The 57671-nt window shown below is 64.2% G+C and carries 52 protein-coding genes (1 of these 52 running past the window's edge); 21 read left to right on the top strand and 31 right to left on the bottom strand.

The genetic code is table 11. The features are described 5' to 3' along the window. The 3 genes in view from IC66_RS0113520 to IC66_RS0113510 are tightly spaced (at most 23 nt apart) and all read left to right on the top strand, a layout consistent with a single transcriptional unit that may run on beyond the window. Positions 1-39, top strand: partial view of an aspartate:alanine exchanger family transporter gene (locus IC66_RS0113520; protein WP_038947990.1) — the end only. The gene continues 1650 nt to the left of window position 1, outside the view; the window shows 39 of its 1689 coding nt (coding positions 1651-1689); its start codon lies off the left edge, out of view; it ends in the stop codon at positions 37-39. 9 nt (positions 40-48) lie between these two features. Then, positions 49-939, top strand: coding sequence for an alpha/beta hydrolase family protein (locus IC66_RS0113515; protein WP_390887032.1), 891 nt, complete (start codon positions 49-51; stop codon positions 937-939). A gap of 23 nt (positions 940-962) precedes the next feature. Next, positions 963-1547, top strand: a complete 585-nt coding sequence (locus IC66_RS0113510; RefSeq protein WP_038947988.1) for an invasion associated locus B family protein — start codon at positions 963-965, stop codon at positions 1545-1547. A 15-nt stretch (positions 1548-1562) separates the two neighbouring features. Here IC66_RS0113510 and IC66_RS0113505 read toward each other — a convergent pair whose 3' ends face one another. Both IC66_RS0113505 and IC66_RS0113500 read right to left on the bottom strand, forming a co-directional pair. After that, positions 1563-1931: a response regulator transcription factor gene (locus IC66_RS0113505; protein ID WP_028142523.1), complete on the bottom strand. Its 369-nt coding sequence runs from the start codon at positions 1929-1931 to the stop codon at positions 1563-1565. A 196-nt stretch (positions 1932-2127) separates the two neighbouring features. Further along, positions 2128-2751: a response regulator transcription factor gene (locus IC66_RS0113500; protein WP_028142522.1), complete on the bottom strand. Its 624-nt coding sequence runs from the start codon at positions 2749-2751 to the stop codon at positions 2128-2130. Positions 2752-3061: 310 nt separating this feature from the next. Here IC66_RS0113500 and IC66_RS0113495 point away from each other — a divergent pair, with 310 nt between their 5' ends. Next, positions 3062-3745, top strand: coding sequence for a helix-turn-helix domain-containing protein (locus IC66_RS0113495; RefSeq protein ID WP_038947987.1), 684 nt, complete (start codon positions 3062-3064; stop codon positions 3743-3745). 58 nt (positions 3746-3803) lie between these two features. On the opposite strand, the gene IC66_RS0113490 is transcribed toward IC66_RS0113495, so the two are convergent. The 3 genes from IC66_RS0113490 to IC66_RS0113475 form a co-directional block, all read right to left on the bottom strand. Further along, positions 3804-4259 (bottom strand): potassium channel family protein, encoded by a 456-nt coding sequence (locus tag IC66_RS0113490; protein WP_038947985.1) that lies wholly within the window; start codon positions 4257-4259, stop codon positions 3804-3806. 327 nt (positions 4260-4586) lie between these two features. Continuing rightward, entirely contained in the window at positions 4587-5582 is a 996-nt protein-coding gene (locus IC66_RS0113480) for a Bug family tripartite tricarboxylate transporter substrate binding protein (RefSeq protein WP_038947984.1), read from the bottom strand. 125 nt (positions 5583-5707) lie between these two features. After that, a complete protein-coding gene (locus IC66_RS0113475; protein ID WP_038947983.1) occupies positions 5708-5989 on the bottom strand; it encodes a hypothetical protein in 282 nt (93 codons plus the stop codon). Positions 5990-6303: 314 nt separating this feature from the next. Between IC66_RS0113475 and IC66_RS0113470 the strand changes: the two genes are divergently transcribed. After that, entirely contained in the window at positions 6304-6546 is a 243-nt protein-coding gene (locus IC66_RS0113470; protein ID WP_038947982.1) for a hypothetical protein, read from the top strand. Positions 6547-6722: 176 nt separating this feature from the next. After that, a complete protein-coding gene (locus IC66_RS0113465) occupies positions 6723-6956 on the top strand; it encodes a hypothetical protein (protein ID WP_038947981.1) in 234 nt (77 codons plus the stop codon). Between the two features lie 965 nt (positions 6957-7921). On the opposite strand, the gene IC66_RS0113460 is transcribed toward IC66_RS0113465, so the two are convergent. The 5 genes from IC66_RS0113460 to IC66_RS0113440 form a co-directional block, all read right to left on the bottom strand. Beyond that, positions 7922-9193, bottom strand: coding sequence for an efflux RND transporter periplasmic adaptor subunit (locus tag IC66_RS0113460; protein ID WP_038947980.1), 1272 nt, complete (start codon positions 9191-9193; stop codon positions 7922-7924). Next, entirely contained in the window at positions 9190-12372 is a 3183-nt protein-coding gene (locus tag IC66_RS0113455; RefSeq protein ID WP_038947979.1) for an efflux RND transporter permease subunit, read from the bottom strand. The genes IC66_RS0113460 and IC66_RS0113455 overlap by 4 nt, the downstream gene beginning before the upstream one ends. A 139-nt stretch (positions 12373-12511) precedes the next feature. Further along, positions 12512-13504, bottom strand: a complete 993-nt coding sequence (locus IC66_RS0113450; RefSeq protein WP_083859291.1) for an RNA polymerase factor sigma-32 — start codon at positions 13502-13504, stop codon at positions 12512-12514. 93 nt (positions 13505-13597) lie between these two features. Further along, positions 13598-15064 (bottom strand): sensor histidine kinase, encoded by a 1467-nt coding sequence (locus IC66_RS0113445; protein ID WP_080670185.1) that lies wholly within the window; start codon positions 15062-15064, stop codon positions 13598-13600. A 56-nt stretch (positions 15065-15120) separates the two neighbouring features. Beyond that, positions 15121-15801 (bottom strand): response regulator transcription factor, encoded by a 681-nt coding sequence (locus IC66_RS0113440; RefSeq protein ID WP_028142513.1) that lies wholly within the window; start codon positions 15799-15801, stop codon positions 15121-15123. Positions 15802-16297: 496 nt separating this feature from the next. On the opposite strand from IC66_RS0113440, the gene IC66_RS0113435 reads away from it, so the two are divergent. Both IC66_RS0113435 and IC66_RS47105 read left to right on the top strand, forming a co-directional pair. Then, positions 16298-16543 (top strand): hypothetical protein, encoded by a 246-nt coding sequence (locus IC66_RS0113435; RefSeq protein WP_028142512.1) that lies wholly within the window; start codon positions 16298-16300, stop codon positions 16541-16543. A 205-nt stretch (positions 16544-16748) separates the two neighbouring features. Further along, entirely contained in the window at positions 16749-17186 is a 438-nt protein-coding gene (locus tag IC66_RS47105; RefSeq protein WP_038947975.1) for a hypothetical protein, read from the top strand. Between the two features lie 112 nt (positions 17187-17298). Here the strand turns inward: IC66_RS47105 and IC66_RS0113425 are convergent, their stop codons facing one another. From IC66_RS0113425 to IC66_RS0113380, 10 genes are all read right to left on the bottom strand, one after another. Further along, on the bottom strand, positions 17299-18060 hold the full coding sequence (locus IC66_RS0113425; protein ID WP_038947974.1) for an SDR family NAD(P)-dependent oxidoreductase: 762 nt from the start codon (positions 18058-18060) through the stop codon (positions 17299-17301). Between the two features lie 36 nt (positions 18061-18096). After that, positions 18097-19836: a nitrilase-related carbon-nitrogen hydrolase gene (locus tag IC66_RS0113420; protein WP_038947973.1), complete on the bottom strand. Its 1740-nt coding sequence runs from the start codon at positions 19834-19836 to the stop codon at positions 18097-18099. A 16-nt stretch (positions 19837-19852) separates the two neighbouring features. Then, on the bottom strand, positions 19853-20842 hold the full coding sequence (locus IC66_RS0113415) for an acetamidase/formamidase family protein (RefSeq protein WP_028142508.1): 990 nt from the start codon (positions 20840-20842) through the stop codon (positions 19853-19855). Between the two features lie 31 nt (positions 20843-20873). Continuing rightward, entirely contained in the window at positions 20874-21602 is a 729-nt protein-coding gene (locus IC66_RS0113410; RefSeq protein WP_038947972.1) for an ABC transporter ATP-binding protein, read from the bottom strand. Next, positions 21595-22311: an ABC transporter ATP-binding protein gene (locus IC66_RS0113405; RefSeq protein ID WP_038947971.1), complete on the bottom strand. Its 717-nt coding sequence runs from the start codon at positions 22309-22311 to the stop codon at positions 21595-21597. The genes IC66_RS0113410 and IC66_RS0113405 overlap by 8 nt, the downstream gene beginning before the upstream one ends. Beyond that, on the bottom strand, positions 22311-23375 hold the full coding sequence (locus tag IC66_RS0113400; protein ID WP_038947970.1) for a branched-chain amino acid ABC transporter permease: 1065 nt from the start codon (positions 23373-23375) through the stop codon (positions 22311-22313). Before IC66_RS0113400 ends, IC66_RS0113405 begins: the two co-directional genes overlap by 1 nt. A 14-nt stretch (positions 23376-23389) precedes the next feature. Next, entirely contained in the window at positions 23390-24262 is an 873-nt protein-coding gene (locus IC66_RS0113395; protein WP_028142504.1) for an ABC transporter permease subunit, read from the bottom strand. A 93-nt stretch (positions 24263-24355) separates the two neighbouring features. Then, a complete protein-coding gene (locus tag IC66_RS0113390) occupies positions 24356-25609 on the bottom strand; it encodes an urea ABC transporter substrate-binding protein (protein WP_028142503.1) in 1254 nt (417 codons plus the stop codon). Positions 25610-25620: 11 nt separating this feature from the next. Beyond that, complete coding sequence (locus IC66_RS0113385) at positions 25621-26286, bottom strand: ANTAR domain-containing response regulator (protein WP_028142502.1); 666 nt, start codon at positions 26284-26286, stop codon at positions 25621-25623. Continuing rightward, complete coding sequence (locus IC66_RS0113380) at positions 26283-27443, bottom strand: transporter substrate-binding domain-containing protein (protein WP_028142501.1); 1161 nt, start codon at positions 27441-27443, stop codon at positions 26283-26285. Before IC66_RS0113380 ends, IC66_RS0113385 begins: the two co-directional genes overlap by 4 nt. A 648-nt stretch (positions 27444-28091) precedes the next feature. Between IC66_RS0113380 and IC66_RS0113375 the strand changes: the two genes are divergently transcribed. Then, the gene (locus tag IC66_RS0113375; RefSeq protein ID WP_028142500.1) at positions 28092-29228 is read left to right on the top strand and encodes a GNAT family N-acetyltransferase; all 1137 of its coding nucleotides are present in this window, start codon (positions 28092-28094) and stop codon (positions 29226-29228) included. A 27-nt stretch (positions 29229-29255) separates the two neighbouring features. Here the strand turns inward: IC66_RS0113375 and IC66_RS0113370 are convergent, their stop codons facing one another. Continuing rightward, on the bottom strand, positions 29256-30479 hold the full coding sequence (locus IC66_RS0113370; RefSeq protein WP_038947969.1) for an FAD-dependent oxidoreductase: 1224 nt from the start codon (positions 30477-30479) through the stop codon (positions 29256-29258). A 467-nt stretch (positions 30480-30946) separates the two neighbouring features. Here IC66_RS0113370 and IC66_RS0113365 point away from each other — a divergent pair, with 467 nt between their 5' ends. The 3 genes from IC66_RS0113365 to IC66_RS0113355 all read left to right on the top strand — a co-directional run bounded on the left by IC66_RS0113365 (position 30947) and on the right by IC66_RS0113355 (position 35273). Next, positions 30947-32293 (top strand): lipopolysaccharide biosynthesis protein, encoded by a 1347-nt coding sequence (locus IC66_RS0113365; RefSeq protein ID WP_028142498.1) that lies wholly within the window; start codon positions 30947-30949, stop codon positions 32291-32293. A gap of 240 nt (positions 32294-32533) precedes the next feature. After that, entirely contained in the window at positions 32534-33709 is a 1176-nt protein-coding gene (locus tag IC66_RS0113360; protein WP_038947968.1) for a glycosyltransferase family 4 protein, read from the top strand. 28 nt (positions 33710-33737) lie between these two features. Continuing rightward, on the top strand, positions 33738-35273 hold the full coding sequence (locus IC66_RS0113355; protein WP_038947967.1) for a glucosamine inositolphosphorylceramide transferase family protein: 1536 nt from the start codon (positions 33738-33740) through the stop codon (positions 35271-35273). Here the strand turns inward: IC66_RS0113355 and mdlC are convergent. The 10 genes from mdlC to IC66_RS0113305 form a co-directional block, all read right to left on the bottom strand. Then, entirely contained in the window at positions 35270-36877 is a 1608-nt protein-coding gene (mdlC, locus tag IC66_RS0113350) for a benzoylformate decarboxylase (protein WP_038947966.1), read from the bottom strand. The two genes, IC66_RS0113355 and mdlC, sit on opposite strands and share 4 nt — an antisense overlap. Positions 36878-36925: 48 nt before the next feature. Continuing rightward, on the bottom strand, positions 36926-38374 hold the full coding sequence (locus tag IC66_RS0113345) for an aldehyde dehydrogenase (RefSeq protein WP_038947965.1): 1449 nt from the start codon (positions 38372-38374) through the stop codon (positions 36926-36928). A gap of 40 nt (positions 38375-38414) precedes the next feature. Next, on the bottom strand, positions 38415-39737 hold the full coding sequence (locus IC66_RS0113340) for an MFS transporter (protein ID WP_244429109.1): 1323 nt from the start codon (positions 39735-39737) through the stop codon (positions 38415-38417). Between the two features lie 75 nt (positions 39738-39812). Further along, positions 39813-41522, bottom strand: a complete 1710-nt coding sequence (locus IC66_RS0113335; RefSeq protein WP_038947963.1) for an FAD-dependent oxidoreductase — start codon at positions 41520-41522, stop codon at positions 39813-39815. 46 nt (positions 41523-41568) lie between these two features. Further along, on the bottom strand, positions 41569-42036 hold the full coding sequence (locus tag IC66_RS0113330; RefSeq protein ID WP_370126384.1) for a MarR family winged helix-turn-helix transcriptional regulator: 468 nt from the start codon (positions 42034-42036) through the stop codon (positions 41569-41571). Between the two features lie 181 nt (positions 42037-42217). Then, positions 42218-43165, bottom strand: coding sequence for an ABC transporter substrate-binding protein (locus IC66_RS0113325; protein ID WP_028142493.1), 948 nt, complete (start codon positions 43163-43165; stop codon positions 42218-42220). Positions 43166-43252: 87 nt separating this feature from the next. Then, positions 43253-44293: an ABC transporter permease subunit gene (locus IC66_RS0113320; protein WP_038947961.1), complete on the bottom strand. Its 1041-nt coding sequence runs from the start codon at positions 44291-44293 to the stop codon at positions 43253-43255. Further along, positions 44286-45809, bottom strand: coding sequence for a sugar ABC transporter ATP-binding protein (locus IC66_RS0113315; protein WP_038947960.1), 1524 nt, complete (start codon positions 45807-45809; stop codon positions 44286-44288). Before IC66_RS0113315 ends, IC66_RS0113320 begins: the two co-directional genes overlap by 8 nt. Positions 45810-45939: 130 nt before the next feature. Then, positions 45940-47385 carry a xylulokinase gene (xylB, locus tag IC66_RS0113310; RefSeq protein WP_038947958.1) on the bottom strand — a complete coding sequence of 482 codons (1446 nt, stop codon included), beginning with the start codon at positions 47383-47385 and terminating at the stop codon, positions 45940-45942. A 12-nt stretch (positions 47386-47397) separates the two neighbouring features. Further along, positions 47398-48321 carry a LysR family transcriptional regulator gene (locus tag IC66_RS0113305; RefSeq protein ID WP_038947957.1) on the bottom strand — a complete coding sequence of 308 codons (924 nt, stop codon included), beginning with the start codon at positions 48319-48321 and terminating at the stop codon, positions 47398-47400. Positions 48322-48429: 108 nt separating this feature from the next. On the opposite strand from IC66_RS0113305, the gene IC66_RS0113300 reads away from it, so the two are divergent. From IC66_RS0113300 to IC66_RS0113260, 9 genes are all read left to right on the top strand, one after another. Beyond that, complete coding sequence (locus IC66_RS0113300) at positions 48430-48753, top strand: Dabb family protein (protein WP_038947956.1); 324 nt, start codon at positions 48430-48432, stop codon at positions 48751-48753. Continuing rightward, a complete protein-coding gene (locus tag IC66_RS0113295; RefSeq protein ID WP_038947955.1) occupies positions 48750-49829 on the top strand; it encodes a maleylacetate reductase in 1080 nt (359 codons plus the stop codon). The genes IC66_RS0113300 and IC66_RS0113295 overlap by 4 nt, the downstream gene beginning before the upstream one ends. A 4-nt stretch (positions 49830-49833) precedes the next feature. Beyond that, the gene (locus IC66_RS0113290; RefSeq protein ID WP_038947954.1) at positions 49834-51198 is read left to right on the top strand and encodes an amidohydrolase family protein; all 1365 of its coding nucleotides are present in this window, start codon (positions 49834-49836) and stop codon (positions 51196-51198) included. Between the two features lie 20 nt (positions 51199-51218). Then, complete coding sequence (locus tag IC66_RS0113285) at positions 51219-52121, top strand: NAD(P)-dependent oxidoreductase (protein WP_038947953.1); 903 nt, start codon at positions 51219-51221, stop codon at positions 52119-52121. Positions 52122-52139: 18 nt separating this feature from the next. Then, a complete protein-coding gene (locus IC66_RS0113280; protein WP_028142485.1) occupies positions 52140-53024 on the top strand; it encodes an intradiol ring-cleavage dioxygenase in 885 nt (294 codons plus the stop codon). 58 nt (positions 53025-53082) lie between these two features. After that, positions 53083-54477, top strand: a complete 1395-nt coding sequence (locus tag IC66_RS0113275) for an FAD-linked oxidase C-terminal domain-containing protein (RefSeq protein ID WP_038947952.1) — start codon at positions 53083-53085, stop codon at positions 54475-54477. Between the two features lie 10 nt (positions 54478-54487). Further along, positions 54488-56011: a sugar ABC transporter ATP-binding protein gene (locus IC66_RS0113270; protein WP_028142483.1), complete on the top strand. Its 1524-nt coding sequence runs from the start codon at positions 54488-54490 to the stop codon at positions 56009-56011. Then, on the top strand, positions 56004-56954 hold the full coding sequence (locus IC66_RS0113265) for an ABC transporter permease (protein WP_028142482.1): 951 nt from the start codon (positions 56004-56006) through the stop codon (positions 56952-56954). Before IC66_RS0113270 ends, IC66_RS0113265 begins: the two co-directional genes overlap by 8 nt. Next, positions 56951-57671: ABC transporter permease (locus IC66_RS0113260; protein ID WP_049806525.1), on the top strand; the 721-nt coding region annotated here is incomplete at its 3' end. The genes IC66_RS0113265 and IC66_RS0113260, both read left to right, overlap by 4 nt.

Here is a 57671-nt window from a genome sequence, read left to right as displayed (position 1 = left end):
CTCGGGCCGATCATCGTCGCGGCAACCTACAGCGGATGACGGAGACCCATGATGCGGCGACCGGCCAGATCGGTGCTGGGATGTTTCGCGGCCATCTTGTTCGCGTGGGCCGCCTTCGCCGCGGCCGCGCGCGCGGAGGATGACCTCCGCATCCAGGAAGAGATCTGGGCGCTGCCACTAGCGCTTCCGATGTTCGCCTATCTGGTGCGTCCCGTCGGCGACGGCCCCTTCCCGCTCGTGATCATGAACCACGGCGTCTCGCTCAACCCGACCGACCGCAGCTTCTTTCCGCTGGTCGAATTCCGCGACGCCGCCCAATGGTTCGCAAGGCGCGGCTACCTCGTGGTGGCGCCGGTCGGCTCCGGCTATGGCGCAGCCGCCATCGACATTCCCGAGCGCGCGGTCTACGGACCGTTCTTCTCCAAGATCGGCAAGTGCAGCAATCCCAATTTCCACGACGCCGGGCTCGCGGTCGCCAAGGTCGACCTCGATATCATCGACTATCTGGCCGCCGAGAAGCGCATCATCCCCAAGGACGTGATCGTGATCGGGCAGTCCGCCGGTGGCTGGGCCTCGATCGCCTTGTCGAGCATGAACCCGCCGCAGGTGAAGGCCATCATCACCTTCGCTGCGGGCCGTGGTGGACGCGTCGGCGGCAAGCCGAACAACAACTGCGCCCCCGACAGACTGGTTGAGGCCACCGCGGATTTCGGCCGCACATCGCGTGTGCCGATGCTGTGGATCTATATCGAGAACGACACCTTCTTCGGGCCGGACCTGTCGAAGCGCATGCATACGGCCTTCACCGCCGCCGGCGGCCGGGCCGAGTATCACCTGATGCCGCCGTACGGCAATGAGGGCCATTTCTTCATCGGCTCGAGGGATGCCATCCCGCTCTGGTCGCCACTGGTAACGACGTTCCTCGACGCGCTGAAATAGATGCCAGATCCGGAGGCCCAATGATGCCCAATGCCCGTGACGGCCTTGCCAGTCTCCTGCTTATCGCCATCGCCGCCGCCACGACGGCGCCCGGCCATGCCGCACCGAAGGGTGCCCAAGCCGAGAGGCCGGCCGAAATCGCCACACGTGGTCAGCGTGAAGCAAAGGACATCAGCTACGGCGGTTGGCAGAAGCTCTGCTTCAAGGCAGGCGGCGCGCCCACACTGTGCCGGACCTCGATCACCGGCCAGTTCGCGACCGGACAGACGGCGGTGCGCGTCGATCTGATCGAACGCGAAGACGCCGCCGCGGCCCGGCTGCAACTGTTCGTGCCTGTCGGCATGTACCTGCAACAGTCGCCCAGGTTGAGCGTCGACCAGGGCGCGCCCTTCCGCCTGCCCTATACCTGGTGTCTCACCAATCTGTGCATCGCTGCCGATGTGGCGGCGCCGAAGATCATCAGGGAGATGGAGTCCGGCAAGACCCTGACGCTTGAACTGGTCGATTCGAACCTTCTCGCCATGACGACTTCAATTCCCCTGGCGCAGTTCGCCACCGTCCGCAAAGGGACGCCAGCCAGGACGCTGGAGCAGGATATCGACGAATGACGGGGCGAGTTGATCTCAGGAGATGCCGGCGCGCTCAATGGATCCGATCAGCGACTCCGCCGTGAAGGGCTTGGTCAGATAGGCGAGGCAGCCGGACCCAAGCGCCGCAGCGCGGTTCGCCGGGCTGTCGTTGCCGGTGATGTAGATCACCGGCGCGGTGACGCCCTGCTCGGTCAAGCTTCGCCGCACGTCGATGCCGGATTTTCCACCAAGATCGATGTCGAGGACGATGCAGATCGCGGTGTGGAATTTGTCGTGTTGGAGCAAGGCCCCCGCGGACTCGAATAGCGCGGCGTCGAAACCGTGGCCGCGCAGCAACCTGTTCAGGCTGGCCCGCATGGACGGATCGTCATCGACGACAAAAACGGACCGGCATAGCGGCAAGGCGATCTGCCTTTCCAGGAGATGAACGAACTGAGAGCGCTGTAACGGCGGTGGGATACTGCATCCGCCTGCACTGCGTTGCCGACCCGGCGCCCGTGCATCATTGCGCACGCCTCGCCGTGCACTGTCAACACGCCTTGATACTGTCCTTTGGGGCAATCACACCGTGGGAACCGGGCTTGCGGTGAAGAAGCAGCTAATCCTCGTTCGTACCGAGCATTCCGAGCCGTTCCGCGATCGAAACGAGTTCCGCAAGCGAATGTACCTGCATCTTCTCCATGACCTGATGGCGGTGTGCTTTCACGGTGCGTTCGGTCGTCCCGAGTTCATGCGCAATCTGCTTGTTGATCCGGCCGCGCACGATGAGATTGAACACCTGTCGCTCGCGATGCGTCAGCGTGGCCAGATGGGTACGAAACGTCTCCAGCTTGCTGCGCTGGACGCGCGCCGTCCGCTGACCTGCCAGAGCGCGCTCGATCGCATCGATCAACTGCTCGGAGGATATCGGCTTGGTCAGGAAGTCTTCCGCACCCGCCTTGATCGCCCGCACGGTGGTCGGCGTGTCTGCATGCCCGGTCAGGAAGATGATCGGCAGCGTCGAGCCGGACGCGATCAATCGCGCCTGCAAATCGGGGCCGCTCAATCCAGGTATGCGCACGTCGAGCAGAATGCATCCGGCCTGCTCGGGATCCAGCGCAGACTCCTCCAACTCCAGTGCCGACGCATAGGTCGCGACCTCATAGCCGGCGAGCTTCAGACGCCGTGCGATCGCGGTCCGAAAGGACTCGTCGTCATCAACCACGTGAACGAGACCCGACACCTTCAACCTCTCGGCCAGTTCCAGCGAGGACCATTGACGTCCTCTCGCTCGACAAAGTCGTCTTCAACAGTTTGAGAACCGAAATATCTGCTTGCAATGGGCCAAATCCCCGCAGCGACAGCGCTTTCTCATTCCGCGCACCAAGCGCCGGGGGGTTGTCCCTTGGTACAATGAACCTAGGGACAATGGATTGAAATACCGCCTTGGGCGTAAATCAACCCGGCGGGAGCGGAACAGCGCGGCGCATTCCCAGTAGCGAAAATCCTTCGTCGGACGGACCAAATTCGGCGATGAGCTGAGGACCTGGCCCATGTTTGTTCGCATCACAACCGATTCCGCACTGCGTCCCAATTCCCTCCGTGACCTCGGCATGACCAGCGATTCAAATGCGCTCGTCAGTTTAAGCGAATTTTCGTACAGAAAAGGCACCGAGATTTACGGCGAGAAAGAGCCCGCCAAATATGTCTATCAGGTCAAGGCGGGCGCGGTGCGAAGCTACAAGCTGTTGTCGGATGGTCGCCGGCAGATCGGCGCATTCCACCTCATCGGCGACATCTTTGGGCTCGAGAACGGCGGGGAGCATCGATTTACGACGGAAGCGGTCGTCGACACCACGGTGCGCCTGATCAAGCGACAAAGTCTTGAAACAGTGGCCGAGAGCGATGCCATGGTGGCCAGAAACCTGCTCAGCATGACCACGAACAATCTCCAGCATGCGGAAGACCACATGCTGTTGCTCGGCCGCAAGACCTCGCTGGAGCGGGTCGCGGCGTTCCTGCTCGAGATGGACAAGCGGCTGACGGCGGCAGGCGTCATCGCGCTCCCGATGTCGCGACGCGATATTGCCGACTATCTCGGCCTGACGCTGGAGACCGTCTCGCGCGCTCTGTCGCGCCTGCACGAGCTCGGCATCCTCGGGTTCATCGGCAACACCCAACGGCAGATCGTGTTGCTCGACCGGAATCAGCTCGCCAGCCTCGATCTGCATCCTTGAACTGGCGAAACGTCGGTCGCGGTTGCCGGACGATCCGGGGCGCCGCTCGCCGCGCCCTTCATGGCCGGCGTGAAACTGGGCCAGGCGCTTCAGTCAGTCCGAGATGCTCGAGCGTCTTGCGCAACACCTCGAAAAGAATGGCGGCGGACCAGCCGAACAACAGTACGCCATTCATGGCGGTGAACGGGCCGATCAGCCGCCATTCGCGCACCGGCGTGATGTCGCCATAACCGAGCGTGGTGTAGTTGACGAAAGCAAAGTAGAGCAGGTCAGTGTCGGCGGCGGCAGCCTGGACGATGCCGTAGGTCGCAGCCCACATCAGGATTTCCAGCATGTGCGCGACCTTCAACACCACGGCGGTCGCGATCATGACGCCCATCAGGTGCAATTTCGGTCGCTTGGAGTGACGCAAACCCGCGCTGCGCGCGATCCCGACGGCGACGACCGTTACGAGAGCGTGGAGTCCGATATTGATCATGCTGACCAGCGTGCCGGCGAGGAACTGTAGCATCATGGCAACCCACCCGCCCTCAATTTGCCCCAGGACGTCTTACGTCCCCGCCAACCGATGCCAAAGGTCCGCCCGTCGACGCGCCGTCGCGTCTTCCCCTCGCCGGCTACGGCGAAGGCCTGGAAATTGACGTTAGCGAGCATGCCACACTCGCGCCAATCGGCCATGGCAGCGGTTGACTTAAGTCAATGCTGCTCCTACGGCCGGGAGATCGCCAGTGCCGATCCGGCCGGCGAGAGTTGCGACAGGACGGACGCGTTGCTTAAATCGGCGAAATTCCCGGAGGCCGAGAGCTACGACCCTTTGGCTGCGAGGCGCCCCGGCGTGATCTCAGTCGCGCTTGAGCCCGATCAACTTAATGATGGGAGCCAGTCGGGCCAGCTCGTCCGCGACCAGGTGCTGAAACTGGTCGGGACCTGAATCGACGTCCGGCTCCAGACCTTGCGAACGATAGTTTTCCTGCAACCGTGGATCTGCCATCGCAGTACGGGTCGCAGCAGCGATCCGCTCCACGATCACATCCGGGGTCGCTCTTGGAGCGAACAAGCCGAACCAGCCGGCATATCTGAGGCCCGGCATGCCGGATTCGATCACCGTCGGAATGTCCGGCGCGCCGCTCAGCCGCCGATCGCTCGTCACGGCGATCAGCCGCAGCTTGCCCGCATGGTGCAATTGCAGGATCTGGCTCGAGACCACGGCAATGACCGACGAGATCTGGCCACTGACGAGGTCGTTGGTGGCGGGGCCCATGCCTCGATAAGGAACGTGGACAAGGTCCGCTGCAACACCGGATTGCTGCCTGAACATCTCTCCGATGAGATGATTGCCGGTGCCCACCCCCGGAGTGCCATAGGACAGCCTGCCCGGATTGGCTTTCGCAAAAGCTGCCAGCTCTCGCAGGTCCTTCACAGGCAAGGAAGGATGAACCGCGAATGCCAGCGTGCTGGTGATCAGGCGATAGACGGCGCGGAAATCGCGAACCGTGTCGTAGGCAGGCTGCGCGGAGGACAACGGAATCATCACCTGGGTGCTGCCATTGCCGAGCAGAAGCGAATAGCCGTCGGGTGCGCTCTGCGCCACCGCGGCGGAGCCGATCGCACCGCCGGCGCCGCCGATATTCTCGACATAGATCGGCCCCAGCAGCGAGGTGATCCTGTCGGCCCAGGGACGGCCGATCTGATCACCGGCGGCACCAGCCGTATAGGGAATGATCAGCCTGATGGGACGGGAGGGATAGTCGTCGGCGGCTGCACAGCCGGGCCATGCGGCCAGCGCCATGATACGCGTCGCCGTATCGAGCAGTTCTCGGCGTGAAAGGAGGGACATCTTCTGCGTATTCAGGACCGTCGCGGTCATCTTACACGAATGAAGGTCCTTGAAAATCCGCTCGGGGAGATCGCTGCCCTGCACTGTGCAGGCGACAAAGCGCCGCACCATCGCTATTCGCGTCCTCAGCAGCCGCGGCAGATCGATCCTTCGAGCATCTTCTCGAGTTGGGCGTCGTCCTTGTCGATTGTCGGGTCCGTGCCGAGCAACGGCCCCTTCGTCGCGCGATGACCGCTCTCGGACGATGGCAGCGCCGTGCCGAGCGAGTTCGTCCCCGGCACGGCGGCACTCGAGCCGAGCGCCCCGCCGCTCGTCATGGACATGTGCGAACCAATGCCGCCACGCGCGGACGCCGCGCCTGAGAGAGCAAGGCAGGCGACGATGCAGAGAAACGAAAGCTGTCTCATGGTCCACACTCCACATGTTGCATGACTTGTCATCTAGAACTGGACGCCGCGCGCAAACTGACCATGCACGATCGCGCGATCAATTATGACATCGGTGACAGAACTCCGTTTCGACGGCGCACTAGCAATCATCGACGGCGCGGCCATCGCTGACATTCGATCATCGTCTCGCAAGAGTGATGCATGTCCAGCGAGCTTTGCTGACCGCGCTGCCTATATAGCTTGGTATAGAAGACACTTCCGGAAACGCCACCAGCCGAGCAGCGATCATCGCCAAGCGACTCTCCGCGCACACCAAGAAACGGAGAAGCGCTATGAGTGCATTCAAGATCCTGATTGCCGCGACACTGATTTCAACAGCGACGGCATCGTCAGCGTCCGCGGCCTGGTCCTTCGCCGACCAGGAGCCCGCTGCCTTTGCCTCGATGTTTCCCGATCGCGACGTGCTGAATGGCGGCGCGTTGACTCCGGCGGGACGCATGGGGCTCGAACGTCCCGGCGGCGCGGCCCCCGTGTTCGGCGCGGTTCACGTTCACGACCACCACTGGCGCCAATGAGACAAGAACGATGTCTCGGGCGCGACCGATCGGAAGCGACAGTCCTTTGCTGAAATCCCCGGAATCCATGCGTGACCATGACTTCATGCAAAGACGAAAATGATCGTCGTTCGCATCCACATGTCTGGCCGGCGAGCCGAGGCGTTCCCGGCGTCGCTTGGTCAAGGAGACCTGCAATGACTACACTGAAACTCTTTTCCGCCGGCTTGATCGCCGCAGCCATGGTTGCCTCCCCCGCGATGGCTCGCGAAGGCAATACGAACGCGCGGCGGACGAATGTCGACGCCTACGCCTCGACGCAACGTATTCCGGTCACTGCCAAGCGCGGCTGCGTGAGGGCTCCGGACGTCGGCGCCTACGCATCCGCGCCATGGCGCCGTCCGCCCTGCGAGCCGACATCCGGCTACTGATTGCGCGCGCTGGACGACGCCCCCTCGGCACAAGGCAACTGCCGGCGCTGAGCTGAAGGGATCGTCACGCGGTCAGGAGGCTTGTCTGCCTCACGGATGGAAGGAAGAATGGCAACTTTCCCTGATGCTGCCATTCTTCCTTCCGGGATCGACACATATTGAATCGTTCGCCACGTCGCTGCCGCCGCCCAGCGAAGTGCCGGCCTCAAGGAAGAAGACTGCCGCGACCCAGCAGTTCGACGCGGCACGGCTTTCGTCAGCATCCCGGCGGCGGGATCGGCGACACTCCCGGCGTTGGCGCGGCACCCGACGCATTGGCCGGTAACATTGTCGCAGGCGACGCCAGGTTCATCGAAACCCCTTCCATGCAGGCGGAGCTGTTCGGACTAGGCACGACGGCATTTGGATCAATGCCAGTGCCGCCGGCCCCGCTGGTGTCCTCCAGGATCGTCCCAGGCACCGGATTGGCCGGCACTTGCGGGATCAAGAGCGGCAGAGACGCAGCACTCGTCGTCTGCCCTCCAGGCGTTGAACTGCAGGTGACTGTCGTTCCCGCTCCCGCGGGCGCAGCCGCAGGAATTGTCCCCGTGGAGCTGCTGATCTGCCCCATGACCGGAAGTACTGGAGCCACACTGCCCGGCATCGGCAGGCCCGTGCTCGACACGACCGGTATCGCCGGCGCCAATGCCGGAGAATTCGACGGCGGCGCGCAGACAACAACCGTACCCGGCGTCGTCGGATTAGAGGCGAGCGGAACCGGCGCCAGCGTCGTATCGGGTGCGCCGGGCTCGGTCGTTGCGGAAAACGGGCCAGGGCTGTTGAGCGGCGAGATGACGACAGCCCCCGGCACGGTTGGAAGACTCATTGCCGTGCTCCCGGTCGTTGCCACCTGGGCGTCGCTGGGACAACAGCCCAGCTGCAGGACAATCAGCGCGGCGGGTACGATCCGGATCATGCCCGTGCCCCTAGCTTGCGTCCTGCTTGCGAATGGCGACCTTGCTGCCCTCCGCCAGATTGATCGCCGGATTGAGCACGACCTGCTCGCCAGGCTGCATGCCGTCGCGGACTTCGACCGACGTACCGAAATCCCGCGCGATCGACACCTTCTGCAGATGAACGGTGCCATTCCGCACCACCACGACGTGAAGCCCGTTTTGATCGAAGACCAGCGCATCGGACGATACCGTCATCGATGGGGTCTTGCGCGGGATCGACAGCTCGACCGTGCAATAGATGCCGGGACTTAAGGCTCCATCCGGATTCGGGACGTCGATCTCGGTCAGCAGCGTTCGGCTTCCCGGCTGCAACGCGGTTGCGATGCGCGTAACTTTGCCCGGAAACGTCCGGTCCGGAATCTCGGGGACGCGGATCTCGGCATCAACGCCCGGCGCGACTCCGAAGGCTTCGTCCTGTGGAACGAACACCTGCGTTCGGATCACGTTGGCATGCATCAGCGTGAACATGAAGGTCGATCCGGCCTGTACCAGGCTGCCATTGTCCACATTACGCTGCGTGATCACGCCGTCGAACGGCGCCACCACGCGCTGGTACGCCTTCTCCTGCTGAAGAACGCGAATCTGCGCTTCCTGCGCCGTGATATTCGATTGGGCCACATTCACGGCCGCCTGCTGGGCACGCAGTGTGAGACGGTCGTTGTCACCCTGCTGTGCCGTCAGCCAGCCCTGCTTGACCAGATTGCCATCCCGCGCATTGGTGACGTCGGCAAGCTCCCGGCTCGCCTGCGCCTGCTGCAGCGAGGCCTGGTTCTGCGCCAGCGTCGCCTGGGCCTGCGCGATCTGCTGGTCGAGCTCCGGCGCGGTGATCTCCACGAGAAGGTCGCCCTTCCTCACCCGATCGCCGATATCCACGTAACGCTTCTCGATATAGCCGCTGGCCCGCGCGAAAATGTTTGCCGCCTCGAATGCCGTCGTCGTCGCAGGCAAGGTGACCTTCATGATGTCGCCGCTGGGGCGAACCGTGGCCACCCGAACCTCCGGAACGGCGGTCCTGCTCTTCTCTGTCACTGCAGCGACGTCGCGCGCGGCCTGATAGTGCCGCCAGCCGCCGATACCAAGACCGCCTGCGAGCAGCAGGAGCACACCACCTCCGAGCAACACGCCGCCGTAGCGGCGCTGCGGCCGCCCGCCCCTCCCGGGCAATTCCACGATCCGGCAGCTCTCCGCATCAGATCGGTCCCTTGCGTCGTCATCATTAGTCCGCGCGCCAACATCGCTCATTTCGGTATCTCCTCAAATACGCCGTGATGAGGCCTGCCATCGTTGCGCTTGCGCAGCATGGCGAAGAGATAGGGCACGATCAGCAATGTCGTCGGCGTTGCAAACAGCAGCCCACCAATAACGGCACGCGCGAGCGCCGCGTTCTGCTCCTCGCCCGGGCCTCCGATCGCCATCGGGATCATGCCCACGATCATCGCGGCGGCCGTCATCAGGACCGGACGGATTCGCGTGCGACCCGCGCTCAACGCAGCCTGGAGGGCCGACTGCCCCTTCAGCTGCTCGTCACGCGCGAAGGTCACGAGCAGGATCGAATTGGCGGACGCAACCCCGACCGCCATGATCGCGCCCATCAGCGAAGGCACGTTCAATGTCGTTCCCGTGATGAACAACATCGTCACGATACCGCAGAAGGTTGCCGGCAGCGCCAGGATGACGACGAAGGGATCGCCGAAGTTCTGGTAGTTCACGACCATCAACAAATAGACCAGGATGGCGGCAAACAGCAGCCCGATCCCGAGATCGCGAAACGACTGATGCATGCTCTGGATCTGGCCCAGGACCTGGATCGAATTACCGGGCTGGAGCTGCTTCTGCAGCGTCGCGGTCACCCTGTCGATATCGGCTGCGACGCTGCCGAGATCGCGGCCCTGGACGCTCGCATAGACGTCGAACACCGGCTGGACATTGGCCTGGTTCAAATTGGTAGGCACGGTGCCCCGCTTGAACGTTGCGACGTTGCTGAGCAGGCCCGGGACTGTCTGCCCGCTTGCAGCAAGCGAGGCCGAAACCGGTGTGTTACCCAAAGCGTTGAGCGAATTGGCCCTGTATTCGGGGGTCTGCACAGCCAGATAGTACGGGATGCCTGACGTCGGATCGGTCCAGAAATTGGGCGAGACCTGGGCGGACGAGCTGAGGCTGACATTGATGTTTGTCGCAACCGTGCTGGCATTGAGCCCGAGCTGCGCAGCGCGGGTGCGGTCTATGTCAGCGTAGAATGCGGGAGCGTCGACCTCCTGCTGAAGATGCGCATCGACGATCCCGGGAACTGCCGCCAGGCTCTTCTGCGCCTGCTTTGCGACCGCCAGATTGTTGGCGCCGTAGCCGGCCGTCCGGACGTCGATCTGCGCCGGCAGGCCGAAGTTCAGGATCTGCGTGACGATGTCGGCCGCCTGAAAATAGAACAGATCCTCGGGAAATGCGGATGGCAGCACCTGGCGCAACTTCTTGACATAATCCGCGGTCGGCCTGTGTCCGTCCTTGAGCGACACGAGGATGGTGCCGTCGTTCACCCCTATCGTCGAACCGTCGGTGAATGCCAGATTATAGGGGCGCGCCGGCAGTCCGATATTGTCGACGATCAGTGCCCGGTCCTTGTCCGGAATGACTTCGCGGATCTTGTCCTCGACCGCCTGGAAGATCGCCTCCGTGTGCTCAATGCGGGTGCCGGCGGGTGCGCGAACATGGAGCTGGATCTGACCACCGTCGATCAAGGGGTAGAAGTCCCTGCCGACGTAGATGAACATGACGCCCCCGAGAGCCAGCATCAGCGCGGCCACCACCGGGACGATGCTCCGGCGCCGAAGTAAAACCATCAGGAGATCGGAATAGCCGTCGCGCAGCCGCTCAAATCCACGCTCGAACATGGTGGAGGCCCTCGCGAAAATCCCGGACGGACTCTCGTCCTTGGAATGGCGCCGCTCGCCCTTCAGCAGCAGACCGATCGTGATCGGTGTAAGCGTCCGCGACAGCCCGTATGACGCCAGCATCGCGAACACCACCGCCAGACCGAGCGGAGTGAAGAGGTACTTGGCCGGTCCCTGCAGGAACACCACCGAAGTGAACACGCAACTGATCGCGAGCGTAGAGACGAGCGTCGGCACCGCGATTTCGGCTGCACCATGCAGCGTTGCGTCCGACAGCGGCATCCCCTCCTCCGTCCAGAGCCGATGCGTGTTCTCGATCGTCACCGTCGAATCGTCGACCAGTATGCCGACCGCAAGCGCGAGTCCCCCCAGCGTCATCGTGTTGAGGGTCTCTCCCAGAAAATGCAGAACAACGAGCGAGGACAGCATCGCGAGCGGGATCGAGATCAGGACGACGAGCGTCGACCGCCACGATCCGAGAAACACCAGGATCATCAGCGCCGTGAGGCCCGCCGCGATCGCGCCTTCCCGCAGCACGCCGTCGACCGAATGGGTGACGAAGACAGATTGATCGAACAGCTCGTTGATCTTCAGCCCGGCAGGTGCCGAGGCCCGAATCGACTTCAAGGCGTGCTTGACACCGTTGACGACCGCAAGTGTCGAAGCGTTGCCGTTCTTGATCACGCTGAGCAGGACCGAACGATGGCCGTCCTCGCGCACGATGTTCTGCTGCACCTGTGATCCATCGCGGACCTGGGCAACATCTTTCAGCAGGATCGTGGCGCCATTCGCGAACTTGACCGGGATCATATTGAGATCCTTGATCGAGGCCGGTGTCGCATTGGTCCGGACGGTGTACTGGGTGTCGCCGATCTTCGCCGTGCCTGTCGGCAGCGTCAGGTTCTGGGTATTCACTGCATTGACGATGTCGAGCGGCGTCAGTCCGCGCGACAGCAGCTTGCTCGGATCGATGTCGACCATGATCTGACGATACTTGCCGCCCGCAGGCGTTGGCAGCGTCACCCCGGGGACAGGAGCCAGCTGCTGCCGGATCCGGTAGATGCCGAAATCGTATAATTGCTGTTCGTTCAGCTTGTCGGACTCGAGGCTGAGCTGCAGCACCGGCACGCTCGAGGCATTGAACTGCACGATGACCGGCGGCTGAATACCCGGCGGCATCAAGGCGCGGATGGCGTTCGTCGCCGAGACGATCTGCGAGATCGCGAGATCGAGGTTGACGTCCGGCTGGAAGTAGATCTTCTGAACCGACAAGCCGTTGAGCGTCTGCGCCTCGATGTTCTTGATGCCGCTGACATTGGCGCTGATCGAATACTGGCTGTACGTGCTGACACGCTGCTCCATCTCCGGAGTGGAGAGGCCGGTGTAACTCCAGATGACGGTGACGACGGGAATGCGGATCTCGGGAAAGACGTCCGTCGGCATCGACCAAATCGCGATGCCGCCGAGAAACAGGATCAGCGCCGCAAGCACGTAGAACGTATGCGGAAACCGCAGCGCGAATCGAACAATTCCCATGATGACTTCCGCCTGAAGACGATTGCGCCTAACTTCGAACAGATGATGACGAGCCGGCATCCGTTCAAATGAAAACTAATTCAGGACGTCTTGCCGGAACGACTGCGCTCGGCCGCGTCCATCACCGGTTCTCGATCGCTCAGAGAGACGTGAGTTCTTCCGGTGCGGATTCCGTAACGCCACGAGAATAATCACGCGGCGCGGGAGATACGCGTCCGCGCGATTCGAAAGCGCACGCCGCATTCTGCGCCGCCAGTACCGCGGCCCGTCTGACCCTTGCGAATGCGCAGATCTCGATCTGCCGGACCCGCTCGCTCGAGATGGAGAGTTCACGACCAAGCTGTTCGAGTGTGCGGGGGTGCTCAGCCAGCCGCCTCGCCTCCAATACGCGCCGCTCGCGCTCCGTAAGGACATCGAGTGCCAGGCGCAACGCGCTGGTGCGACGCTCTGTCTGTTCCTGCTCGGCGATGACCGTCTCGGCGTCGATTGCATCGTCAACCAGCAAGCTCTGCCACTCGGCTCCCTCCTCGTCGCCTCCAACGCGCGCATTCAGCGAGAGGTCGCCGTTCAAGCGGGAGTCCATCTCGATCACGTCGCGCGTCGCAACGTCGAGCCTCCCGGCAATCATCCTGGCAGCCTCCAGCGTGAGGCCCGCCATCTCACCGCCTGTCGCTCTCCTCATCTCGCTGCGGAGCCTGAAGAACAGCTTCCTCTGGGCCGTCGTCGTACCGATGCGGACCAGTGACCAGGACCGCAGGATGTACTCGTGAATGGTTGCTTTGACCCACCACACTGCATAGCTGGAAAACCGCGCGCCGCGGTCGGCCTCGAAACGGGATGCCGCGATCACCAGCCCGAGATTTGCTTCAGCAATGAGATCAGCCAGCGGAAGGCCATATCCCCTGTAACCTCGCGCCAACCTGGCTGCGAGGCGGAGGTGACTGGTGACGAGCACGTTGGCGGCGTCAGGATCCCGCGTTTCCTGCCAATGACGTGCCAGCCGCTGCTCCTGATCAGGCTGCAGCAGATCGTATCGCCTGATGGCTGCTGCGTAGGCATTGACCGCGCTTGCCGACGCAGTTCGGCCGAACGTCGAGGTCTTGTTTCTCACGATCACGTGACGAGTTTGCATCCGCTGCTCCCGCGCTCGAACTTGGCGAGTAAGCGTAAGAGGCCTTCGCGCGGAGCTGCCACTAAATTGGACTTGAGAATCCTGAATTCGTTTTCAGGCATCTCGACTTTCCCCGTTCGCGAGCCACGCATCACCGCCGACGTCACGTCCGGTCAAGCCTCGCGTGACGCGCGATCTCGAGGTGCTGGGGCGCGGTCCCTTTGCTCCTGTCGAGACAAGGATCTCGACCCTCCCTCCGGGGGGCGGGTAAATGATCAGCCTGAAACCGTGAAGCTTGACGATGGCAGCCACCAGGCTCAGTCCCAGTCCTACTCCGGGCGTGTGGCGCATCTTGTCGGAACGATAGAAGCGCCGCAGCACGGCCTCACGTTCCTGCTCGTTGATGCCAAGCCCGGTATCGCTCACGCGCACGAACGCGGTCTTGTCGGTCGACACCAGCTCGAGCCTGACCATTCCGCCCGCGGGCGTGAACTTGACGGCATTGTCCACGAGATTGGCGACCGTCTCGAATAGCAGGTCGCGATCGCCCCATACCTGCACCTTGCGATCGATGGCGACGCCAAGCGCGACGTTCTTGTCTTCGGCAATGGGCTCGTAGACGTCGCAGACCTCGCGCAGGATCTCGTCGAGCGCGACATCGCCGAAACCGGCCATCCGGCGGTTGTTCTCGATCTCAGCCAAACGCAGCAACGCGGTGACGATTGCGAGCGACTGATCGATCCCGGCGACCGCCTTGTCGACGACCTCATGGAGTTGCTCCAGCGTGGCCGCGTGCGTGCGGCCTCTCTCCAGCGCCAGCCGGGCACGGGTGAGCGGTGTCCTGAGATCATGAGCAATGTCGTTACCGACGCCAGTCAGGGCGTTGATCATCGTCTCCATTTCGTCGAGCATCCCATTGACGATGCCGGCCAGCCGCGCGAACGGATCATCCACATTGTCCTGTGGTAAACGCTCGCGCAGATCACCGGCCACGATCCGCCGGACCCGCTGGTTCACTTCCTCCACGCGCCTCTGGGCACGGATGCTCAAGCACGCTCCGGCCAGCAGGCAGAGGCAAAATGCCGGCAGCAGGCCGAGCGCGAGAGCCTGCCCCACGACACTCGATATCTCGCGCGTCTCATCGACATTTCTCCCCATGACCAGGATGGCTCCGCCCTCCAGGCGCCTGGCCGCCGCCCTGACAACCGGATCGTGGTCAGTCGATTGCGTGATGCGATCGAGCCGCACCCCCTGCACCACCCCGTCGAGCTCGAGCTCCTGCGGCACGCGCTGGATGTTGCCGGCAAGCCGGGCTCCGGCGACGTCGAACAGTCCCGCGTACTGCACGCCCCTGGAGTCCTGTTCGAGGTGATCGGTGATCGCGTTGACACGGCGGGCCGAAGGCAGCCTGGCCAGGAAGTCGATCTGCGTCGTGATCATCCGATCCGACCGGACGATCAGATAGTCATCGATCTTCCAATAGATGAACGCGAACAGCCCGACCACGAACAGCGCAAAGGCCGCCGCCACCGCCAAGGCCCAGAGAAACGTGTTCGAACGAATAAAGTGGAACTGGCGCATCGGTTCGACGCTCGATAGTCGTGCATGCTGCGCGATTTCGGGAGTGACCGCCGCAGCTATTGGCGCACGCGCAGCAGGAATCCCGATCCTCGAACGTTATGGATGAGTTGCATCTCCCCGGGGCCGTCGACCTTGTGACGGAGCCGGCCCATATGCACGTCGATCAGGTTCGTGGTTGCAGGAACGAATTTATAGTTCCAAACCTCCTCGAGCAGCATCGCACGCGTCAACAGCTGGTCGCTGCGACGCATCATGTATTCGAGCAGGCGGAACTCGCGCGGCAGCAGATCGATCTCACGCTCGCCGCGCCGCGCGGTCCGGTCGATCAGGTCGAGCTCCAGCGGCCCGGCGCGCAGTGTGGTTTCTCGACTGTCGGTCGGACGGCGCAGCAATGCCTCTACGCGAGCGACGAGCTCGATGAGCGCGAACGGCTTGGTGAGATAGTCGTCTCCTCCCATGCGCAAGCCGCGCACCCGGTCATCGACCGCGCCGAGAGCGCTCAGCACCAGGACGGGCGTTCCGACCTCGTCCTTGCGCAACGCCTCGATGACGGTCAGCCCATCCATTCCGGGCAGCATGCGATCGACGATCAAGGCATCTGGACATGACGAGCGCGCCCGATCGAGACCATCGATGCCATCGGGCGACCACTGAACCTCAAAGCCACGATCCGCAAGCTCGGCGATGACCGACTCGGCGGTCTCGGCGTCGTCCTCGATCAGAAGAATCCGCGTCATTGTCCCGGTCCCACCTCCTGCGAGGCGCTTCGGCCTGCGGCGCCGAAGCATGGGTTCGGCGGCTCTTGTCGTCATATTCCACGCCCATTGCGCCCGAAGGCGCCGTGCTGAGCCTGCATGCGATGAACCGCTCGCCCTGCGGGGACATAGTCCGGCTCAGGATGGAACACCACTAAATTGCAATTCAGGAAGCCTGGGAGGGCGGCCAGCGACGGTGCGCGAGCAGAAAGGTGTGCTGTCGTCGTGGTCATCTCCCATCTCCGTCCGGGACTCGCGATGCACCATAGATATGTTCTCGATGGGTCCGTCGTTACGCGCAAAAATGGGATTCTGCGGCGAACATTGCGGATTCGCACGATCGTCGCCGCCATGCGAATAGCGATCACGGGCCGTTGAACTCCGGTGAGCAATTCGTGCATTTTGTTGGGTCGCGATCGTCCGCACCTCCTTGGGGAGCCGGCTTGGTCTGCCTGCTGTCATCAAAGGAGAAGCCACAATGTCTACCCTCAAGCTCTTGTCGACCGGATTGATCGCAGTCGCCATGCTGGGAGGACCTGTCATGGCACGCGAACGGCATGCCGTCGTGCGGCCGTCCTCCATGGAAGCCAATCCGGCCGCATCGAACGCATCCCTCTATCGGGATGGTCGCGCCTGCGTTCCGGCGCCGCGTGTTGGCGCATTTGCGACGGCGCCGTGGACCGGCGACAACGTCCCGTGTGAGCCGGGCACCGGAAGCTTCTGATCGCTACGGCTTTTGCGGCCGACCGGGCACCTCGGTCGGCCGACCACATCACCTTGCCGATCGGCCCTCGCTTTCCTGAAACCGAATTTAGTGGGATTGACCAGCGCGGTTCCTATCTTCCCTTCATCACGAAGCTTGGCGACACCACGACGCCGAAGCGAACTGCAGGGATCGCCGGGAACCTTGATAGAAAAGGAGTGCTCCCATGAAACGAGTATTGATGATTTTGGCCACAGCGGCACTTGCCTCGACGTTGACCGTCGGGGCGGCCGAGGCACGCGGCGGCGGTGGCGGAGGCGGCCACGGTGGTTTTGGCGGCGGCGGCTTTGGTGGCGGCGGCTTTGGTGGCGGACATATGGGCTTTGGCGGGGGAGCGCATTTCGGCGGCATGGCCCATGCCGGCGGGTTCGGCGGAGGATTCCACCCCGGCGGGACCGCGGCATTCGGTGGCGGACAGCGCTTTGACGGAGGCCATCTCGGTCTCGGCGATCACATCGCCTCCCGCGGCACAGGCCTCAGTCACCAAGCACTGCATCAGTATGGTCGCTATCGGTCCGCGTATGGATTCTACGGCGCCTATCCCGACTGCTACGATTGGTACGACCTGCATCCCGACGCGCCGTTGCCGCTGAGCTGCGGCTGATTTGCGAGCGCAGGCCCCTGCCTTCGGCCCGGATCTGGCCTGAGCCGATCCGGGCCGAGGGCCTCCTGACATTCCTTGCGACGACCGCCGCGATCAACGCGGCGGAGACACCTCAGAACTGCACACCGCGCGTCAGGGCACCGTCGACGACGAGGTTCGTTCCCGTGATGAAGCTCGCGGCACGACTTGCGAGGAATACGACCGCGTTGGCCATCTCCTGCGGGGTCCCCATCCGGCCCGTGGGATTGAGCGCAAGCGCCGTCTTGTAGAGCTCGGGATTGTTGTCCTTGATCGTGTTCCAGACCCCGCCTTCGAAATAGGTGTTGCCCGGCGAGACCGTGTTGGCGCGAATGCCCTTGTGTGCAAGCTGATTGGCGAGACCTTGCGTGTAGTGGATGATGGCGGCCTTGAAGGTGCCGTAGGGGCCGGCCGCGAAATCGACCTCGCGCCCGGAAACGCTCGATATGGCGACGATCGCACCGGCGTCGCTCTTCTCGAGATAGGGCATGGCCGCATTCACCAGCCGGACCGTGCCCATCATGTCGGTCGAAAATTCCCTCGTCCAGCTTTCATCGTCCTGCCCGATAGCCAGCGCACTCACATTCGCCACGACGACGTCGATCCCGTCCAGTTTGGTCGCCATGTCGACCACCCAGGCCCTGAGCGCCGCACCATCGGCAACGTCGACCGAGGCACCAAAGGCGGCCACGCCTTTGGTCTTGAGCGCTGCAACAGTGCTGTCGACATCCGCCTGATTGCGCGCACAAATGCCGACATTCGCGCCCTCCGCCGCAAAGGTCTCGGCGATCGCGCGACCGATCCCCTTGGTGCTGCCGGTGACGAGAACCTTGGCGCCCGAAAGTCCTAGATCCATGATCGGTTCCTTTTCTTTTCCTGCAGTCTCGCACGTTCAATGGTTATTCGCCACCGCCCTGACCAATCCCCGATAGCTGTGCGGCATCCGCATCGAAACGAGATCCTTTCGGCGCACGACGTTGGTCGGATAAACGCTGTCGAGATTGGTGGTGTCGACCAGAGCCGTGGCAAGGCCCGTATCGTCAGCTGCAATCGCCTCGCGGCGCGGAAACTCGAAGGTATCGGGGCCGAAGACGCCGCTGAGGCCGGGATAGCCGTGTTCGGGATCGAACACATTGGCAAACGCCAGAAACACATTGTTCTCGCCGGCGCGGACGCGGAAGTGATGCCAATGATGCGGATCGGCGCCGGTCGGAATCGGCGCCGACTGCTGGACCGCCGTCCCCGCATGTGGCGATCCAAAGGGGCCCTTGACTGCTGCGCAGCACGCGATGACGTCGCAACCGCGAAGCGCGAGCACCCTCCCCGCTTCCGGAAATGCCGCATCGTGGCCGATCAGCAGGCCTATGCGCCCGACAGGCGTGTCGACGACAGCCCAGTCATCGCCAGCCGTGGCCCAGCTCCGCTCCTCTTCCGTCAAATGCGTCTTGCGATAACGCGTGATCCTTCCATCCGGCGTGAACAGGCAGGCGCTGTTGTAAACGGCATCGCCCGCGCGTTCGGCCATTCCACAAACGATGTAGATTTCGAGCTGCGCAGCGAGCGCGTGCAGACTGTCCGTGGCAGGTCCCGGTATCGGCTGGGCCGATTTCGCCGAACCTGCCAGGCCGGTGACCGCGAGTTCCGGGAATACCACGAGATTGGCACCGTCGGCCTTGGCCCGGCGGGCAAGATTCGCGATCGCCTCGAGATTTCCTGAAACGCTGTCACCAGGTGCGAATTGGGCCACGCTGACGCGCGAGCGCATTCCTTCAGGCCAGGGCTCGTGACCATAGAGACCGAAGAATTCGCGCGAATTCCAGCTGAAGGTATCGGTCAGCAACTCCGGATACAGCTCGGGCCGGCGCTGAACGAACACCGGCTCACCGAGCACGCGGCGCGCACGAGCCATGTCGAGATCGATCTCGGCCAGAGCGAACCCGTCGCCCTTGTCAAGGACCGTGACCACTTCGCCATCCGGCGCGATCACACAGCTCCCGCCGCTGAACTGGACGGTGCGCTCACGCCCCCAGCGATTACTCTCGATCACGTAACAACCGTTCTCGAAGGCTCGGCTGATCCAGTAAGGCGCCGGCGTTCGCTCCGCGAGCCAGTTGGAGATATGGCAGATGACATCCGCGCCCCCCAGCGCCATCAGCCGTGCGGTTTCCACAAAATGGATGTCCATGCAAATGAGGAGTGCAATCCGTCCGATCGGCGTATCGAAGACCTGGTTGTGCAGGTCGCCCGCCGCCGCCCATTTCGGCTCCGAGATATAGGGATGGGTCTTGCGATGGCGGCCGACGATGCCATCAGGCCCGATCAAGACGGCCGAGTTGAAGTAGATGTAGTCCTCGTCGACTTCGGGCATGCCGACCACGAGGTAGCAGTCGTACTTGCGTGCCAGCGCCGCGAAGCGGTCGGTGGTCGGCCCCGGAACCTTCTCGACAAAGGGCCGAACCTCGGCCCGGTTGAACCAGCAATAGCCCGTGGTTCCCATTTCCGGCGTGACGATGAGCTTCGCGCCGGCCGCCGCTGCCTGTTCGCAGAGTTCGAGCAGGCGCGCGATGTTGCGCTCCTTCTCGAACATTGTCGGCTCGAACTGGACAGTGGCGACCTTGTGCACGGACGGCATGATCGACATCCCCCCGTTAGCGCAAATAGGATTTCTTGATGGAGGCGCCGAGCGTGTATTTCGGATCGACCATGTTGCCGAGACGCACCCGGCCGGCCTGGGTCAACAGCATGTAGGCGTCGATCTCCTCGAAACCGTAGTCCGCCGCCATCCAGCGGCACAGCTCGCGATAGGCAATGCGCGCGGCATCCTCCATCGGCCGGGCCGAGCCGATGGTCATGATGAAATCCTTGGTCTCGAGCCGTGGCCAGGCGATCGTCCAGCCTTTGATGAGATCGACCTGGACCGTGGTCACGGTCGGATGCTCGATCGCGACGCCGCAGAGTTCGCCGTCCCCCTGCGCGGCGTGGCAGTCTCCGAGATAGAGCAGCGCGCCCTTGGTGTTGACCGGCAGATAGACGATGGCGCCGACGCCGACGTCCGGCAGGTCCATGTTGCCTCCGTAATAATCGGGGACGAGCGAGGAGATCGCCTCGATCTCCGGCGACGTTCCGATCGTGCCGATGAAAGGCTCGTAGGGCAACGTGATCTTGTCGTTCCATTTGGTGCCGGTCTTGGCGTCGATCTCCAGCTTCTTGACCCGCTCTGGCAGCGCCGGGTTGAGCAGCGCGGTCTGCCCCGTGCTGACGAGGCCGCCGAAGTCCGGCATGACCACGGTGGTGCCGCACGGCTGCGGCCCGCGCGGCACGATGCTCTCGATATAGACCGCGAGCGTGTCGCCCTTCTCGGCGCCGTTGACGTGGATCGGTCCATTCTGCGGATTGAGGAACGGAAAATTGAGAATCTTCGACGGGCTGTCGGTTTCGTGCTTGATGGCGCCCTCGAAGGCGTCGTGGGTCTCGGCGGAGACGACCGCTCCAGGATCCACGGTCAGCACCGGATTCACGTAGGGGCCGTAGACATAGTGATACTTGCCCTGCTCGCTTTCGGTGATCGTATACGAGGTGCCGCGCTCTCCCTTGGCCACGCCCTTGCGAGCCATGATCGAATCTTTGTGCCAGGACATTTTCTTTTCTCCTTCTGTCGTAGGGCAGCGTTCAAACGGCGAGATGGCGCCGCATCTCCGCTTCGTCGTCGAGCGCTGCGCGATCGAGATTTGCGACGATGCGGCCCTTGTCCATGACGTAGCAGCGCTGCGCCATGGCGCGGATCATGTCGAGGTTCTGCTCGACCAGAATGATGGTCACGCCCGTGCTGCGGTTGAGCTCGACCATGTTGCGCGCGATATCCTGGACGATGTTGGGCTGGATACCTTCCGACGGTTCATCGAGCAGGATGAGATTGGGGTTCGCGATCAAGACTCGTCCTATCGCGAGTTGCTGCTGCTGGCCGCCGGACATGGTGCCGGCGCGCTGGTGCCAGCGTTCGGCGAGGATCGGAAACGCCGCGACGATCCTGCGTCGGCCCGCTTCGGGAATGCCGCCGCCCTTGATCGCGGCGCCGACCGCGACGTTCTCGCCGACGGTCAGTCGTGGAAATACGTCGCGTCCCTGCGGCACATAGCCCATGCCGAGGCGCGCCCGCTTGTGCGCCGGCAGCGATTCCACCGCTTCGCCGCGATAGACGACCGAGCCGCTCATCGCCGGCACGAGGCCGATCAGGCTCTTCATCAGCGTGGATTTGCCGACGCCATTGCGCCCGATGACGGCGACGATCTCGCCTTCGCGTACCTCGATCTCGAGGCCCTGGAGCACGGGCTTGCCGCCATAGCCGGCGCGCAAGGCCAGCGTCGAGAGGATGACCTCCTTGCGCGGCACATCAAGCATGGGCCTGCCCCAGATAAATCGCCGCCACGCGCTCATCCGCCACGATCTCGTCGATCGAGCCCTGCGCGAAGACCTGGCCGAGATGCAGCACCGTGACACGCTGGGCGACCTGGCGGACAAAGGCCATGTCGTGCTCGATCGCGAGCACCGTCATGCCGTCCGCATTGAGCCGCTGCACCATCTCTCCGGTCAGATGGGTTTCCTCCGGCGACATGCCGGCCGTCGGCTCGTCCAGCAGCAACAGGCGCGGCTTCAGGCTGATCGCCATGCCGATCTCGAGCCATTGCTTCTGGCCATGGCTGAGATTGCCGGCCGTCTGGGCCTGCTCGGACCCGAGCCCGAGGAAGGCGAGCAGCCGGTCGATCTCGGCTTCGAGCTCGGCGCCGCGATGACGGATCTGAAGTGCGATCTCCAGGTTCTGGCGGACCGACAGACCCTTGAACACGCCGGGCACCTGGAATTTGACCGAGAGGCCGCGATGGATTCGCGCAAAGGATTTCAGAGAGGTGATGTTCTCCCCGGCGAAGACAATTTCGCCGCTGCCGGGATGATGCTCACCCAGAATTAGGCGGAACAGCGTGCTCTTGCCGGCGCCGTTCGGGCCGATCAGGCAATGGATTTCGCCGGTCTGAAGCGTGAGGTCGACGGCGTTGGTGACGTGCAACCCGCCGAAATGCTTGTTCAGCTTGCGCAGTTCGAGCAGCGACATCAGCCGGCCCTCTGCGTCAGGCGGGCGACGAGCCTGCCGAGCCAGTTCATCGCCCCGAGCACGAGGCCGTTCGGGGCGATCAGCACCGTGAGCACCAGCAGCACGCCCATGAACACCAGCGCATACTGGCTGCCATAGATCGTGAGCGCCTGGAACGCGGCCAGCACCATCAGCGTGCCGATCACGGTCGACGTCAGGTCGCTGCGGCCCCCGACAGCGACCCAGATCAGCGGCAGCGCCGCCGCCGTCATGCCCATGCTCGAGGGCGTGATGTACTGTCCCCACACGGTGTAGAGCACGCCGGAAAGCCCTGCGAGCGCCGCACCGATGACGAAGGTGATGAGCTGGTATTTGCGGACGTCGTAGCCGAGCATCTCGGCCCGTTCCGGATTCTCCCGGATCGCGACAATGACGTTGCCGAACGACGAGTTCATCAGAATGCGCAGGCCCAGATAGACGAAGATGAGAAGTCCGAGCACGAAGTAATAGAGGCCGACATCCGCGAACAGCACGATCGGCTCGCCCGGCCAGGGGATGGTCAGCGGCGGCATCGCGCTCATGCCGTTGAAGCCGTTCAGTCGCGCACTGCCGATACGCCACTCCGGCCCTGCGGTCTGGGCCATGAATCGCTCCAGCATCAACGTCACGGCGAGCGTAACGATGCCGAGGAAGACACCGGCGATGCGGCCGAAGAACATGAAATAGCCGAGCAGGATCGCGAACAGCGCAGCGATCGCGACGGCTACCACCAGCGCCACCAGCGTGAAGCCGTAGGCCGAGCCGAAATTGATGGTGAGGATGCCATAGCCGTAGCCCGCAATCCCGAAAAAGGCGGTCTGGCCGAAGGACAGCGAGCCGCCATACCCCCAGATCAGGCAGAGGCTGAGAGCGATGAAGACCCAGACGAAGAAGTAGACCGTGTTGCCGACGGTGTAGCCGTCGCTCACCAGCGGATACGCCAGTGCGGCAGCGAGCACGACGGCGAACAGGCCCCAGAAAGCCGGACCGCGACCGACGGTCTGCGGTCCTTCGAGACGGCGAAACAACGAGAGAAAACCGGTCACGACGCCATCCCCCGTCAGGTGCGCTCGCGCAGCACGAAGCCGGAAATGCCCTTCGGCAGCACCCGGACGACGATGATCACCGCGACCAGGAGGCCGATCTGGCCGAACAGCTGCCCCTGCCAGGACGTCATCCCCGACTTAACGATCGCAAGCAGGCCGCCGGCCGGCGCCGTGCCGAGGAACACGTCGGCGCCGCCGATCACCACGGTGACGAACGCTTCCATGATGAAGGTTGCTCCCATGGTCGGCACCAGCGTCATGGTCGGCGCGTAAAGGCCGCCGGCAAGTCCGGCGAGCCCCGCGCCGCAGGCGAAGGTGAGGCTATAGATCAAACGCGTATCGACACCGAGCGCCGCGGCCATGTGCGGCACCTGGATCGTGGCACGCGCCAGCACGCCGAAGCGCGTCCAGTTGAACAGGGCATAAAGCCCCGCCAGCACACCGAGCGCGGCGCAAAACAGTACGATGCGATAGATCGAATAGGAGTAGTCGCCGACCTGAAAGCTGCCGAACGGCGTGCCCACGCCCGCCATGGTCGAACCGACCATGATCAGCGTGCCCTGCGTCGCGATCAGGCTGAGGCCCCAGGTGGCGACGATGGTGTCGAGCGGCCGGTCGTAGAGATGGCGGATGACCACCAGCTCCACCACGACGCCGACCAGCGCCGACACGATGGTGCCGGCGAGTATTCCGAGCGGCAACGGCAGGCCGGCATGCACGGTGGCGGCCGTCACATAGGCACCGCACATGATGAACTCGCCATGGGCGAGGTTGATCACGCCCATCATACCGAAGATCACCGCGAGCCCACAGGCCGAGAGCACCAGGAACGCAAAAGCGTCGCCGAATTGATAAAGCGCAGAGAAGACGAGGGTCGCAAGATCCATGAAACAACCAGAATGTGGGAAGGCGCGAGACTGCCGTCGCAGATGTTTGGGGTTGCCCCGGCGTTCCGGGAACGCCGGGGCAACCAGCCGCCGTCAGGGTTTCGGCGGGGGATTCGACGGCGTGTACTGGGCCATCGGATCCTTCTTGGTCAGATCGCAGCCGGCCTCACCCAGCCAGTACGGCTTGATGTCTTCCCAGACTTTCGGGAAAGAGATCGCGTGATCCGCACCGACCTTGGCGAGATAGATCGTGTGCGACATGTGCTGGCTCTTCGGGTCGATGCAGACCTTGCCCTCCGGCGCGTCCATGCAGACGTCGCCGAGCGCGATCACCTTGCGGATGTCCTCGCGCTTGGTCGACTTCGCGCGCTCCACCATCTGCTTGTAGAGATAGACGGCGAGATAGGAGTTCTCCGCCTCCTGGTTGACATAGGGCTCGCTCGGGAACTTCGCCTTGAACTTGGCGTAGAACTCCTTGCTCTTCGGCGAAGAGATCTCCTCGATGTAGTTGGTGGTGACGTACATGTCCTTCAGGCTCGGCGGCTTGAAACGCTTGTGCTCGTAGCCCTGGCCGACGTTAACCGAGGAAGCCATCGGCAGGTTGACGTTGGCGGAGGCCGCCTGCTCGTAATAGGAGGCCTGCGCGGTGCCGACCAGCAGGGTGACCACGAAGTCGGGCTTGGCCTTCTGGATGTTCTGGATGCTCTGGGAGAACTGCGACACGCCGAGCGGGATGAACTCCTCGCCGGCCATCTTGCCCCCATTCTCCTTGACGATCTTGCGCACCCATTCCGCCGAGATCTGGCCGAAATTGTAGTCGGCAGCGAGCGTGTAGACGTTCTTGCCGTACTTCTCCATCATGTAGGGGATGAGCGTGGAGAACTGCTGCTCGGGCACCGCGCCTGTCACGATCATGTGGCCGTCACAGACACCGCCTTCGTACTGGTTGTTGTAGAATGCGAAGCCATTGAACTGGTCGACGATCGGACGGTACGCCTCGCGCGAGGCCGACGAAAAGCCCGCGAACACAACGTCGACCTTGTCGCGCTGGAGGACGCGCCGCATGAACTCCTGGTAGCGAGTGTTGTCGGATTGCGTGTCGTAAGCGACGAGCTCGAGCGGCCGGCCCATGATGCCGCCGGCCTTGTTGATCTCGTCGGCGGCGAGCTGGATGGCGTGGACCTTGCCGATCGTCGCTGCGGCAAAATCGCCGGACTGATCTTCAAGCACGCCGAGCTTGATCGGATTTTCCGCCGCGAGTGCCATTTGTGGTCCAAGGGGTGATCCGAGGACAAGCGTCCCCGTGAGGGCTGCGGCACGCAGCCCCCGCAATACAGACTTGCTCATTTTTGCTTCTCCTAGATGGCCTGCTTATTGCCGCCTTGCAGCGTGATGCCGGTTGTGCGGCCGGACGTATCGGGCGGCTTCGCCCGCTTGCTCATAAACTCCTCGCAATAGAGTTCCATGTTCTGCCGCGCACGCATGCTGTCGCGCCGGAGCTGGGAATAGGCTCCCTCCTCGTCGAGGCCGTCTTGCTGCATCAGCAGGACGACCGCCCGGATCACCGCGCGCCGGCCGCGGCGGCGCTCCTCGAGGCCTTGAAGGCGCTCATACATCTCGGCGCGCAGCAGGAACTGGTTGATGCCCATGAACAGGGACGTGTAGACCGCGCCGCCATGCACGGGCTTACGCAGGAACGAGGTTGCACCGAGATTGACGAGCGCCTTGAGCCGGCTCGGCGCTTCGACGCCGACGAGGCCGATCACCGGCACCGGCGGCAAACGTGAGCCGGGATTGACCTCGATCGCTACCGCGCCTTCGAGATCGCCGTCGATGAACAGGATGTCCCGCTCGGCCTGAAGGCTTGCGACGTCAATCTGCGCACGACCGTCGATGATCTCCGGATATTCGGTGGAGACGCCAAGCTTGGCCAGCGTCGTTTCGAGCGCGCTCTCCCATCCGCCTCGCCGGGTGACGACGATGGCACGGCCGCCCTTGAAGTTCTGTAGCAGTCGGGAGCTCATGATTGCACCACCTTCAAAAGCGGAGAGCGCATTGCGCTGGCAAAGCGCGGCGACGACTGAACGAGATAGGGATCCGGTGCGATTGGCTCGCGCGATTCCAGCAGCACTTCGAACTGCCCGCTGACCGTCGACCGGCCGATCCGGGGCGTCAGCCAGGCATGGAAGGTCTGGCGGTCGATGCGGACCTCGCCTTGCGGAGCGCGCAGCCGCTGGTCTGCGACGGCGGCGCGTACCGTGCGGGCGTCGTCCGTGCCGGCTTGTGACAGGGCCGCGCCGAGCAGCTTGACGGCGATGTAGGACGCTTCGGCGTCTGCCGACGAGACCGGTCCGTCCGGAAAGGATGTGGTGTAGGCGCGAATGAAGGCGCCGTTTTCCGCCGAGTTCAGCGAGGAGAAGTAAACACTCGAGGACAGATGTCCGTCGACAGCATCCGGGCCGATTTCCGGCAATTCCGGCTCCGACAGCGTGCAGCTCGCGACCGGGATTTCAGCCGCCTGATCGATGCCACGCGCACGGCAGGCGGCCCGGAACGCCCGGAAGAAGGCGTAAGCGCTGGTGCCGATCAAATTGTTGAAGACGAAGTCGGGGCGCTGATCGATGATCGCCGCGATCACCTGGTCGACCTCGGTATCACCGACCGAGAGATACCGCTCGGCAAGCACGGTGCCACCGCGCGCGGCCAGCGCCTCCCGGAAGATGCGATTGTTTTCCCAGGCCCAGATGTAATTGGAGCCGACGCAGAAGGCGCGCGAGCCGACGCGGGATGCCAAATAATCGACGAGCGGCAGCACGTGCTGGTTCGGCGCCGCGCCGGTATAGATGACGTTGTCGGAGCTCTCGAATCCTTCGTAGTGAGACGGGTACCAAAGCAGTCCGTCGAACTTCTCGAAGCAGGGGATCACTTCCTTGCGGCTCGACGAGGTGTAGCAGCCGACCACATGCCGGACGCCGGAACCGAGCAGCTCGAGGCTGAACGAACGATAGCTCGCAAGGTCGCCGGCCGGGTTGACCACGACCGGCTCCAGCGCAATGTCGTCACGGCCCGCATTGATTTCGCGAAACGCGAGCAGCGCCCCGTTCAGCATCGAGCGCGCAACGACGCTGTAGGATCCCGTCGTCGACAGCATCACGCCGATCCGATAGTTCGTCCGCGCCATCACTCGTTCCAAAACAAAAAAGCGCCCACCGGCTGTTAAGCCGAGGGCGCCCTCGCCGCCAACTGAGCACGCCAAATCAGCGTGATGTTGGAAATGGTTGAAGCTCGTTGCGTTGACGGGCTGAACTGCCCAACGCTTGCATGATACGGTCGTTGAGATCAGTTACGAAGTCAAGCGCGTTATTGCAGCGAAAGCTGCCGCGATTCATATCGTGGTGCAGCAAAACTATGCAGCCGAGCCAAGGGCGCCGCTTCGATGCGGCGGAGACACCAGGGCACGCCTGGCGTCCGGTTTCCGGCGGGCTATTGAAAGCTGCGTGCCGAGCTGCCAGGAGGCCCACGCCCAGCCGAGAGCATCGTCGCTTGCCGCACGAACGACGGATGTCTCTGCCAGCTGTCGGTTTCGTTGGGGCGAGTGAACTTCAGCTGCCTTGGGGGCCCCGTCTGGTATCGAGCCGCCTCTGCACGATCTCATCCCGAGACCAAGCCCAAACGGCTCTGGGATTTAAGAATTTGGTAACGATACGAACGTGGTTGAGCGCGTTAATGCAAATCGCACACCGCCGGTGTCTCGCCCGTAACGACCCTGCTATAAAGCGTAGCCACGGCTCGATCGACTTCGCGAATTATCCGGTTTCCCTGATTGCGCATGAACAAACTTAGCAACACGTTCGACATCGTCATCGAGCAGGCGTTCGACTTTCTGTCTCCGGAATATGCCGAGCTGTTTGATCGCTCGGCCGCCACTGCGTTCCAGCATCCGATCTGGCTGCACAGCCTCTACACCAGGCTCGCTTCGGATGCGGGTGCGACACCTCTGGTCGTCGTGGTCCGCCACCGCGCGACGGGCGCCCTTGCGATGGTGCTGCCCTTGCTCCGGATCCGGCGCGGCCCGATCCGAACCGTCGAGTTCGCCGACCTCCGCGTCTCCGACTATCTGGCGCCGGTTTGCAGCCCGAAAGTGTTCTCGCAACTGCTCGATGACGCGGACGCATGCGCGGAGATTCGGCGCCTCGTTCGCCCTTTCGATCTGCTCCGGATCACCAAGCTGCCCGACGGGCGGCTTCCGATCGAGAACCTCCTGGCCGCATCCCGCCGCGTATCGATGGACACCAACGCCTACGCGACGGTCCTGGTCGCGCCGTTCGAGCAATGGCGGGCCGGTGCGATCGATCGCTCCTATCAGAAGGAGCTCGCAAAGAAATATCGTCAGCTCCAGAAGAAGGGCGCGCTGAGCTTCTCATGCTGCAACGACAGCGCCTCCGTGCTCGAGGCGATGGACGTGATGAGGAAGTTTCGCGGTCCGCGCTTTCAGGCGCAAGGCGACGGAGATCTGCTCCAGCGTCCCGAATATTTCGGCTTCTATTCCGACGTGGCCCTTCGTGGGCTCGGCTCCTTTGTGCGTCTCTATGCCATGAAGATGGACGGCGAAGTGATCGCCGCCGTGCTCGGCCTCTGCCATCAGGGCAGCTTCCTCATCATCATGAGCGCCTTCGACATTGCCGGGTACAAGAGCCAGTCCCTGGGCGCGCTGATGTTCGAGCAGGTAGCGCGGGATTGCATCGAGCGCGGCGATCAGATGCTCGATTTCACCATCGGTGACGAGCCATACAAGAAACTGTTCGGCGGACAGCCCTCGCCGATGTGGGCGATCACGAAAGCCGGCAGCACCGCAGGTGCCATCGCCCTGTTCGCGCTAAAGCAGGCTCCCTGGCTCAAACTGGCGGCCAAGCGGCTCTCGGATTTGCGGCTCCTGCCCGCCCGCACCTCGACGCCCACGCGCTGAAAAACGGCAGGCGAAGGGCCGCGGAACTCAGGCGCGCAACGCCCCGCGAACACGCCCGAGCCAGCCGGGATGCATTTGATCGACGCGGTGTGTCAGGCTGCGCCGCAGGAAGTGCAGCCGGCGCCGGACATCCCAGCCGATATCGTTGCGGGATGTCAGGGCCTGGCGGAAGCGCGCCATCTTGAGGGACTGCTGATCCGCCGCGATCTTGTCGCGATCGGAATAGAACTGCGTAATCTTCTCCTGGTCCATGCCTGGGGTCGCGAGCCACTTCGGCGCATATTCGGTGCACAGACGATCGACGTCCACCAGCAGGCGCGCGACGCCCGTGCCGGCGGCGGGACAATTGGTCTGGAACGCATCGCCGATGAGCACGATGCCGGGCTGGAGATGTCCCTCGACGACGGTCAGATCCATGACCCAGTTCTGGACACGGTCGGTGACGCGGAAATCGCCGAGATAGGGCCGCAATCCCGGCAGCAGACGCAGAACGGTCGCTTCCGGTTCACGACGCAGCTCGCGCATGATCGGATCGGTCGGGTCGCGGAACATGAAGAGATTGGCCCGCATGCCGGCGCGCACGGGAAACAGGCTGAGATAGTCGATGCCGTCGGCCGTGCGCTCGCCATAGCAGGTCAGTGCCTCGAAATCGAACGGCGCGCCATCGCGGCGGGCGATCGTGAAACCGAACGAAACCGAATGGCGCTCGGCCAGAATCTGCCGCTTGATACCGAGTTTATAACCGAGAGCCGCCGCCATGCCCGTGGCGAGAACGACGAGACGCGCAGTCACGCGCCGTCCGGACGCCAGCTCGAGATGCTGGACGTCGTCGCTGCAGCTGATCGCGGTGACCTCGTCGACGATCAGATCGGATGGCTCGGGGATCCGGCTGCGCGCCATCGCAACGAGATCAGCATAGGGAAATCCGTAGGCCTGGCCGACGCTGACATCGACCACCTTGCCTTCCCGGATATTGAGCACCTGATCATATCGACAAGCGACATTTTCGAGCGCGTCGAGGAAGCCCAGCTTGCGGAGCATCGCCAACTGATGGCCGCCGATCTTTTCGACCCGGAACTCGTCCGGATAGACCGCCCGCTTGTCGATCAGGACGATGCGACGCCCTGCCCGCGCCAGCACGGCCGCCGCAAGCGATCCTGCAAGGCCACCACCGACGATCGCGATGTCCGCGACGATCGTCGAAGTGCCAGCTGCGCCGATCGGCTCGGTCACAGTTCTATCCGCCGTCATGATCCAGGCTCCCACGGTCAACCAAAGCCGCACGTGCAATTCTCCGGCCTGATGTCGCATCGCAGGACCAAACGCGATCATTTCTCGGTATCGAGGTTAATGAAGCGGGGGACCCGGCCGCCCGGACGAAAGCCGGCACGCCTCTTGCTCGGGATTCTCCGTAAATTCCGGCTTCTGGCAGTTCTGCGGTCGATCCCGGCGAGGCATTCGGCATTCAAGCCGCTGATCTCGCCTTTCTCGGCCGTCGATGCGGCGCTATGCCGTCAGTCGGCCTGAGCTCGGCCCTGGTCTATTTGGGACAACGGGGACGGTGATGTTCCACAGTGAAGCAACCGGCATGAGCGCGACATCGACGCCGCAGGCGAGATCCTGGATGCCCTGCATTAACACTCGCATTTCTTCGGCATGCTAGGTTGTCACCGGTATCGGAACATGTCTCTTCAGGAGAGAGCAGCTCCTTAAACTTCATGATCAAATCCATCCTCCAGCTCATGCGGCGCGACGTCACGCGCGGTGTCGTCGGGACCATCCTGCTCAAGGTTGGTAGCGGCGCGCTCGCGTTTGCGCTGTTTTCGCTGGCGGCACGAACGATGTCGCCCGACGGCTTCGGTATCTTTGCGACCTGGCTTTCGGTTGCCCAGATCGCCGCCGTCGTGGGACTGGTCGGCCAGGAATCGTTGCTGGTGCGGTTCCTGAACGAATATCAGGTCGGCGACAGGCCGGATCTCACCAAAGGTGTCCTCTTATCGAGCTTCAAGATTACCTCGATCGCAATGCTGATCGTGATCGCGGGGATCGCCATCGCGGCGAACATGAGAGGCGATGGGTGGCTGCTCATACTTGCGGTATCGGCCTACACGGCCGCGAATGCCGGCGTGATGCTCGGCAGCCAGATCGCACGCTCACTGGTCAGCATTCTCACGGGCGAAGGAAATCGCGAGTTCTTCTGGCGAGTCATCGTCGTCCTGTTTCTGCTCGCCATGCTGCTTGGTCATCGGCAACTCGATCCCGCCGAGTTGATGGCGGTGATGACAATTGCCATATCCGTGGGCCTGGTTGCGCAAATCGTTTCGATCGCGCGCGTGCTGCCGGATTTGCGCGGTACGCCGGCGCGCTCCGAAACGTCCCGCTGGCGCTCGAGCGCCCTGCACTTCTGGCTTGCATCCATTCTTGAAGCCGCAAACCAGTATTTCGACGTCATTCTGGTGTACTGGATGCTGGATCCAGTAACTGCCGGTATCTACTTTGCCGCATCGCGCCTTGCCAATATCTTCGCCATGCTGTCTGCGGCGCTATACACGTTCGGAGCCCGCCGGCTTCCCTCGCTGTATTTCAGCAAGAACCACCAGGAGTTCGAGCGAACCTTGCAGCTGATGGCGGAGGTGACCGCGCTATGCGTGGTCGCCGGGCTCGCCATGATCTGGATCGGCGGCCCCTATCTCCTCAACCTGTTCGGACCTCATTTCACCGCGCAGCACTCGGTCTTGATCGTGCTCGCCATCGGGACGGCCATCCAGGCCGCAGGCGGCCCATCTGCTGCGATCCTGCAGCTGACCGGCCACGAACGGATCTACGTTCCCGTCGTTGCCGCCAATGTCGCGCTGCGGCTCGTGGGATTTCTCATCCTCATTCCCTGGCTCGGCGTGCTTGGCGCGGCGATTTCGGCGACCGTGTCGCTGGCGCTCGCGACCATCGCCCTGAACGTCCTCTGCCGCCGGCGAACAGGGGTGGATCCTTCGATCCTCGTGCTGCTGCGCTTCTCCGCCTTGAAGCGCCGCAATTATGCAGTGCGCGGCGCCGACTCCAGCGACTAGGCCTCAATCACGCCGTCGCCCGGTGGTCCGCGATCACGCGCTGGCCGCGCGCAAGATCGATTGGTTAACGCGCGCTCGCCGCGCAGCAGCCGGGAACCAGCGAAATGCCTGCGGGAACGATGTCGACTGCCAAGCCTGGCATTAACTCCGTTTGCTGCTAGTCGGTGTCCGCGCGATCCCCGCATGATAGGTACGGAGTTAAGAAGGTGAAGATTTCGTTTCTTTAGCGGGTCGGGATCGGTGCTCCACTATCAGCCGAATAAGGAATTGGGCGAGACGACCGCGACGGCACCCGCGCGGTCGAACGGCAGCAGACGAAAGCTGCACGTGCTTCTCGCGCAAACCCAGGCCGAGAACGCCGGAGCGCAGGAGATCTCCAGGCTTCTTGGCGCCGGGCTGACCGCGCGCGGCTACCGCGTCACCAATCTCTTCTTCTTCCGTAAATCGCATTCCTTCGATGAGCCGCCCGATACGCTCTACTGCGCGCCGAGCCGGCCGGGCAATCCGATGGCGTTGCTGCGGATGCTGTGGACACTCGGCCGCCATATCAGCACCATCAAACCCGACGCCGTCCTGACCTTCCAGCATTTCGGCAACGTGATCGGCGGCGGCGTGACGCGCCTCGTCAGCCGCGCACCTGTCATCGCCAATCAGGTTTCATCCGCGCTGTCGATGAGCTGGCCGGTCCGCACGGCCGACATCTTCATGGGTAGCCTTGGCTTCTTCGACCGCATCACGCTCAATTCGCAGGACATGCAGCGCGAATATTCGCGCTACCCCGCGGCCTACCGGTCGCGCATGGTGCATGTCCCGCACGGCTTCGATGACAAGGCCCTTACCCTGTCGAAGGAAGCCGCACGACAAAAACTCAGCCTGCCGCCGGATCGCATATTGCTCGGCTGCGCAGCGAGACTGCATCCGCACAAGCGTCTCGATCTGGCGATACGTCTGTTACCGGATCAGCCGTCCTGGCACCTTGCGCTTGCCGGCCAGGGAGCCGACGAGGGCCGGCTGAAGCTGCTGGCGAGTGAATTGAAGGTGTCGGACAGGCTGCATTTGCTTGGGGAAATCCCGCCCACCCGGATGGCGGACTTTCTCGCCTGCCTGGACGTGTTCGTATTCCCGACACAGGCCGAGACCTTCGGTCTGGCCGCGGTCGAGGCTGCGAACGCCGGTGTTCCCTCCGTCGTCACCGATCTTCCCGTCCTGCGCGAAGTGTTGTCCTACGAAGGAAGACCGACGGCACTCTTCGTCGACGCTTCCGATCATGCGAAGCTCTCCGCGGCCGTCTCCAGGCTGCTGACGGACCAACATCAAAGCGACGAACTGCGACAAAACGCCAAAGGCTTGCGGTTGCGCTATTCGGTAGATGCCATGGTGGAGGAATACGTTCGAATTCTCGGCCAGGTCATCTGACCGGACGATTGGAATAGATGGGCTCGACATGATCATCGAGTTTCGCTGTGAACGTGAGTACGCGCGGCGGTGGATGGGTCGCGAGACGCTGCTGATCGACGGCCGGGAAGTTCCGGTTCAAATCGCGTGGACGGCGAAGGCCGAGCCGCGGCCCGCAGGTCTCGACGCCCTGTTCGAGCTCGAACGCATGGTGCTGCACAAGGGCAAACACAGCAGCGTCCACAGGCTGAACGTCATTCCGGGACCGACGCGGGCTCGCACCGAGACAGCCGACGTAATCGTCGACTTCACCGGCGGCGCGCGCGATCCGAACGACTCCGCCCGGCTGTATCTCCGTCCGCTGTTCAATGGCGTTGCAGGCGAGAACGCCGCGCTCGCCGCCATTCTGACTGGCGACCTGCCGGTGATCGACATCGTCAACGAGGTCGACGGTTCGGTCCTCGATCGCGGCCATCCATCCGGAGAAATTGCCGCCGGCCTGAGCGGCGCACTCGAAACCGTCATGGCGCGAACCCTGACCATGGTGGCGGCGATCCTATCGGGACGACGGCGGCTTGTGCCGCAACTGGCGCGTCCGGCAGCGGATGGCCCGCGTCGTGGCCCCGTTGGCTATGTCGCGCGCGGCCTTGCCGTGTCGATCGCCAAGGAGATTTATCGCCTGTGCTGCTATGCCCCTCACTGGCATGTCGGGTGGCGCTTCAATGACGGCGCGGGCGTCTGGCAGACCGGAGATCTATCAGGTCCAAGCTGGAACGTTCTGGGAGATCCTGGAAACCACTTCTACGCCGATCCCTTTCCCATGACCTGGCAGGGACGAACATTCGTCTTCTTCGAAGACCTCGATCACCGCGTTGGAAAAGGCATCATATCGGCGATCGAATTCAACGACACCGGCCCGGTAGGACAAGTCGTGCCCGTGCTGGAAGAGCCCTGGCACCTCTCCTACCCGTTCCTGATCGAAGACGGCGGCGATTTGTGGATGATCCCGGAGAGCTCGCTCCACGGGGACGTCGCCCTCTACAAATGCGTTCGGTTCCCGGACAAATGGGAGCGGCACGCGACGCTGCTGTCAGGCCTTGAGCTGGCAGACGTCACGATCACGCGGCACAACGGCCTGAACTATCTGTTCGGCGCCTGGCGCGACGGAGCCGGCGGTTACTCGGATTCGCTGGCGATCTATTACGCCGTGCACCTCCTGGGCCCCTGGTTGCCCCATGCCAGCAATCCGGTCCTGATCGACCGCGCGAGCACGCGGCCGGCGGGGAATTTCGTCACGATCAATGACAAATTGTGGCGACCGGTTCAGAACTGCACCGACGGATACGGCGCTGCGCTCGCGCTGGCGGAAGTGATCGAACTGTCGCCGACCGCCTTCAAGCAGATCGTGCGCCATTCTCTGAAGCCCGGACCGGTGTGGCCCGGCAGGAAGCTGCACACCCTGAACCGCTGCGGCCGGCTCGAGGTGATCGACGGATCGCGTGTCCAACCCAAGACCCGCGCCTTCGCGGGCAGATTTCCATCGGCGGCCTTGTCGGCGCGAACCAGCCCTCATACCGCCTGCTAGCGCGGATGGCTGAACAGGTCCGTCGTGGCGTCATCGACCACGATCTCGACCAACGCGGGACCACGTGAAGTCAACGCTTGGCTCAAGATGCGGTCGACATCGCCGGCATCCGTTATGCGCTGCCCCACGCAGCCCATCCCCTTGGCAAGCGCAACGAAATCGAGCCCAGGCAGATCGATTCCAGGCGGGCGATGCGCCTGCATCAGCTGGCTGAAGGCACGCATCGCACCATAGCCCGAATTGTTCATGATCACGAAGGTGATCGGCAAGCCGCGTTGCGCTGCGGTCCAGATCGCCTGAACGCAATACATCGCCGAACCATCGCCAATCAGGGCGACGATGCGGCGGCCGGGCCGCGCCAGCGCCACGCCGACGGAGGCCGGCAGGCTGTAGCCGAGCCCACCGCTGGCCATCGTGTAGAAACTGTCGGAGCCCGGTCGCGGCATGAATTGTTGAATGGCGGGACGATGCGACGGCGCCTCCTCGACCACGATCGCATCGGGCGGCATCAGCGCCGACAACCGGCCCAGCGCATAGGCCGGAGGAATTGGATTTTGCGCGGCAGGCACGGCAGGAAGCGCCCGCGCGGCCGGCGCCTGACGCTCCGCAGTTTCGGGCAATGCCGCCTGAAGCGCAACGAGCGCCTTCGGGAGCGTGCTGATGATGGTGTCGCCGACGGCAGCGGACGCGGCCTCCGTCGGATCGTCGGTGATCTGCCAGACCGGCGTTCCATCATCGAGCAATTCGCATTGTCCCTCGACATGGAAGGTGAACACGGGTGCTCCGATCACGACGATCAGATCGGCCCCGCGCAAGGCATGGGCGAGTCCTCCTGGTGCTGCCGGAAGGAAGCCGGCGAATTGCGGATGCAATTCCGGAAAGCTCGAACGGCTCGACATCGGGCTTGCCCACACGGCCGCCCTCGCCTGTTCGGCGACCGCAACCATCGCCGCGACACAGCCGCTGCGATCGATGTCGGGGCCGACGACGAAGACAGGTCTCCTGGCTGCGGCGATGGCCGCACCGAGCCGAACGATCGCTGCCGAGTCGGGGGCAAATTCGGTCGCGATGTGGCGCACCGGCGGAGCGACGGCGGGCCGTGCCCAATCATCCGATGGCACGGACACGAAGGTCGGGCCGCGCGGATGCTGCATGGCGGCGAGGAAGGCCTGCGCAATCGCCGCCGGGACATCTTCGGGTCTCGCGGGTTCCGCGCTCCACTTCACATAGGGCTTTGGAAACTGCGCAGCATCCTCGGCAAAGAGATAGGGCCGCATCTGCAGCAGGCTGCGCGCCTGCTGCCCCGATGTCACGACCATCGGCGTCTTGTTGCGAAACGCCGTGAAGAGATTGCCGAGCGCATGGCCGAGCCCCGCCGCCGAATGCAGATTGACGAAGGACGGACGCCCCGTCGCTTGCGCATGGCCATCGGCCATGCCGACGACGCAGCCTTCCTGCAAGCCGAGCACGTAATCGATGTCATCGGGCCAGTCGCCGAGAAACGCGAGCTCCGTCGAGCCCGGATTGCCGAAGACGCGATCGACGCCGAACGAGCGAAGCACACCGAGGGTCGCCTCCCGAACCGTCAAGACTTTGGAATTCATTGACAGATTTCCTTCGCAGATTCCTTGGGTGCTTCGCTGCTCGAGCCATCAGAACGGATAGTGCTGAGGCTGCGTCTCGATGGTGATCCAGCGCAGATCGGTGAACTCGGCGATCCCAGCCTGGCCGCCGAAACGGCCGTAGCCCGATCCCTTCACGCCGCCGAACGGCATCTGCGCCTCGTCATGCACGGTCGGGCCGTTGACATGACAGATGCCGCTTTCGATACGCTGTGCCACCGTCAGCGCGCGGGCGACGTCGCGGCCGAAGACGGCGGCCGAGAGGCCGTACTCGGTGTCGTTCGCGAGACGCACGGCCTCGTCGACGCCATTCGCGCGGATCACCGAGACGACGGGACCAAAGCTCTCTTCGGTGTAGATGCGCATGCCGGGCACCACACGGTCGAGCACGGTCGCCGGAACGACCGTGCCGGCCCGCTCGCCGCCCGCGAGCTTGACGGCACCCTTGCCGATGGCGTCATCGATCAGTGCGACGACGTGCCTGGCCGGCGCTTCGTCGATCATCGAGCCGACGACAACCGGGCCGGAGCGCGGGTCACCGGCCGGAAGCGCGCTCGCCTTCTTTGCGAGCTTCTCGACAAAAGAGGCGGCCACCGCCTCGTCGACGATCACGCGCTCTGTCGACATGCAGACCTGACCCTGATTGATGAAAGCGCCGAACGCCACGGCCGCGACGGCGGCATCGAGATCGGCATCGTCGAGCACGACCAGCGGCGCCTTGCCGCCGAGCTCGAGCAGCACCGGCTTGAGGTGGCGTCCGGCAAGCTCGGCGATGACGCGGCCGACGCGGGTCGAGCCGGTGAAGTTGATCCGTCGCACGGCGGGATTGGCGATGAGGCGTTCGACCAAAGTGGGCGCATCGGCCGGCGCATTGGTCACGACGTTCACGACGCCAGGCGGGAAGCCAGCGTCCTTGAACACTTCGCCGACCAGCCGGTGCGTTCCCGGGCAGATCTCGGACGCCTTGAGCACGACCGTGTTGCCGCAGGCGAGCGGCGTCGCCACCGCGCGGACGCCGAGAATGATCGGGGCATTCCACGGCGCGATGCCGAGGCACACGCCGGCCGCCTGGCGGACGGACATCGCGACGCAGCCCGGCTTATCGGACGGGATCACCTCGCCGGCGATCTGCGTCGTCAGCGATGCCGCCTCGCGCAGCATCCCGGCCGCGAGCTTGACGTTGAAGGCCGACCAGACCTCGGTCGTGCCGATCTCCGCCATCATGATCTTGATGAAGGCGTCACGCTTGGCATCGAGCGCATCGGCCGCCTTCAGCAGCAGGGCGCGCCTCGCATTCGGGCCGAGCGCCGACCATGCGGGCAGCGCCGCGGAGGCCGCCGCCACCGCAGCATCGGCATCGGACACGGTTGCGGCGGCCGCGCGGCTTGCGACCTCCTGCGACAGCGGATTGCGGCGCTCGAACACCTTGCCGGTCGAAGCGGCCTGATCCTGTCCATTGATGAGAAGACTGACGTCCATGAGAACCTCCCTGATGTCTTGCCGGTGTCTTTGGCCAAGCTCAACCGAGCAGCCGCGATTTGCTGGTTTCGTGCGCGAAGCCGAGCGCGATCATCGCCGCGAGCGCGAGCGCGACGTAGTATCCGGTGATCGCGTAGGTGGAGCCCGTCTGCGCGAACAAGCTGGTGGCGACGAGCGGCGCGATGCCGCCGCCGAGTACCGTGCCCAGTTGCTTTCCGATCGACACGCCGGTGAAGCGGATGCGGGTTGGAAACAGTTCCGGGAAATAGCTGCCTTCGGTGCCGAACATCAGCGGATGGATGATGCCAGCGGCGAGGATCACCGCGCCCGTTATCAGCAGCGTGTCCCGGCTTGCGACCACGCCGTAGAATGCGAACATCGAGATGGCCGCAAGCACAACGCCCGCCAGGAACAGGCGCTTGCGTCCGATCCGGTCGGACCAGGCGCCAATCAGCGGCATGGCCACGAGCCCGACGAGATTGGCGAACAACACGGCCTGCGTGATCACGTCCTTCTGGACGCCGAGCTGACGCGTCGCGAAGGAGATGGTGAAGATGGCGGTCAGATAGAAATAGGACGTCTGCGCCATCTCGGCGAAGAACACGATGAGGATCGGCCGCCAGTGCCCCCTGATCGCTTCGACGGCCGGCACCGTTTCGGACTCCTCCGCCTTGCGGAAGGTCGCGCTCTCCTCGATGCGCAGCCGCATATAGACGCCGAGCGCGACCAGTACCGCGCTGATCAGGAACGGAACGCGCCAGCCCCATGACAGCAGATCCGCTTCCGGCAGCCGCGAGATCGCGAGCGCCGCAAACGAGGCGAGCACGACCCCGACAGGACCTGCGGCCTGGATCACCGCCGCCGAAAAGCCGCGCCGGTGGCCGGGCGCGGTCTCGATCGCCATGAGGATCGCCGCGGTGGATTCGCCGCCGAGCGCAAACCCCTGGAGGAAGCGCAGCACGACGAGCGCGACGGTCGCGGCGACGCCTGCACTGGCGTAGGTCGGCAACAATCCGATCGACATGGTGGCAAGCCCCATCAGGAGCAGCGTGCACAGAAGAACGGATTTCCGGCCGAGCCGATCGCCGAAATGGCCGAAGACGAGCCCGCCGAGCGGACGCGCCAGAAATCCGACGGCGAAGGTCGCGAACACCGCGATGGTCGCCGTGAGCTGGTCGAACTTCGGAAAGAACAGCTGGTCGAACACCAGTGGCGCGATCAGGCCGTAGATGAAGAAATCGTACCATTCGATCGCGGTGCCGATGGTGCCGGCGATCAGGATGCGCCGCCGGCTGCTCGCGGTCTGCTCGGCGCCGACGGCGGCGGCAGCATGATCGTCGTAGTCCTCAAATGCTCTTGCCACGTTGTCCTCCTCCGGTGTCATTGTCGTCTTGTTGTTATTGGCGTACGGCCGCAGATCGAATGCGGCGAGAACTGATCAGCTTGCCAGCCGCGCGCTGTCGCTTGCGCTGCGTCCGAGCGCGCGGGCAAGGACGCTTCCGAGCGTTCCGGCCTGTGACGCGCCGCCGCGCCAGGCCACGATCTGGTCGGGGCGGATCAAGGCGAGGTCGGCCCCATAGAGTTCGCGCAAGGATGCCGGCAGCGTGACCAGCTTCAAATCGACCCCGAGCGCGCGGACGGCGCCGGTGACCGCAGCGGGCGCCGACGCGATCTCGCCGAACTGGAGCAGCGTCCATTCGAACCCGAACAGGTCGTACAGGGACACGCCATCGTCCAACCACGCATGCGGTGCGCGGCCACCGGGGCAGGCGCTGGGAACGTAGACGTTTGCGGCATCGGGCGGCGGCTGGCTGCCATCGGAGACGATGATCGGCGAGCCGTGGTACCGTCCGCCGAAGGTGACACCGGGGATGTTGAATTCGGCACGGGCGTGCTGCTCGAGATAGATGCCCGCCGTCCGCCGCGCCTCGCTGCCTTCGTCGGTGGCGTCCTCGATCTCAGGCGCCGGTGCGAACAGACCAAGGGAGTCCGCAAAGCGCCGCGCATAGTCGGTATTGCGGAGCGCCACCGGACGCCGCTCGACCTCGTAGCTGTCGAGCAGCGTTGCCGGGCTCAGACTCTTGACGACGCTTGCGAGCTTCCAGCCGAGATTGACCGCATCCTCGATCGCGGTGTTGTATCCGAGCCCGCCGGTCGGCGTGAACAGATGCGCGGCGTCGCCGCCGAGGAACACCCTGCCCCGTTGCATGCCGTCCGCCACCAGCGCGTGACCGGCGGTCCAGGTCAGGAAGGACAGCACCTCGCAATCGATCGGCGCGCCGCACGCGCGTTGGAACGCGGCCTTGGCCTCGTTGATCGTGATCGCACTTTCGTCCTCGCCCGGCCGAAGCTGCGTGTGAAACGCGAATTCGTCACGCCCGTTCACCGAGGCCATGAAGGCGCGGCGGTCGCCGTTGAAGCAATTGTACATCCACGCCTTGGCATGCGGGATGCTCGCGTAGAACTCCGGTGAGCGGAGATAGACCGCCAGCATGCGGCCGCCCATGAAGTCACGCTGCGTTCCGGTCTCCCCGCCATAGACAATGCCGAGCGACTGGCGGACCGTCGAGCGCGGCCCGTCCGCTCCGACCAGGAAGTTGGCCCGGACCTGAAAACGGCTGCCGTCCTCAAGACATTCGATCTCGCCGACGATGCCGTCATCGCTTTCGACGTAGCCGATCAGCCGGTGGCCATAGTTCAGCTTGATGCCGGCAAGCCGTTCGGCATGGCGACGCAGCACCGCCTCGACATATTTCTGCGAGACCCGGTGCGGCAGCTCCGCCGCGCTCCAGGAGCCCGACATGCCCTTGATCAGCTCGCCCGCGCGCGACGAGGACGGCAGGGCAAACCGCGCCAGCTCGTAGCCGGCATAACGGGTGAAGTACGCAACGTCGGTCGGGTAGTCCGCGGGCAGGCCTTCGCGCCTGATCTCGTCGGCAAAACCCAGCCGCCGGTAGTGCTCCATCGAGCGCGCCTGCGTTGCATTGGCCTGCGGATTGAACGCGGTCCCCGGCTTCTCGTCGACCAGGATCGCGGACACACCGCGACGGCCGAGCTCGTTGGCCAGCATCAGCCCGCAGGGCCCCCCGCCCACGATGAGCACCGCGGCCGTCAGACGTGTTTCCAAGACGCTTCTCCCTACCAGCATTATCTTGCATAGTAAGGAAGCCTGACGATATCGTCAAGTCGCCTGACTAATCGACATCCTCGAGCGTGTCGAACCTCTCGCCATAGACCGCCAGTCCCTTCAGGATCGCGTCCATCGTGGCCTTGCCGAGCTCGGCGCGCATCTCCTGCTCGGCGATGTCCACGGCATCGCGGAACGCATCCAGCCATTTGCGCCCGGCGGGCGTGAACATGACGATGCGCGCGCGCCGGTCGGTCGGATCGGCGATACGATTGACGAGGCCGAGCTCGGCGCATTGATCGACCAGCTCGCCCATCGCCTGCTTGCTCATGGAGGCGCGGCGGGCGAGCTCGGTGAGCCTCGTTCCCTCGACGTCGAGATTGCGGGTCAGGCTGACATGCGCGATGCGCGTCTCGTCGTGCCCCTTCTCGCTCATCAATTCGAGCACGCGGCCTTCGAAGCGCCGCACGGCGTTGTTGAGCAGGCGACCGATATTGGCATGCCGCCACGCGGTGCCGGATGTGGCGCCGGATATCCTGGATTTCACGAGATCTGCTTCCGATTCGGACTGATCGAGATTGCGCGAGGCTAACACAAGAGGCAGCCCGCGCGCTCGGACAGCCGATCAGCGCGCATTGCGGCTGTGACGCCACGGGCGGCATGAATCAAAACGCCGCCCGTCATCCCGTGCTTCGAGCGCTCCCGGCAAGGGGCGCTTACTGGGAACGATCCGAGGTCCAGCCCTTGTACTCGGCGACATTGTCCCTGGTCACCAGCTTGGACGGCAGCAGCTCGACGGTCGAGGCCGGCTTCTGGCCATTGAGAATGCCGACGCCCACCTGCACGGCCCGCCGCGCCATGAAGAACGGGTCCTGCGAAGCCGAGGCCTGGATCTGCGGCGACTGCGGATCCTTCAGCGCGGCCTCGATATCGGGCGCGCCGTCGACCGCGGTGATGACGATTCCGCTGCGGTTCTGCTGGCGCGCCGCAAGGTCGGTGCCGATCGCCTGCGGGTCGTTGATGGCGAAGATGGCGTCGATCTTGGGGAAGCGCGTCAGATAACCCTGCGCGACGGTGAGGCCGCCTTCGCGCGAGCCTTTGCCGTCCTGGTCGTTGGACAACACCTTGATGCCGGCATTCTTCGAGAAGACGTTCTTGCAGCCGACGACGCGGTCGATCACCGCCGAGACCTGCGGCCCGTTCTCGATGATGACGTCGCCCTTGCCGCCCAGCTTGTCGACGATGTACTGGCAGGAGATCTCACCGGCCTGCACGTTGTTCGTGGTCACGGTGGCGTCGGCGCCTTCGGCCGCGGTGTCGACCGCGACGACGACGATGCCTGCCGCCTGCGCCTTCTTGATCGCCGGCCCGATTGCCTTGGGATCGCCGGGGTTGAGCAGGATCAGGTCGACGCCAGCGGCAATGAAATTGTCGATCTGGGTGACCTGCTTGCCGAGGTCGTATTCGAAGCCGACTGCCGTGATCTTCACATTGGGATTGGTCTTCTTCGCCTCGAACTCGGCGCCCTTCGACAGCGCGACGAAGAACGGATTGCCCATCGATCCCAGCGAGACGCCGATCGACTTGAGCTCCTTGGCGAAGGATGGCGCGGCGCTGAGGGCAAGCGCCGTCGCGGCGCCGGCGAGCATGATCGTCTTCAACATGGACTTCCTCCCTGGTCTGTCTTCGTCCCCGGCGCGGCAGACCAGTTGCCGCAACGGAACCTCGCATTCAAGTTCTGGCAGAGCCCTTCAAGTTCTGGCGGAGCCCTGCAGCCGGTAGCGATCGAGCGCCACGGCGCCGATGATCACCAGGCCCTTGATGACATATTGCCAGATGTCGGAGACGCCGACGAGGATCAAGCCGTTCGACAGCACGGCGATGATCAACGCGCCGACCAGCGTGCCCCAGATCGAGCCGATGCCGCCGACGAAGGAGGTGCCGCCGAGGATCACGGCGGTGATCGCGTCGAGTTCGTAGGACTGGCCGAGCTGCAGGCCGTTGGCCGCATAGAGCCGCGCCGCCTGCATGGCGCCGCCGAGCCCGGCGAAAAGCCCGGAGACGCCGTAGACGAAGATCAGCACGCCCCAGACCTTGATGCCGGCAAGCCGCGCCGCGCTTTCATTGCCGCCCACGGCATAGATGTGCACGCCGAGTACGGTCCGGCGCAGCACCAGCCACGAGACGAGGATGACGAGCAAGGCGATCACCGAGAGCCACGGGATCGACGCGACGCCGGGGATGAGGGTCAGGGAGCCGTTGCCGATGAAGGCATAGGGAATGGACGGATTGAACACGGTGGTGTCGGCCCCGAGCAGTCGCGCCAGGCCGCGTACCGCAGTGAGAGAGCCGAGCGTGACGATGAAGGGCGGCAATCGGAGCAGCGCGATCAGCGCGCCGTTGACGACACCGAAGCCAAGGCCGGTGAGCAGCGCGGCCGGCAGCCAAAGCATCCCGAGCTCCGGTATCTTGGAGAGCGTCAGCCCGGCCATGGCGGAGGCCGCCAGGATCGAGCCGACCGAAAGGTCGATGCCGCCGGTGAGGATGACAAAGGTCATGCCTGCGGCAAGCACGGTGTTCACCGCGGCCTGCTGCAGCACGATGCCGAGATTTTGTCCGGTGAAGAAGCGGCCCTCGGACAGGAAGTGGAAGCCGATGCAGAGGATCAGGAGCACCGGCAACATACCGAGCGCGCTGATCAGCACCCTCACCCGCTGGCGCTTTGACTCTGCGGCAGCACCGTTGGTCGTCGTCGATGCCGGCTTGGCCTGCGAGGCACCATTGTCAGGCATCGAGATGCTCCATCCCCGTGGCAAGCGTCATGATGTCTTCCTGGTTCAACGGCGCCGTCTCGGTTCGCCGGACCTCGCCTGCGACCAGTCCCGACCGCATCACGACGACGCGGTCACAGATGCCGATGATCTCGGGCAGGTCGGACGAGATGACGAGGATCGCGGTGCCGGCCTTGGCAAGATTGTCGATGATCGAATAGATCTCGGATTTGGCGCCGACGTCGACGCCGCGCGTCGGCTCGTCGAGGATCAGCACCTTTGGCGCAATGGCAAGAAGCCGCGACAACAGCAGCTTCTGCTGATTGCCGCCGGACAGGCCGCCGGCGGGAACGCCGACGTTGGCGGCGCGGATGCTGAGCCCTGCGAAGGCCCGATCGGCGCGCTCGCGTGCCTTATCGCGATCCAGGAACCAGCCGAGCTTCGCATCGCGGCTGAGGACCGCGAGGTTGATGTTGTCCAGACATGACATGTCGAGAAACAGGCCGAGCGCCTTGCGGTCCTCCGTCAGATAGGCGATGCCGGCCTCAAGCGCCTCACCCGGCGTGCGGATCTCGACCGGCCGTCCCTCCAGCTCGAGCCGGCCGGAGGTTTTTGGCAACGCGCCGATGATGAGATGCGCAAGCTCGGTACGCCCGGCGCCGATCAGGCCGGCGAGACCGACCACCTCACCCGCGTGCACGGTCAGCGAGCAGCCCTTGACGCGCAGGCCATCGGCCATGTCGATCGCGGCGAGCACGGGATGGCCGCGTCCCGCCTCCGGATCATGGTCCTTCTTGTAGAACGATGAGACGTCGCGCCCGACCATCAGCCGCACGATGGTGTCCGCACGGATCTCGGGCTTGTCGAGCGAGCCGACCAGCCGGCCGTCGCGCAGCACGGTGACGCGGTCGCCGAGCGCGTAGACCTCGTCCATGCGATGCGAGATGTAGATGATGGCGAGGCCCTCGGCGCGAAGCTGGCGGATCAGCGCGAACAGCCGTGCGCTCTCGCCGGCCGACAGCGCCGTGGTCGGCTCGTCCATGATCAGGATCCTTGATCTCGCGTGCAGCGCACGCGCGATCTCGACCAGTTGCCGTTGCCCCATGGACAGATGCGCCACCAGCGTCGACGGCAGGAAGTCCGCACCGAGCCGCTTCAGGATGGGACCGACGCCCTCGCGCATGGCGCCGCGCGCCAGCAAGCCTGTCCGCGATATCTCTCGCCCCAGATAGATATTCTCGGCAACGCTGAGATTGGGCGCGAGCGACAGCTCCTGATAGATGATGGAGATGCCTGCCGCGCGGCCGCCGAGCGGACCTTCGATCCGTACCGGCTGTCCTTCGATGCGGATCTCGCCGCCGGGATCCGGCCGATAGGCGCCGGACAGGATCTTCATCAGCGTCGACTTGCCGGCGCCGTTCTCACCCATCAGGGCATGCATTTCACCGGCATAGACAGTGAGATCGACGGCGCGCAGCGCCTTGATGCCGAAGAAGGACTTTGAGACCCCGCGCATCTCGAGGATCGGATCGTTCATCGTGCCTCCCGGCGCACAATGCGTTTCCCACCCGCGTCTCAATCATTCTGTCAGCGCGGCTTGCGCATTAAACAAAAGGCCGCGGCACAGGGCAATACCGAACAGACGGGAATGTAGCATCGAGGCGATGCTAGTGGCGCGGCCGATACAGTTCGCGCCAGGCGGGAAGCCGCTCGGCATAAGCATCAGTCAGCCCGGTGTCAGGTTCGTACGTCTCGATGCGCTGCGGCCGGGTGCAAACGGCGGCGATCGCCTCACCGGTGACAGCAAGTCGCCCCAATCTCGCCGCACCGAACGCTGCGCCGGTCTCACCTCCGGCGAAGCGGTGGATCGGAACATTCAGCACGTTCGCCAGCACCGAGAGCCAGAAGCCGGACCGTGAACCACCGCCAATGGCATCGGCTTCCGTAATCACAATGCCAGCATCGGCGAGCGCGTCGCGGCAATCGGCCAGCGCGAAGGCAACGCCCTCGAGCACCGCCTGCACGATCGCCGCGCGATCGGTGCCATGGCTCAAACCATCGAGCATGCCGCGCACGACGGGATCGTCGTGCGGCGTCCGCTCACCCGCGAGATAAGGCAGGAAGCTCACCGGCGACGGCGCCTGTGGATGCGATCCAAGCGGCGCCAGCAACTCGGCCTCGCTGACGCCGAACAGGCGCGCGGCCCAGGCGAGGCAGGAGGCGGCCGACAGCATCGCGCCAGCCTGAATCCACATGCCGGGAACGGCGTGGCAGAAGGTATGCACCGCACAGTCCGGGTTCGCAGCGATTGTACTGGTCGGCGCCAGCAGGGCACCCGAGGTTCCCAAAGATACGAACGCGGTTCCCGGCTGGATCGCACCGATGCCGACGGCGCCCGCCGGATTGTCGCCAGCGCCGCCCGCGATCACCGGCTGCCTCACCATGCCCCAGCGCTGCGCGAGGTCGCTGCGCAATGTTGCTGCTGCCGCGCATCCCTCGACCAGGCGCGGCATGTGATCGCGCGACAGGCCGGTCGCGGCCAAGGCCTCGTCCGACCAGTCCCGGCGCGCGACGTCGAGCCATAGGGATCCCGACGCATCCGACACGTCCTCGACGGCCTCGCCTGACATCACCAGGCGCAGATAGGCCTTTGGCAGCAGCACCAATTTCGTCGCTGCAAAGACTTCAGGTTCGTGCGTCGCGACCCAGAGCAGTTTCGGCGCGGTAAAGCCTGGCATCGCCTTATTGCCCGTCACGGCACGCAAGGCAGGCCAGCGCTGCTCCAGGACGCGACACTCGGCGGCAGCGCGTCCGTCGTTCCACAGGATGCAAGGCCGCAGCGGCCTCGAGCTCGCATCGAGCAGCGTGGCGCCATGCATCTGGCCGGACAGCCCAATGCCCTCGACCGTCGCCAGCTCTTTTCCATGCGACGTCTTCAGGGCATCGAGCGTGGCGAAGGTCGCCTCGATCCATTGCGCGGGGTCCTGCTCGTAATAACCCGATTGCGTCGAGGTGATCATCAGCGGCCGGCTCTCGCTTGCAATCACGCGCTGGGCGCCGTCGACGAGAACGGTCTTGACTGCGGAGGTGCCGAGATCGATGCCGAGATACATGACTGCTTCCGCTCACTTCGCCGCGTCGATCCAGATCCCCGGCTCGGAATGCTCGCGGATGTGGCTGACCAGGAAGTCGGAAAACACCCTGATCTTGGCAGGCAGCCGGACGCGGTTTTGATAGGCGATGTTCATGGTGAGCAGCGGCAACTCCCAGCCCGTCAGGACAGGCACCAGCCGGCCGGCTGCGATATCGCTCTGCACGATGTAAAGCGGCTGGATCAGGATGCCGAGCCCCGCGCGTGCCGCACCGCAGATGATCTGGCCATCATTGCTGTCGAGCGTCGGCGCGATCCGCACCGTCTGCGTCGTGCTGCCCTGGCTGAGCCGCAGCGAATAGGGATCGTTGGCGAGATTGTAGATCAGCATGTTGTGGCGGGCGAGATCGGCAGGGTGCTCCGGCCGGCCGTGCTTCTCCAGATATGACGGCGCCGCCGCGAGCACGCGGTGCATCTGGCCGATGCGGCGGACGATGATGTTGGAATCCGGCTCGTGCTCGCGCGTGCGGATCGCCACGTCGATGCCGGCCTCGATGAAGTCCAGGTAGCGGTTTGCGCTGATGATCTGCACGCTGAGATCAGGATACAGCGCGCGGAAGGCGGGCAGCATCGGCGCGAGATAGATCATCGCAAAGGACAGCGAACTCGTCACGCGCAGCATGCCCTTCGGCGACAGCGCGCGGTCGGAGACGGCATCCTCGGCTTCGGCGAGCTCGTTCAACAACGTGCTGCAGCGCTGCAGAAGCTCCTGCCCTGCCTCCGTCAGCCATAGCCGGCGCGTGTTGCGTTCGATCAGCCGGACTGCGAGCCGTTCCTCCAGCGCGCTGAGGTGGCGGCTGGCGGCCGCGTTCGACATCCGCAGGATTTCGGCGGCCTTGGACAGGCTGCCGAGTTCGGCGGTTTTGGAGAAGACTTCGAGTTGGAGCAGCCGGTCCATTTTTGCTAAAAGAGGAAAAGAGACTTACAAATTTTGGCCTTTATTTCCGTTTTCTGCAAGGCAAAATAGCCACAACGAGACATAATCGCAGGCGAGGAAAATCAGGAAATGTCGGGCCCGATCAGGCACATCGTGATGTGGCGGTTGCGCGGGGAAAGCCCCGAGGAGCGCTCCGCCGCCCGGGTCAAGGTCAAGACCCTGTTCGAGGGCCTCAAGGGTAGGATCGACGGCCTCACCCATATCGAAGTCGGCATGGACGTCAGTGCGGTCGACTACGCCTGCGACGTGGTGCTGTTCTCGGAATTTACCGACCAGGCCGCGCTCTCGGCCTATGCCAACCATCCCGAACATCTACGCGTGCGCGAGGCGCTTGGCGACTTGCGGATCGGACGCTTCCAGGTCGATTATCCCATCAAAGAGACCGGCGCATGATCGGTTCGTTCACCTTTGAAAACCTGCCCTGCCGCGTCGTCTTCGGTAGCGGAACGCTTGGCTCCGCCAAGGCCGAGGTGGAACGGCTCGGCGGCAAGCGCGCGCTTGTGCTGACGACGCCGCAGCAGGAGGCGCAGGGCAAGAGCCTTGGGGCGGCGCTCGGCCCGCTCTATGCCGGCATCTTTCCCGGGGCCACCATGCACACGCCGGTCGAGGTCACGGAGCGTGCGCTCGCGGCAATGAAGGCGTGCGAGGCCGACTGCGTCGTCTCGCTCGGCGGCGGCTCGACCACCGGCCTCGGCAAGGCGCTGGCGCTGCGAACCGGCGTCAACCAGCTCTGCATTCCCACCACCTATGCAGGCTCGGAGATGACGCCGATCGTCGGCCAGACCGAGAACGGCCTGAAGACCACCGTGCGCGATGCGGCTATCCTGCCGGAGACCGTGATCTACGATGTCGATCTCACTTTGACGCTGCCGGCGGGTCTCGCCGCGACATCAGGCATCAACGCGATCGCCCACGCGGTGGAAGCGCTTTACGCGCGCGACACCAATCCCGTGACGTCGCTGATGGCGGAAGAAGGCATCCGCGCACTGGCCCGCGCCCTGCCCGCCATCGCCGCCAAGAGCGACGACCGCGAGGCCCGCACAGAAGCGCTTTACGGCGCCTGGCTGTGCGGTGTTTGTCTGGGCACCGTCGGCATGGCGCTGCATCACAAGCTCTGCCACACGCTCGGCGGAACCTTCGACCTGCCGCATGCCGAGACCCACACCATCGTGCTGCCGCATGCGCTGGCCTACAATGCGCCGGCGGTGCCCGACGCCATGATGCGCATCTCGCGCGCGATTGGCGCTGCCGATGCATCGCAGGGACTTTTCGAACTTGCGAAGCGGCTGGGTGCGAAGACGGCGCTGCGCGATATCGGCATGCCCGAGGGCGGCATCGACAAGGCGGCTGATCTTGCCGTCACCAACGCCTACTGGAATCCGCGCCCGCTCGAGCGCGGCGCCATTCGCGATCTGATCGCACGCGCCTGGGCCGGCGAGCCGCCGGGCGCTGTCAAAACGGCGGCGTGAGATCATGCGACGCACGCTGATCAGATCCGCGACCGTCATCAGCATGGATGACGCGATCGGCGACCTCGGCACCGGCGACGTGCTGGTCGAGGGCAACCGGATCGTCGAGGTGCGACCATCGATCGATGTCGCGACCGATACGGAGATCATCGACGGAAAGGGTCGCATCGTCATCCCCGGCCTGATCAACGCGCATATGCACACCTGGCAGACGGGCCTGCGCGGCTATGCCGCGAACTGGACACTGCTGGAATATTTCCGCCGCATGCATGCCGGGCTGGCCACCGTGTTCCGGCCCGACGACATCCATATCGCGACGCTGGTCGGCGCGCTGAACCAGATCAACTGCGGCACGACAACACTCGTCGACTGGTGTCACAACAATCCGACACCTGATCATACCGACGCTGCCGTGCGCGGCCTGATCGAGAGCGGCATTCGTGCCGCGTTCTTCCATGGCTCGCCAAAGCCGGAGCCAAAGCCCGGCGAGCCGCATTTCTCGGAAGTGCCGCATCCGCGCCGCGAGGTCGAGCGGCTGCTCACGGGTCCCCTCGCCGACCGCGACGGCCTTGTCACGCTGGGCCTTGCGATCCTCGGCCCGCATTATTCGACGCTCGAGGTCGCCATGCATGATTTACGCATGGCGCGCGAGCTCAAGCTGATCGCATCGATGCATCAGGGCGGCGGTCCGGCCAAGACGCCCGGCGGCTGGGAGAAGCTGATCGAAGCCGGCCTCGTCGGCACCGACATCAACATCGTCCATGGCAACGATTTGCCCGACAATCTCCTCGACATGATGGTCGATCTCGGCGTCTCCTTCTCGGTGACGCCCGAGAACGAGATGATCCAGGGCCATGGCTTTCCGATCACCGGACGGTTGCTCAGGCGTGGCGTGCGGCCGACCATCGGCATTGACCTCGAATCCATCCTGGCCGGCGACCTGTTCTCCGCCGCGCGCATTGCGCTCTCGATGCAGCGATCGCTCGACAATGCGGAGTCCCGCAAGACCCGCGGCACCATCCCCGCGACGACCACGATCCCCGTGCGCGAGGCGCTGCGCTGGATCACGACGGAAGGCGCCCGCATGCTCGGCCGCGAGCGCCAGATCGGCTCGCTGACGCCAGGCAAGCTCGCCGATCTCGTCATCATCAACGCCGGCGATCTCAACCTCGTCCCGGTGCATGATCCCGTCGCCACCGTCGTGATGCAGACGAGCCTCGCCAATATCGAGGCCGTCATGATCGGCGGCGCCTGGAAGAAGCGGAACGGTCGACTGCTGGCTGAGGGGTTGGAGACCAAGAAAGAGTTGCTGGCGCAATCCGGCCGGCGGTTGGTGCAGGACATCGAACGACAGGGACGCGCCGCCTGAGGCGCCAACGGACAACAACAATGACAGATACCTCGAAAATCATCGCTTTCATCGGGATCGGCAAGATGGGGCTGCCGATGTCGGCGCTCGTCGCCAAGGCCGGTTTTGCCGTCACCGCGTTCGACCAGAGCGCGGCGCGGATCAACGAGGCACGCGCGCAAGGTATTGCGATTGCCGCATCGCCGGCCGAGGCCGTGAGCGGCAAGGCGGCTGTCGTCACCTCCCTGCCCGACGACGTCGCGTTGCGCGGCGCCCTGCTCGGCCCCACCGGCGTCATCGCCGCGATGGCGCCGGGCGCCATTTTGATCGAAACCAGCACTGTCAGTGTCGAGGCTTCTACTGAAGTCGCGGCCGCGGCACAGGCCCGCGGGATTGCCTATCTGCGCGCACCGGTCTCCGGCAATGCCAGCATCGTTCATACCGGCGCCTTGACTTGCTTCGTCTCGGGGCCGAATGACGCCTTCGAAAACGCAAAGCCGCTGTTCGCCGCCTTCACCCGCGCACAGACCTATCTTGGACCAGCTGAGGAAGCCCGCTACGCAAAGCTCTCGGTCAATCTGATGATTGCGGTGTCGGCCGCGATGATGGCCGAGAGCCTGGCGCTGGCGCGCAAGGGCGGCATCGCCTGGCAGGATATCTTGAAGGTGCTCGACGACAGCGCGGTGGCCTCGCCGATGGTGAAATACAAGACCGCGCCGCTACGAACCCGCGATTTCGAGTCGACCTTCTCCTGCAAGCAGATGGCCAAGGATCTCGACCTGATCCTGGGTGCCGGCCATGCCGTCGGCGTGCCGTTGCAGCTGGCGGCCCAAGTGCGCGAGACCTACGGCTCGCTGGTCGCGCAAGGCGACGGCGACACCGACTTCATCGCGACGGTCAAGCACCTGGAACGGCTGTCCGGGCTCGGCGAGCCCAAACTCTGATCGGCGGAAGGCACACATATGCGCAATTTCAACGAGAACACGATCACCGACGCCGTGCTGGAGCGGATCAAGGACGCAACCGATCCGCGCATCAAGCAGGTCAGCGAAGCGCTGGTGCGCCACCTTCATGCCTTCGTCCGCGAGGTGCGGCCGACCCAGAAGGAATGGGAATTCGGCATCGATTTCCTGACCCGCACCGGCCACATGTGCGACGACAAGCGCCAGGAGTTCATCCTGTTGTCGGACACGCTCGGCGTCTCCATGCTGGTCGACGCGATCAACCATCCGGTGCCAGAGGGCGCGACCGAAACCACGGTGCTCGGCCCGTTCTTCGTCCAGGCCGCACCGGAAAAGGACAGCGGCGCGGATATCTCCGGTCCGATGGAGGGCGATCCGATGCTGGTCACCGGCTCGGTGGCGACCGTCGACGGCAAGCCGCTCGTGGGCGCCGTCGTCGACGTCTGGCACTCCGACGATGATGGTTATTACGACGTGCAGCAGCTCGATGCCATTGGCGATCTCGCGATGCGCGCGCGCTTCCACACCGACGCCAACGGCAGATTCCATTTCTGGTCGATCAAGCCGGCCGCCTATCCCGTTCCGCATGACGGCCCGGTTGGCGAGATGCTCGAGGCGCAGGGCCGCCATCCCTGGCGCCCCGCGCATGTGCATTTCATGATTTCCGCGCCCGGCTTCGAGCAGCTCGTCACACATGTGTTCGTTGCCGGCGACCAGTATCTCGACTCGGACGTGGTGTTCGGCGTCAAAGACAGCCTGATCCGCGAATTCACCAGGCATCCGGCCGGCCGTGCGCCGGATGGTCGCATGGTGGACAGCGAGTATTTCCATCTCAACTATGATTTCGGCCTAAAGCAGGTCGCGAGCAACGCAAGAGCCGCTTAAGCTAGAGCGGCGACGGACCAGCAAGAGTCCGGCAACAGGGGGCAGACGGGAGCTGAGGATGGGACCGCGGGTCAGCACGAGCATCTTGGCCGAGCGCCTCACGGGCATGATCGGCCCGCGCGCGAGCGTTGCGCGCGGCGTGCTCGATCAGCACGGGCAGAGCGAGTCGCATTATCGCAATTTGCCGCCGGACATCGTCGTCTTCCCTGAGACCACGCAGGAGGTCGCGGAGATCGTCAAGCTGTGCGCGAGCGCGGGCATGCCGATCGTCCCGTACGGCGCCGGCACCTCGCTCGAAGGCAATGCGGCCTCGGTCGCGGGCGGCGTCTGCTTCGACTTAGCCCGCATGAACAGGGTGCTCAGCGTGCACGACAGCGACATGGATGTCGTGGTGCAGCCCGGCATTACCCGCAAGCAGCTCAATGCAGAGCTGCGCAACACCGGCCTGTTCTTCCCGATCGACCCCGGCGCCGACGCCTCGATTGGCGGCATGACCTCGACGCGCGCCTCCGGCACCATGGCGGTGCGCTACGGCACGATGAAGGACAATGTCATGGCGCTGGAGGTGGTGCTGGCCGACGGCCGGGTGATCCGGACCGCGAAGCGTGCGCGGAAGTCGGCAGCCGGCTACGACCTGACGCGCCTGTTCGTCGGCGCGGAGGGCACGCTCGGAATCATCACCGAGATCACGCTGAAGGTGCATCCCGTCCCACAGGCGATCTCGGCCGCGGTCTGCAGCTTCGACACCCTGCACGACGCCGTCGATACCGCGATCTCCGTGATCCAGTCCGCGATCCCCGTGGCGCGCATCGAGCTGCTCGACGACGTCATGATGCGCGGCATCAATGCCTATGCCAAGCTCGGTTACCGCGAAGCGCCCACCCTGTTCTTCGAATTTCACGGATCCGAGACCTCGGTCGACGAGCAGGCCGAGGCCGCGCAGGCGATCGCCGCCGACCATGGCGGCCATGGCTTTGCCTGGGCCAAGGCACAGGAAGACCGCAGCCGGCTCTGGCACGCCCGCGACAACACGCTCTATGCCGGCCTCGGCCTCCGGCCCGGCGCACGCGCCGTGATCACCGATGTCTGCGTGCCGATCTCGCGGCTGGCGGAATGCCTGACCGAGACGCGGCGCGACGCTGACGAGCACGGCTTTACCGCGCCGATCGTTGGCCATGTCGGCGACGGCAATTTCCACATGCTGATCCTGATCGACCCGGCTCAGCCCGAGGAGGCCGAAGGCGCTAAGGCGCTTCAGGCCCGCATGGTCGCCCGCGCCATCGCCATGGACGGCACCTGTACCGGCGAGCATGGCATCGGGCTCGGCAAGATCGACTATCTCACCGACGAGCTTGGCGAAGCCGTCGATGTGATGCGATCCATCAAGGCCGCACTCGATCCGAATGATCTGATGAACCCCGGAAAGATCTTTGCGAGCGGAGCCAAGGCATGAGTGACAAGGCATGAGCGACGCGCTTCCGATCGAGGTCACCTCGCCCACCCCGCTGCTGGAGCTGCGCGGCATCAGCAAGGAGTTTCCCGGCGTCAAGGCGCTGGATGACGTGTCCTTTGCCGTCTACCCCGGCGAAGTCCACATGCTGCTCGGGGAGAACGGCGCCGGCAAGTCGAGCCTGATGAAGGTGCTGTGCGGTGCCTACCGCGCCGACGCTGGCGAGTTCTATTTTGAGGGCAAGAAGGTCGCGATCTCCTCGACCGCGGATGCGCAGAAGCTCGGCATTGCCGTGATCTTCCAGGAATTCTCGCTGGTCCCCTATCTCGATATCGCACAGAACATCTTCCTCGGCCGCGAGCCGAAAGGCCACATCCCCGGCGCCATCGACCGCCGCAAGATCCTGGCTGACGCAAAGCGCGTGCTCGACACCATCGGCTTCGACATCGATCCCTCCACCATCGTCGACAAGCTCGGCGTCGCGCAGCAGCAGATGGTCGAGATCGCCAAGGCGATCAGCCAGGACGCCCGCATCCTCGTGATGGACGAGCCGACCGCGGCGCTGTCCGACCGCGAGACCGAGCTGCTGTTTGCCCTGATCGCACGGCTGAAGGCCGACGGCGTGTCGATCGTCTACATCTCGCACCGCATGGCCGAAGTGTTCGCACTCGGTGATCGTATCACGGTACTGCGCGACGGCCGACGCATCGACGGCGTCCGGCCCGCCGACGTCACGCCGGACCAGCTCGTCCGCATGATGGTCGGCCGCAACGTCGACATGACCTATCCGCGCAATTTTGCCGACAAGCCTGGCGAGCTGCTGCTCGAGGTCAAGGGCCTGACCGCCTCGACCGGCATCTCCGACATCAACATCGAGGTGCGCCGCGGCGAGATCGTCGGCCTGTGCGGCCTGGTCGGCTCGGGCCGCAGCGAAGTCGCACGCGCCATCTTCGGCGCCGATCCCGTGACGTCGGGCGAGATCATCTTCGACGGCAAGGCCATCTCCGGCGAGCCGGACCTCGCCGCTCGCCGCGGCATCGCGCTGATCCCGGAGAGTCGCAAGAGCGAAGGTCTCGCGCTGCTGCGCTCGGTGAGCGACAATCTGGTGGTGTCGGCGCTGCGAAAGCTGTTCCCGAGCGGGCTGTTCGACCAGCGCGGTGCGCAGCGCACCTCCGATGCCCTGATCCGGCAATTGAGGATCGCGACACCGAGTGCGCGTCAGACCGTCGGCCTGCTCTCGGGCGGCAACCAGCAGAAGGTCGTGATCGGCAAATGGCTGGCGGCCGGCTCAAAGCTCTTCATCTTCGACGAGCCGACGCGCGGCATCGACATCGGCGCCAAGTCCGAGATCTTTGCGCTGATCGACCGCCTGGTCGCGGAAGGCGCGGCGGCGCTGATGATCTCGTCCGAACAGGTCGAGATCTGCCATGTCTGCGACCGCGCCTATGTGATGCGCGAGGGGCGCATCGCCGGCCACCTGAACCGCAACGAACTGACCGAGGAGAACATCGTGCGACTGGGGATGCATCATGCGTGAAGCCGCGGTCGTTTCACAGCCCAATCCGCTGCAACGCATTCCCGGCGTTGCCATCGTGCTCGTGCTCCTGGTCACGCTGTTCAGCGTGATCGCGCCGGGATTTCTGTCGGTCGCCAATCTCTCCAACGTGCTCGTGCAGTCGACCATCCTGACCATGCTCGCGCTGCCGATGACGCTGATCATCATGACCGAGGGGCTGGACCTGTCGATGGGCGCGGTGCTGACGCTGACCTCGCTCTGCGTCGCGATCGTGTCGCTCGCCACCAAATCGATGCTGCTCGGTTTAGGCGCCGGCCTGCTGGTCGGCGCGGCCTTCGGCGTCGCCAACGGCTGGCTGGTGGCGATCCTGGGCATTCCGCCCTTCGTCGCCACGCTCGGTACGCTCGGCATGGCGCAGGGCCTGTCGCTGATCGTCAGCGACGGCCAGAGCGTGGTCGGCATCCCCCACGGCGTCCGCGACATTTATTCAGCGACGCTGCTCGGCATTCCCGTGCCGATCGTGATGGCTCTCGTGACCTACGCGGCGTTCCACGGCCTGCTCTATCACACCCGCTTCGGCACCTACATTTTCGCACTCGGCGGCAATCGCGAGGCGCTGCGCTATGCCGGCCTCTCGCCGAACCGTCTGCTGATCGCGGTCTACGCGATCGGTGGCGCCATGGCGGGCATCGCGGGCCTGTTGATGACCGCGCGGATGAATTCCGGCCACCCCACCGCCGGCCTCGGACTTGAATTCGATGCCATCGCCGCCGTCGCGGTCGGCGGCACCTCGTTCGAGCGCGGCAATGGCTGGCTGCTCGGTACCCTGCTCGGCGTCCTCTCGGTCGGCGTGTTGCGCAACGGGTTGAACCTGATCTCGCTGCCGTCCTCGGTGCAGGTCGCAAGCGTCGGCGTCCTCGTCATCGTCGCGCTGTTCCTCGATGGTCTCAGGAGCCGGGCATGACCGACATCACCAAAGAGGCGATGATGCCGCCCCGTTCCTTCCTGTCGCAGGATGCGATCCAGGTGTTCTATCGCCTGCTCGCGGCCCTCTTGATCTGCGCGGTGCTCGCCGTGCTCAGCGATTCCTTCCTGAGCCTCGGCAACATCCTCAACGTGCTCCGGCAGGCGAGCCTGACCTTCTTCATCGCCTCCGGCCTGACGCTGGTGGTGCTGACGGCCGGCCTCGACCTCTCCGTTGGCGCCAATGTTGCGCTGTCGGCCTGCATCGCCGGGACCGTGATCCACAAGACCGGCTCGCCGGCGCTCGGCATCCTCACCGGGCTTGCCTGCGGCGGCATCGTTGGCCTGCTCAACGGCGTCATGGTCACCGCGCTGCGCATCCCCTCCTTCATCGCCACCTATGGCATGCTCTGGGTGCTGAACGGCCTCACCTATTGGTACATGGCCGGCGAGACGCTGCACGGCTTCCCGGCGGGCTTCCGACAGATCGGCAGCGGTTATCTGTTCGGCCTGCCCATCCCGGTCTATCTGCTGCTGGTGTTCCTCGGGATCGGGACGCTGTTTGCGCAACGGACGATCTGGGGCCAGGAGATCTATGCGATCGGCGCTAATCCGGTCGCCGCGCGCCTCTCCGGCATTCCGGTCCCGCGCCGCCTGCTGCTGGTCTATGCGGTCTCAGGCACCATGGCGGGACTTGCCTCGATCATCTTCCTGTCGC

The sequence above is a fragment of the Bradyrhizobium genomosp. III genome (assembly GCF_000261705.1).
In the GTDB taxonomy this organism is placed as follows: domain Bacteria; phylum Pseudomonadota; class Alphaproteobacteria; order Rhizobiales; family Xanthobacteraceae; genus Bradyrhizobium; species Bradyrhizobium ottawaense.
The sequence above is the reverse complement of the archived record's forward strand: the minus strand, read 5'-3'. Positions and strand labels throughout refer to the sequence as shown.

Coding starts and splice junctions, on each gene's coding strand:
- IC66_RS0113515 (WP_390887032.1), top strand. CDS start 49: ATGATGCGGCGACCGGCCAGATCGGTGCTGGGATGTTTCGCGGCCATC.
- IC66_RS0113510 (WP_038947988.1), top strand. CDS start 963: ATGCCCAATGCCCGTGACGGCCTTGCCAGTCTCCTGCTTATCGCCATC.
- IC66_RS0113495 (WP_038947987.1), top strand. CDS start 3,062: ATGTTTGTTCGCATCACAACCGATTCCGCACTGCGTCCCAATTCCCTC.
- IC66_RS0113490 (WP_038947985.1), bottom strand. CDS start 4,259: ATGATGCTACAGTTCCTCGCCGGCACGCTGGTCAGCATGATCAATATC.
- IC66_RS0113480 (WP_038947984.1), bottom strand. CDS start 5,582: ATGTCCCTCCTTTCACGCCGAGAACTGCTCGATACGGCGACGCGTATC.
- IC66_RS0113475 (WP_038947983.1), bottom strand. CDS start 5,989: ATGAGACAGCTTTCGTTTCTCTGCATCGTCGCCTGCCTTGCTCTCTCA.
- IC66_RS0113470 (WP_038947982.1), top strand. CDS start 6,304: ATGAGTGCATTCAAGATCCTGATTGCCGCGACACTGATTTCAACAGCG.
- IC66_RS0113465 (WP_038947981.1), top strand. CDS start 6,723: ATGACTACACTGAAACTCTTTTCCGCCGGCTTGATCGCCGCAGCCATG.
- IC66_RS0113460 (WP_038947980.1), bottom strand. CDS start 9,193: ATGAGCGATGTTGGCGCGCGGACTAATGATGACGACGCAAGGGACCGA.
- IC66_RS0113455 (WP_038947979.1), bottom strand. CDS start 12,372: ATGGGAATTGTTCGATTCGCGCTGCGGTTTCCGCATACGTTCTACGTG.
- IC66_RS0113450 (WP_083859291.1), bottom strand. CDS start 13,504: ATGCAAACTCGTCACGTGATCGTGAGAAACAAGACCTCGACGTTCGGC.
- IC66_RS0113445 (WP_080670185.1), bottom strand. CDS start 15,064: ATGCGCCAGTTCCACTTTATTCGTTCGAACACGTTTCTCTGGGCCTTG.
- IC66_RS0113440 (WP_028142513.1), bottom strand. CDS start 15,801: ATGACGCGGATTCTTCTGATCGAGGACGACGCCGAGACCGCCGAGTCG.
- IC66_RS0113435 (WP_028142512.1), top strand. CDS start 16,298: ATGTCTACCCTCAAGCTCTTGTCGACCGGATTGATCGCAGTCGCCATG.
- IC66_RS47105 (WP_038947975.1), top strand. CDS start 16,749: ATGAAACGAGTATTGATGATTTTGGCCACAGCGGCACTTGCCTCGACG.
- IC66_RS0113425 (WP_038947974.1), bottom strand. CDS start 18,060: ATGGATCTAGGACTTTCGGGCGCCAAGGTTCTCGTCACCGGCAGCACC.
- IC66_RS0113420 (WP_038947973.1), bottom strand. CDS start 19,836: ATGCCGTCCGTGCACAAGGTCGCCACTGTCCAGTTCGAGCCGACAATG.
- IC66_RS0113415 (WP_028142508.1), bottom strand. CDS start 20,842: ATGTCCTGGCACAAAGATTCGATCATGGCTCGCAAGGGCGTGGCCAAG.
- IC66_RS0113410 (WP_038947972.1), bottom strand. CDS start 21,602: ATGCTTGATGTGCCGCGCAAGGAGGTCATCCTCTCGACGCTGGCCTTG.
- IC66_RS0113405 (WP_038947971.1), bottom strand. CDS start 22,311: ATGTCGCTGCTCGAACTGCGCAAGCTGAACAAGCATTTCGGCGGGTTG.
- IC66_RS0113395 (WP_028142504.1), bottom strand. CDS start 24,262: ATGGATCTTGCGACCCTCGTCTTCTCTGCGCTTTATCAATTCGGCGAC.
- IC66_RS0113390 (WP_028142503.1), bottom strand. CDS start 25,609: ATGAGCAAGTCTGTATTGCGGGGGCTGCGTGCCGCAGCCCTCACGGGG.
- IC66_RS0113385 (WP_028142502.1), bottom strand. CDS start 26,286: ATGAGCTCCCGACTGCTACAGAACTTCAAGGGCGGCCGTGCCATCGTC.
- IC66_RS0113380 (WP_028142501.1), bottom strand. CDS start 27,443: ATGGCGCGGACGAACTATCGGATCGGCGTGATGCTGTCGACGACGGGA.
- IC66_RS0113375 (WP_028142500.1), top strand. CDS start 28,092: ATGAACAAACTTAGCAACACGTTCGACATCGTCATCGAGCAGGCGTTC.
- IC66_RS0113370 (WP_038947969.1), bottom strand. CDS start 30,479: ATGACGGCGGATAGAACTGTGACCGAGCCGATCGGCGCAGCTGGCACT.
- IC66_RS0113365 (WP_028142498.1), top strand. CDS start 30,947: ATGATCAAATCCATCCTCCAGCTCATGCGGCGCGACGTCACGCGCGGT.
- IC66_RS0113355 (WP_038947967.1), top strand. CDS start 33,738: ATGATCATCGAGTTTCGCTGTGAACGTGAGTACGCGCGGCGGTGGATG.
- mdlC (WP_038947966.1), bottom strand. CDS start 36,877: ATGAATTCCAAAGTCTTGACGGTTCGGGAGGCGACCCTCGGTGTGCTT.
- IC66_RS0113345 (WP_038947965.1), bottom strand. CDS start 38,374: ATGGACGTCAGTCTTCTCATCAATGGACAGGATCAGGCCGCTTCGACC.
- IC66_RS0113335 (WP_038947963.1), bottom strand. CDS start 41,522: ATGCTGGTAGGGAGAAGCGTCTTGGAAACACGTCTGACGGCCGCGGTG.
- IC66_RS0113325 (WP_028142493.1), bottom strand. CDS start 43,165: ATGTTGAAGACGATCATGCTCGCCGGCGCCGCGACGGCGCTTGCCCTC.
- IC66_RS0113320 (WP_038947961.1), bottom strand. CDS start 44,293: ATGCCTGACAATGGTGCCTCGCAGGCCAAGCCGGCATCGACGACGACC.
- IC66_RS0113315 (WP_038947960.1), bottom strand. CDS start 45,809: ATGAACGATCCGATCCTCGAGATGCGCGGGGTCTCAAAGTCCTTCTTC.
- xylB (WP_038947958.1), bottom strand. CDS start 47,385: ATGTATCTCGGCATCGATCTCGGCACCTCCGCAGTCAAGACCGTTCTC.
- IC66_RS0113305 (WP_038947957.1), bottom strand. CDS start 48,321: ATGGACCGGCTGCTCCAACTCGAAGTCTTCTCCAAAACCGCCGAACTC.
- IC66_RS0113300 (WP_038947956.1), top strand. CDS start 48,430: ATGTCGGGCCCGATCAGGCACATCGTGATGTGGCGGTTGCGCGGGGAA.
- IC66_RS0113295 (WP_038947955.1), top strand. CDS start 48,750: ATGATCGGTTCGTTCACCTTTGAAAACCTGCCCTGCCGCGTCGTCTTC.
- IC66_RS0113290 (WP_038947954.1), top strand. CDS start 49,834: ATGCGACGCACGCTGATCAGATCCGCGACCGTCATCAGCATGGATGAC.
- IC66_RS0113285 (WP_038947953.1), top strand. CDS start 51,219: ATGACAGATACCTCGAAAATCATCGCTTTCATCGGGATCGGCAAGATG.
- IC66_RS0113280 (WP_028142485.1), top strand. CDS start 52,140: ATGCGCAATTTCAACGAGAACACGATCACCGACGCCGTGCTGGAGCGG.
- IC66_RS0113275 (WP_038947952.1), top strand. CDS start 53,083: ATGGGACCGCGGGTCAGCACGAGCATCTTGGCCGAGCGCCTCACGGGC.
- IC66_RS0113270 (WP_028142483.1), top strand. CDS start 54,488: ATGAGCGACGCGCTTCCGATCGAGGTCACCTCGCCCACCCCGCTGCTG.
- IC66_RS0113265 (WP_028142482.1), top strand. CDS start 56,004: ATGCGTGAAGCCGCGGTCGTTTCACAGCCCAATCCGCTGCAACGCATT.